The 57,671-nt window shown below is 60.5% G+C and carries 50 protein-coding genes (2 of these 50 cut by a window edge); 18 read left to right on the top strand and 32 right to left on the bottom strand.

Annotation, left to right across the window (positions count from 1 at the left end; genetic code table 11):
• Positions 1–41: the beginning of a TAXI family TRAP transporter solute-binding subunit gene (locus tag IEX27_RS17200; protein ID WP_188722317.1), read on the bottom strand. The gene continues 862 nt to the left of window position 1, outside the view; only the first 41 of its 903 coding nucleotides appear in the window; it begins with the start codon at positions 39–41; its stop codon lies off the left edge, out of view.
• Between the two features lie 469 nt (positions 42–510).
• Between IEX27_RS17200 and IEX27_RS17195 the strand changes: the two genes are divergently transcribed.
• A complete protein-coding gene (locus IEX27_RS17195; protein WP_188722316.1) occupies positions 511–1,221 on the top strand; it encodes a nuclear transport factor 2 family protein in 711 nt (236 codons plus the stop codon).
• Complete coding sequence (locus IEX27_RS17190; RefSeq protein WP_188722315.1) at positions 1,169–1,882, top strand: TetR/AcrR family transcriptional regulator; 714 nt, start codon at positions 1,169–1,171, stop codon at positions 1,880–1,882. Before IEX27_RS17195 ends, IEX27_RS17190 begins: the two co-directional genes overlap by 53 nt.
• 143 nt (positions 1,883–2,025) lie before the next feature.
• Here IEX27_RS17190 and IEX27_RS17185 read toward each other — a convergent pair whose 3' ends face one another.
• On the bottom strand, positions 2,026–2,832 hold the full coding sequence (locus IEX27_RS17185; RefSeq protein ID WP_188722314.1) for an alpha/beta fold hydrolase: 807 nt from the start codon (positions 2,830–2,832) through the stop codon (positions 2,026–2,028).
• 150 nt (positions 2,833–2,982) lie between these two features.
• Between IEX27_RS17185 and IEX27_RS17180 the strand changes: the two genes are divergently transcribed.
• Positions 2,983–3,726, top strand: coding sequence for an SDR family NAD(P)-dependent oxidoreductase (locus IEX27_RS17180; RefSeq protein ID WP_244630421.1), 744 nt, complete (start codon positions 2,983–2,985; stop codon positions 3,724–3,726).
• Between the two features lie 37 nt (positions 3,727–3,763).
• Here the strand turns inward: IEX27_RS17180 and IEX27_RS17175 are convergent, their stop codons facing one another.
• Genes IEX27_RS17175 through hisD form a run of 3 tightly spaced genes read right to left on the bottom strand, consistent with a single transcriptional unit; the run spans position 3,764 to position 6,890 of the window.
• Positions 3,764–4,819, bottom strand: coding sequence for a quinone oxidoreductase family protein (locus tag IEX27_RS17175; RefSeq protein WP_188722313.1), 1,056 nt, complete (start codon positions 4,817–4,819; stop codon positions 3,764–3,766).
• Positions 4,816–5,586, bottom strand: coding sequence for an SDR family NAD(P)-dependent oxidoreductase (locus IEX27_RS17170; protein WP_188722312.1), 771 nt, complete (start codon positions 5,584–5,586; stop codon positions 4,816–4,818). Before IEX27_RS17170 ends, IEX27_RS17175 begins: the two co-directional genes overlap by 4 nt.
• A complete protein-coding gene (hisD, locus tag IEX27_RS17165) occupies positions 5,583–6,890 on the bottom strand; it encodes a histidinol dehydrogenase (protein WP_188722311.1) in 1,308 nt (435 codons plus the stop codon). The genes IEX27_RS17170 and hisD overlap by 4 nt, the downstream gene beginning before the upstream one ends.
• 171 nt (positions 6,891–7,061) lie before the next feature.
• Here hisD and IEX27_RS17160 point away from each other — a divergent pair, with 171 nt between their 5' ends.
• Positions 7,062–8,024, top strand: coding sequence for a Bug family tripartite tricarboxylate transporter substrate binding protein (locus IEX27_RS17160; RefSeq protein WP_188722310.1), 963 nt, complete (start codon positions 7,062–7,064; stop codon positions 8,022–8,024).
• Between the two features lie 59 nt (positions 8,025–8,083).
• Here IEX27_RS17160 and IEX27_RS17155 read toward each other — a convergent pair whose 3' ends face one another.
• The 9 genes from IEX27_RS17155 to IEX27_RS17115 all read right to left on the bottom strand — a co-directional run bounded on the left by IEX27_RS17155 (position 8,084) and on the right by IEX27_RS17115 (position 18,332).
• Positions 8,084–9,148: an LLM class flavin-dependent oxidoreductase gene (locus IEX27_RS17155; RefSeq protein ID WP_188722309.1), complete on the bottom strand. Its 1,065-nt coding sequence runs from the start codon at positions 9,146–9,148 to the stop codon at positions 8,084–8,086.
• Positions 9,149–9,322: 174 nt separating this feature from the next.
• Positions 9,323–10,900, bottom strand: coding sequence for a bifunctional 3-(3-hydroxy-phenyl)propionate/3-hydroxycinnamic acid hydroxylase (locus tag IEX27_RS17150; RefSeq protein WP_188722308.1), 1,578 nt, complete (start codon positions 10,898–10,900; stop codon positions 9,323–9,325).
• Positions 10,901–10,951: 51 nt separating this feature from the next.
• Positions 10,952–11,575, bottom strand: coding sequence for a glutathione S-transferase family protein (locus IEX27_RS17145; protein ID WP_188722307.1), 624 nt, complete (start codon positions 11,573–11,575; stop codon positions 10,952–10,954).
• 20 nt (positions 11,576–11,595) lie between these two features.
• Positions 11,596–13,290, bottom strand: a complete 1,695-nt coding sequence (locus IEX27_RS17140; protein WP_188722306.1) for an FAD-dependent monooxygenase — start codon at positions 13,288–13,290, stop codon at positions 11,596–11,598.
• A gap of 185 nt (positions 13,291–13,475) precedes the next feature.
• A complete protein-coding gene (locus IEX27_RS17135; RefSeq protein ID WP_188722305.1) occupies positions 13,476–14,327 on the bottom strand; it encodes a fumarylacetoacetate hydrolase family protein in 852 nt (283 codons plus the stop codon).
• A gap of 36 nt (positions 14,328–14,363) precedes the next feature.
• Positions 14,364–15,338, bottom strand: coding sequence for a VOC family protein (locus tag IEX27_RS17130; protein ID WP_188722304.1), 975 nt, complete (start codon positions 15,336–15,338; stop codon positions 14,364–14,366).
• A gap of 32 nt (positions 15,339–15,370) precedes the next feature.
• A complete protein-coding gene (locus IEX27_RS17125) occupies positions 15,371–16,375 on the bottom strand; it encodes a TRAP transporter substrate-binding protein (RefSeq protein WP_188722303.1) in 1,005 nt (334 codons plus the stop codon).
• A 101-nt stretch (positions 16,376–16,476) separates the two neighbouring features.
• Entirely contained in the window at positions 16,477–17,778 is a 1,302-nt protein-coding gene (locus tag IEX27_RS17120) for a TRAP transporter large permease (RefSeq protein ID WP_188722302.1), read from the bottom strand.
• Positions 17,779–17,798: 20 nt separating this feature from the next.
• Positions 17,799–18,332 carry a TRAP transporter small permease gene (locus IEX27_RS17115; RefSeq protein WP_188722301.1) on the bottom strand — a complete coding sequence of 178 codons (534 nt, stop codon included), beginning with the start codon at positions 18,330–18,332 and terminating at the stop codon, positions 17,799–17,801.
• 117 nt (positions 18,333–18,449) lie between these two features.
• Here IEX27_RS17115 and IEX27_RS17110 point away from each other — a divergent pair, with 117 nt between their 5' ends.
• Positions 18,450–19,304 carry a helix-turn-helix domain-containing protein gene (locus IEX27_RS17110; RefSeq protein WP_188722300.1) on the top strand — a complete coding sequence of 285 codons (855 nt, stop codon included), beginning with the start codon at positions 18,450–18,452 and terminating at the stop codon, positions 19,302–19,304.
• Positions 19,305–19,385: 81 nt separating this feature from the next.
• Here the strand turns inward: IEX27_RS17110 and IEX27_RS17105 are convergent, their stop codons facing one another.
• The 7 genes from IEX27_RS17105 to IEX27_RS17075 form a co-directional block, all read right to left on the bottom strand.
• Positions 19,386–20,672, bottom strand: coding sequence for a flavin-dependent oxidoreductase (locus IEX27_RS17105; protein ID WP_188722299.1), 1,287 nt, complete (start codon positions 20,670–20,672; stop codon positions 19,386–19,388).
• Between the two features lie 171 nt (positions 20,673–20,843).
• Positions 20,844–21,653 carry an IclR family transcriptional regulator gene (locus IEX27_RS17100; RefSeq protein WP_188722298.1) on the bottom strand — a complete coding sequence of 270 codons (810 nt, stop codon included), beginning with the start codon at positions 21,651–21,653 and terminating at the stop codon, positions 20,844–20,846.
• A gap of 16 nt (positions 21,654–21,669) precedes the next feature.
• A complete protein-coding gene (locus IEX27_RS17095) occupies positions 21,670–23,058 on the bottom strand; it encodes an MmgE/PrpD family protein (protein ID WP_188722297.1) in 1,389 nt (462 codons plus the stop codon).
• 52 nt (positions 23,059–23,110) lie between these two features.
• Positions 23,111–24,115, bottom strand: coding sequence for an ABC transporter substrate-binding protein (locus IEX27_RS17090; RefSeq protein WP_188722296.1), 1,005 nt, complete (start codon positions 24,113–24,115; stop codon positions 23,111–23,113).
• Positions 24,116–24,152: 37 nt separating this feature from the next.
• Entirely contained in the window at positions 24,153–25,169 is a 1,017-nt protein-coding gene (locus tag IEX27_RS17085) for an ABC transporter substrate-binding protein (RefSeq protein WP_188722295.1), read from the bottom strand.
• 37 nt (positions 25,170–25,206) lie between these two features.
• A complete protein-coding gene (locus tag IEX27_RS17080; protein ID WP_188722294.1) occupies positions 25,207–26,097 on the bottom strand; it encodes an ABC transporter permease in 891 nt (296 codons plus the stop codon).
• A complete protein-coding gene (locus tag IEX27_RS17075) occupies positions 26,094–26,921 on the bottom strand; it encodes an ABC transporter ATP-binding protein (protein WP_210315556.1) in 828 nt (275 codons plus the stop codon). The genes IEX27_RS17080 and IEX27_RS17075 overlap by 4 nt, the downstream gene beginning before the upstream one ends.
• 307 nt (positions 26,922–27,228) lie before the next feature.
• Between IEX27_RS17075 and IEX27_RS17070 the strand changes: the two genes are divergently transcribed.
• The 3 genes from IEX27_RS17070 to IEX27_RS17060 are packed head-to-tail and all read left to right on the top strand — an operon-like array spanning position 27,229 to position 30,967.
• Positions 27,229–28,398 (top strand): mandelate racemase/muconate lactonizing enzyme family protein, encoded by a 1,170-nt coding sequence (locus tag IEX27_RS17070; RefSeq protein WP_188722293.1) that lies wholly within the window; start codon positions 27,229–27,231, stop codon positions 28,396–28,398.
• Positions 28,395–29,813, top strand: a complete 1,419-nt coding sequence (locus IEX27_RS17065; RefSeq protein WP_188722292.1) for an MmgE/PrpD family protein — start codon at positions 28,395–28,397, stop codon at positions 29,811–29,813. The genes IEX27_RS17070 and IEX27_RS17065 overlap by 4 nt, the downstream gene beginning before the upstream one ends.
• 32 nt (positions 29,814–29,845) lie before the next feature.
• Positions 29,846–30,967 (top strand): CaiB/BaiF CoA transferase family protein, encoded by a 1,122-nt coding sequence (locus IEX27_RS17060; RefSeq protein ID WP_188722291.1) that lies wholly within the window; start codon positions 29,846–29,848, stop codon positions 30,965–30,967.
• Between the two features lie 58 nt (positions 30,968–31,025).
• Here the strand turns inward: IEX27_RS17060 and IEX27_RS17055 are convergent, their stop codons facing one another.
• From IEX27_RS17055 to IEX27_RS17045, 3 genes are read right to left on the bottom strand one after another with little or no spacing between them, the layout of a single operon-like run.
• Complete coding sequence (locus IEX27_RS17055) at positions 31,026–32,009, bottom strand: ABC transporter substrate-binding protein (protein ID WP_188722290.1); 984 nt, start codon at positions 32,007–32,009, stop codon at positions 31,026–31,028.
• 38 nt (positions 32,010–32,047) lie between these two features.
• Positions 32,048–33,778 carry an ABC transporter permease gene (locus IEX27_RS17050; protein ID WP_188722289.1) on the bottom strand — a complete coding sequence of 577 codons (1,731 nt, stop codon included), beginning with the start codon at positions 33,776–33,778 and terminating at the stop codon, positions 32,048–32,050.
• Position 33,779: 1 nt separating this feature from the next.
• Positions 33,780–34,877, bottom strand: coding sequence for an ABC transporter ATP-binding protein (locus IEX27_RS17045; RefSeq protein WP_188722288.1), 1,098 nt, complete (start codon positions 34,875–34,877; stop codon positions 33,780–33,782).
• Positions 34,878–35,016: 139 nt separating this feature from the next.
• Here IEX27_RS17045 and IEX27_RS17040 point away from each other — a divergent pair, with 139 nt between their 5' ends.
• The 5 genes from IEX27_RS17040 to IEX27_RS17020 are packed head-to-tail and all read left to right on the top strand — an operon-like array spanning position 35,017 to position 40,458.
• Positions 35,017–36,216: a CaiB/BaiF CoA transferase family protein gene (locus IEX27_RS17040; RefSeq protein WP_188722287.1), complete on the top strand. Its 1,200-nt coding sequence runs from the start codon at positions 35,017–35,019 to the stop codon at positions 36,214–36,216.
• Positions 36,213–37,343, top strand: a complete 1,131-nt coding sequence (locus IEX27_RS17035) for a 2-hydroxyacyl-CoA dehydratase family protein (protein ID WP_188722286.1) — start codon at positions 36,213–36,215, stop codon at positions 37,341–37,343. The genes IEX27_RS17040 and IEX27_RS17035 overlap by 4 nt, the downstream gene beginning before the upstream one ends.
• Positions 37,336–38,625: a 2-hydroxyacyl-CoA dehydratase family protein gene (locus IEX27_RS17030; protein WP_188722285.1), complete on the top strand. Its 1,290-nt coding sequence runs from the start codon at positions 37,336–37,338 to the stop codon at positions 38,623–38,625. Before IEX27_RS17035 ends, IEX27_RS17030 begins: the two co-directional genes overlap by 8 nt.
• 9 nt (positions 38,626–38,634) lie before the next feature.
• Positions 38,635–39,627, top strand: coding sequence for an NAD(P)H-quinone oxidoreductase (locus IEX27_RS17025; protein ID WP_244630420.1), 993 nt, complete (start codon positions 38,635–38,637; stop codon positions 39,625–39,627).
• Between the two features lie 33 nt (positions 39,628–39,660).
• On the top strand, positions 39,661–40,458 hold the full coding sequence (locus IEX27_RS17020; RefSeq protein WP_188722284.1) for an IclR family transcriptional regulator: 798 nt from the start codon (positions 39,661–39,663) through the stop codon (positions 40,456–40,458).
• Between the two features lie 8 nt (positions 40,459–40,466).
• Here the strand turns inward: IEX27_RS17020 and IEX27_RS17015 are convergent, their stop codons facing one another.
• Positions 40,467–42,245 (bottom strand): SLC13 family permease, encoded by a 1,779-nt coding sequence (locus IEX27_RS17015; protein ID WP_188722283.1) that lies wholly within the window; start codon positions 42,243–42,245, stop codon positions 40,467–40,469.
• Positions 42,246–42,386: 141 nt separating this feature from the next.
• Between IEX27_RS17015 and IEX27_RS17010 the strand changes: the two genes are divergently transcribed.
• Positions 42,387–42,977: a P-loop nucleotide/nucleoside kinase family protein gene (locus IEX27_RS17010; RefSeq protein ID WP_188722282.1), complete on the top strand. Its 591-nt coding sequence runs from the start codon at positions 42,387–42,389 to the stop codon at positions 42,975–42,977.
• On the opposite strand, the gene IEX27_RS17005 is transcribed toward IEX27_RS17010, so the two are convergent.
• From IEX27_RS17005 to tcuA, 6 genes are all read right to left on the bottom strand, one after another.
• A complete protein-coding gene (locus IEX27_RS17005; RefSeq protein ID WP_188722281.1) occupies positions 42,922–43,794 on the bottom strand; it encodes an ABC transporter permease in 873 nt (290 codons plus the stop codon). The genes IEX27_RS17010 and IEX27_RS17005 overlap by 56 nt on opposite strands.
• Positions 43,795–43,796: 2 nt before the next feature.
• Complete coding sequence (locus tag IEX27_RS17000) at positions 43,797–44,762, bottom strand: ABC transporter permease (protein ID WP_188722280.1); 966 nt, start codon at positions 44,760–44,762, stop codon at positions 43,797–43,799.
• Between the two features lie 6 nt (positions 44,763–44,768).
• Positions 44,769–46,838, bottom strand: coding sequence for an ABC transporter ATP-binding protein (locus IEX27_RS21585; protein ID WP_188722279.1), 2,070 nt, complete (start codon positions 46,836–46,838; stop codon positions 44,769–44,771).
• Positions 46,839–47,068: 230 nt separating this feature from the next.
• Positions 47,069–48,490 (bottom strand): MmgE/PrpD family protein, encoded by a 1,422-nt coding sequence (locus IEX27_RS16990; RefSeq protein ID WP_188722278.1) that lies wholly within the window; start codon positions 48,488–48,490, stop codon positions 47,069–47,071.
• A gap of 18 nt (positions 48,491–48,508) precedes the next feature.
• Positions 48,509–49,906, bottom strand: a complete 1,398-nt coding sequence (locus IEX27_RS16985) for an MmgE/PrpD family protein (protein WP_188722277.1) — start codon at positions 49,904–49,906, stop codon at positions 48,509–48,511.
• 58 nt (positions 49,907–49,964) lie between these two features.
• Complete coding sequence (gene tcuA / locus IEX27_RS16980) at positions 49,965–51,482, bottom strand: FAD-dependent tricarballylate dehydrogenase TcuA (protein WP_188722276.1); 1,518 nt, start codon at positions 51,480–51,482, stop codon at positions 49,965–49,967.
• A 104-nt stretch (positions 51,483–51,586) separates the two neighbouring features.
• Between tcuA and IEX27_RS16975 the strand changes: the two genes are divergently transcribed.
• Positions 51,587–52,531, top strand: a complete 945-nt coding sequence (locus IEX27_RS16975) for a LysR substrate-binding domain-containing protein (protein WP_188722275.1) — start codon at positions 51,587–51,589, stop codon at positions 52,529–52,531.
• 59 nt (positions 52,532–52,590) lie between these two features.
• On the opposite strand, the gene IEX27_RS16970 is transcribed toward IEX27_RS16975, so the two are convergent.
• The gene (locus tag IEX27_RS16970) at positions 52,591–53,766 is read right to left on the bottom strand and encodes a mandelate racemase/muconate lactonizing enzyme family protein (RefSeq protein WP_188722274.1); all 1,176 of its coding nucleotides are present in this window, start codon (positions 53,764–53,766) and stop codon (positions 52,591–52,593) included.
• Positions 53,767–54,061: 295 nt separating this feature from the next.
• On the opposite strand from IEX27_RS16970, the gene IEX27_RS16965 reads away from it, so the two are divergent.
• The 3 genes from IEX27_RS16965 to IEX27_RS16955 form a co-directional block, all read left to right on the top strand.
• On the top strand, positions 54,062–55,651 hold the full coding sequence (locus IEX27_RS16965; RefSeq protein WP_188722273.1) for an ABC transporter substrate-binding protein: 1,590 nt from the start codon (positions 54,062–54,064) through the stop codon (positions 55,649–55,651).
• Positions 55,652–55,663: 12 nt separating this feature from the next.
• Entirely contained in the window at positions 55,664–57,256 is a 1,593-nt protein-coding gene (locus IEX27_RS16960; RefSeq protein WP_188722272.1) for an ABC transporter substrate-binding protein, read from the top strand.
• A 66-nt stretch (positions 57,257–57,322) separates the two neighbouring features.
• Positions 57,323–57,671, top strand: the beginning of a protein-coding gene (locus IEX27_RS16955; protein WP_188722271.1) for a DUF6282 family protein. Its footprint extends 626 nt past the window's final position; the window shows 349 of its 975 coding nt (coding positions 1–349); its start codon is at positions 57,323–57,325; its stop codon lies off the right edge, out of view.

The raw sequence follows: 57,671 nt of genomic DNA, 5'->3' as shown, positions 1-57,671 counted from the left end.
CTTCCTACAGTATAGTAGCGTGCCCTGCGGGTTGGAACCAATCGTATAGGTCTGCGCGGAAGCAGTCCCTATCATAGCGCCCATCGCGATCGCCGAGACAGCGAAAATCGTACTAATCGACTTCATCGAAGCACTCCTCCCAATCGATGACAGAAATCAGGCACAGCCCTCCTCCGGCTATCCCGAACAGAGACGGCCCAAAGCCGCTTCTCTCGCCGGATGAAATCAATCAATTGATCTTAAGTCAAGGTGATACTCGGCCCACTTAAGTCGGAACTTCACCCAGAATTTTTGGCCTTTGCGCAGATAAAGTCGTTATTTTGTGGGAAATCGCAGCAAAATTGACCTGCTACCAGCAGGATTTCGCCATCTCGCAATTCAATCGATCGCTTGCATGAATTGACTCGATATAGATTTCATGGCGGAGTAGCGTCCGCGCTCAATGGCGATGAGACCCTCTCTCCATCGGCATCAGGCGTCAGCGTAGTGAAGGTCTATATTGGAGGAAGAATGACCCCTGAATTTGAGCGGCGCCTTGCGACACTGGTGGATCGCGAGGAGATTTTCGACCTTGCTCGTCGCGAGCGCTTTGCCCGCGATCTTCAGGACTTCGAAACGATGCGGGATTGCTTCCACGCTGACGCTTATATCCGCTCAAGCTGGTTTGCGGGCGGGTATGCCGACGAGTATGTCGAGGCCACTCGCGAGCGCATGAAGAAGTCGGCAACCAGCAGGCATTGGGTCTTCCCGGCAGACCTCAAGATCGTTGGCGACCGTGCCACGCTTGAGAGTCCGGCGACAATCTTCGACCGCATTAAGCTGGAAGGGGTCGATGTTGATTTTTATGTATTCTGCCGCTTCTTTTCACGGGTCGTGAGGCGCGAGGGGGTCTGGCGCCTCCTGAGCTTCGAGGTGATCTTTGAGAAAGATGTTTTGGCTTGCGTCAATCCGGAACAAGCCCTTCCGATCAATTGGGACAGACTTGCCAACTACCGGCCCTCATACCGCTTTCTTGGCTATATTCAGGAAAGCAGAGGCCACACGGTGAGCCACGATCTCTATGGCGATGACCGTCAGGATAGTCTACTTGCTTTCTATGCGCGCGAAAGGCAATGGCTTCAGCAACAGGGAGTGGAAGCTGATCGGCATGTTGAAGGTGGACCGCCAATTGAAGAAAACATCCAAGAGCAGCCTCGAAGTGCAACTGGGGAATTCACCTAAGCGCAAGAACGGCCTCAGCGAACGGGGGAAGATGGCGCGTGAAGCCATCCTGCAGGCGGCTGAGCGGATCTTCGCAGAGGACGGAATCAACGCTTCGCTGCGCAAGGTCATGGCAGAAGCCGACGTCAATGTCGGCGCGATAAACTATCACTTCGGCACCCGTGAAGACTTGCTGCGCGAAATGCTCGAGCGCCGCGTATCCATCATCGTGGGCGAAAGACTGACGCTGCTTGCCGAGGCTGAATCTCTCAACAATCCGGCCGAACTTCGCGACATCGTGGCCGCACTCCTGACGCCGACGTTCCGCCCCGACCGTTGGAACGATGAAGGCTGGCGGAACTATTTCAAAGTGCAGGCGCATCTGCGTAGCCAGCCGTCGCAGAAGAACTATCCCATATCAGCCAATCTCTTCGCCAAACAGCACCAGCTTTTCGTTGAAGCGATCGGCCGAACTCTGCCCGACCTCGGAAAGACCGAACTCTTCTGGCGCTACTACTGCCTGATGAGTGCAATGAACCAGTCCGTCACCAATCCCTACCGGATCCGCGAACTCTCCGGCGGGCGATGCGATACGCGGGACTCAGCCGCCATGATGAAGGCGATGATCCCGGCCCTGGTGGGCATGCTTTCTGCACCGCCGACTATGCCGGTCGACGACTAGAACCCCAGGAGCCCACTGGATGATCAAACCGGCGGCCGAACCTGGAGCGGTTCCAGGAAAAGTGGGGACCGGTTTTCCGTCCGGTACCGCGAGAAAACAGAGGCTTAGGGCAGTTCAGAGTTTCTGGGAAAGTCTGAACTGCTCTATTGTTCGGCTGCAAACGCAATCACGCGGGCGGCAATTTCCTCTGCCCGCTCCCAGCCCGCACAGAAACGGGCGCCTGGCAGTTCATGCCAGCGGCAATCCTTGATGCGGCCGCTGATCGTCTCAACCTTGTCCCGGCAATAGAAGTGTTCGCCAACGAGCACGAGAACCGGGCAATCGATCCGGGTCTGGCCGCCCTTCAGGTCGTAGTAGTGCAGCGCTGTCAGCGCCTGCCAGCGATCGCGCCCACACTCGATCTGCGCCCGGTTTATGCGGTCCATATAGTCTTGCGTTGGCTCGATTGGCGCGTGAAGCGGATCATGCGTCAGCCACCAGTCGATGGTCCGAATGCGCGGAAAGCCCGTTTCGTCGCTGGGGCGCAGCTCGTCCCTGAATTCAGCCAGCTCTTCTTCGGGCGGCCGATCGAGCTCGGGACAGTTTACCAGCACGCACCGCACTACCTTGCTTTTGCGGGTGGACGCCAGCTCGATGGCTACGCCTGATCCGGTTGCTTCGCCAAGCACGGTGTAGCGCTCATGGCCAAGGGCGGTCATGACGGCATCCACGGCGTTTCCATAGTCGGTCAGCGACGGCTGGAAGGCGATGTGGTCCGAGCAGCCATGACTTGGCAAATCCACTGCGACGACATGGAACCGAGGCGCTAACGCCGTGATCAATTCGCGGTAAAGCTCCGAGGACTGCTGGTTTATGTGCATCAGGACGATCGCTTCGCCTGCCCCTGCTTCCCTGTAGTGGATGTAGCCATAGTCCGTGGCGACAAGGCCACGCTTGATGCTGACCGTCATGTGCAGTCCCCTCCCAGGGCCGGTGTTTTGCAGAGCGGAATTCAATCACTTGATTTACAAATATTGGTATGAAAGTCTCAGGTCAAGAACCGATGGGTCGCTGCTCGATGACGATCATCATCGCAGGCCATGGGCAAAATGGAGGTGGAGATGTCTGGACAGTTTGCAGGGAAAGTGGCCTGGGTGACGGGCGGATCGCAGGGCATTGGCAAGGGCGTTGTGAAAATGTTTGCCGAGCGGGGAGCGGCTGTTGTCATCGGATACTCGTCAAACCGAGACATCGCCGAAGATCTCGCACGATCGATCCGCGATGCAGGTGGCAAAGCGGTGGCGGCGGGGGGCGATATCCGCAACGCGGACGTGGCCCGCACCTCGGTAGAGCTTGCGCTCCAGGAGTTCGGACGCCTCGACATTCTGGTCACCGCCGCAGGCGTGGCGGGACGCCAGATGCTGCAGGACATCACCGAGGAAGATTATCGTCAGACCTTCGACATCAACGTCTGGGGCACGATCGCCTCGATCCAGGCGGCCGCCCCGCATCTGACATCGCCGGGCGGGAAGATTGTGACCATCACCTCACGCATGGCGCTCAACCCTTTCCCCGGCGCCGCGCTCTATGCGGGTGCGAAGAACGCGGTCAATGCCATCACCGAATCCTTCGCACGCGAGTTGGGGCCGCGCGGGATTACGGTCAACGCCGTCGCTCCCGGGCTTATCAAGTCGGAGCGCATGGCCAAGGCGGTCGAGACTCGCGGTCATGAGACCGTGGCCATCACGCCTCTGGCGAGGATCGGCATGCCGGAAGACATCGCCGGCGTTGTCGCGTTCCTGGCATCCGACGATTCCCGTTGGGTGACAGGACGCGTGATCCGCGCCGATGGCGGGATTGTCTGATGTAATTCAGGAAAAGTGGATACCGCTGGAAATACTGCTACGGAACAAGAATGTTGGATCCCGCCTTCTGGTGGGATTCCAGCATTTGATGCGCAGTGGCCGCTTCGCCAAGCGGCAGGATCGCTTGCACGCAGGGCCTGATTGCTCCGCTCAGGCACAGTGAGAAGAGCTCGGCTGCAACGCTCTGGTAGTCTTCAGGCGACTTGATGTGGTCGGTGACGCCAACACGGCCAATGCTGAGCGAGCCCTTGGCTGAAAGCAGCATCAGGTTGACCGATGGAAGCGGTCCCGAGACATTGCCGTAGTTGATCAGCTTGCCGAAGGGGCGGACGCAATCCAGCGAAGCAATAAACGTGTCGCCGCCAACCCCGTCGTAAACGACGTCAACACCTTGCGGGCAGAGCTCCCTCACCCGATCAACGAAGTTGACCTCCCGATAGAGGATCGGTTCATCACATCCATAGCTGCGGACAACCTCGGCCTTTGCCGTGGACCCGACCGTGCCGAAAACCCGCGCTCCGCAGTGCTTCGCCCATTGAAACAGGATCAATCCCACCCCGCCTGTGGCCCCATGGATGAGCACTGTTTCGCCCGCACCCGGCTTGTAAAACCGGTTGATTGCGGCAGACGCAGTCATGCCCTTCATCAGCACCGCCGCAATGTCGCTGTCCGCAAGTCCATCCGGCACCCGGATCAAGCGCGAGGCAGGGACAGTCCTGTAGGTGGCGTAAGAGCCTGAATTGGCGAAAAACGCACCGCCCATCCCCACATAGGCAACGCGGTCGCCCACAGCATAGCCTTCCGCGTTAATTCCCGCCGCAACGACGACGCCGACGGCTTCATTGCCGGGAATAACCGCCTCAGGATTGTCCTGGCCGATATAAAACCCGCCTCGCCGTGCGTTCACATCCGAGAAGTTGACGCTGATAGCCGTATGGCGGATCAGAACTTCGTCCGGCCCCGGCCCTGAAACAGGAACCTCGGTCAATTCCAGCACCTCGGGACCGCCAAAGCTGCGGTAGATGATTGCAGGGGCACGTTCGGGGATCTGCGGCTGCACAGCGCCGGAGTTCATGTCATTGGTTTTCATCATCCTGCGGTCCAGCCTCCATCAACCATGAGCGCGGTACCCGTGATCATTGCCGAGGCGTCTGATGCGAGGAACGTGACCGGGCCCATGACGTCCTCGATTTCCCCAAGCCGGCCGAGTTTGATCTTCGACAGGATCCACTCCACCCTTTCGGGATTAGCCAACGTCTGTTCCGTCAAGGGCGTTCTGATGAAGGTTGGGCAGATGGTGTTGACGCGGATGCCATGCTTCCCCCACTCGATCGCCATTCCTTTGGTAAAACCTTCAATCGCGTGCTTGGTCGCGCTGTATACGACCCGATCGATCCCGCTGACATGCGCCATCTGGGAGGAGATGTTGATCAGCGAGCCGGGTTTCCCGGCCTCGATCAGCTTCCTCGCGACGGCCCGCGTCAGGAAATAGGCTCCACGGAGGTTGATGCCGACGACTGCATCGAAGTCGGCAACGGTGGTTTCGAGTGCCGGGCCATGGCGGGCAAGGCCCGCACTGTTCACGAGAACGTCGAATGGCTCGCGGGAAGCGATCGTCTGCTCCGTGCCCTCGAGATCTTGGATATCCAATTCCAGCACGTCTGCCTGAAAGCCCGCATCGTGCAAAGCCTCGGCAACTGGGCTGAGCCGGTCGAGCGAGCGTGCGGCGAGGGTAACCTTTGCGCCGGCCTCTGCCAGCGCCACCGCAGCCCCGAGCCCTATGCCTGAGGATGCGCCGACCACAAGCGCTCCCTTGCCATCCAGTCGAAACGAGGGGGTACGAGGAAGGTCAAGGGTCATGCCGAGCCGCCATAGGGGATATTCCGACCGCCATAGCGGCGTACGCGCATGTTAGCCTGTTCTGCGTGACCGATGAAACCTTCCAGAATACAAAGCCGGGAACAATATTCACCGATCATGGCGGCAGCCTCGTCGGTCAGGACCTTCTGGTAGGAATGGGTCTTGAGATACTTGCCGACCCATAGCCCGCCGGTGTAGCGGCCGGCCTTTCTGGTGGGCAAGGTGTGGTTGGTGCCGATCACCTTGTCGCCGTTCGCCACGTTGGTTCGCGGGCCAAGGAAAAGCGCGCCATAGGAATGCATGTTCTCCAGGAACCAGTCGTCGCGATCCGTCATCACCTGGACATGCTCAGACGCGATGTCGTTGGCGACATCGAGCATCTCCTCATAGGTGTTGCAGACGATCACTTCACCATAGTCCTCCCAGCTTTTCGCGGCTGTCTCAGCCGTGGGCAGGATCGTAAGAAGACGATCGATTTCGGCAATGGTTTCCTCGGCAAGCTTGCGCGAATTGGTGATGAGGACCGCCGGAGAATTGTACCCGTGCTCCGCCTGACCTAGAAGGTCTGTCGCGCAAAGTTCGGCGTCGACCGTACTATCGGCGATCACCATGGTCTCCGTCGGGCCGGCAAAGAGATCGATTCCCACGCGGCCGAAAAGCTGCCGCTTGGCTTCTGCCACGAAGGCATTGCCTGGCCCGACCAGCATGTGCACTGGCTCGATCGTTTCTGTTCCGAGCGCTAGCGCTCCAACCGCCTGCACGCCGCCGAGCACATAGATCTCGTGTGCGCCGCCAAGGTGCATGGCGGCAATCACAGCCGGGTTCGGCGCGCCCCCGAAGGCCGGCGTGGCGGCGGCGATCCGAGGCACACCCGCGACCGAAGCGGTCACCACCGACATGTGTGCGGAAGCCACCATCGGGAACTTGCCACCCGGGATGTAGCAACCAACGGATTGCACCGGAATGTGGCGATGACCGAGGATGACCCCGGGAAGCGTTTCGACTTCGATATCCTGCATTGAAGCGCGCTGCGCCTTGGCAAAATTGCGCACCTGCGCCTGCGCGAACCTTATGTCCTCCATGTCCGAGGGCGAAACCTGGTTCATCAAGGCTTCGATCTCTCCGGCGTTTAGCCTGAAGGAAGCGGGGGAGTATTTGTCAAATTTCTCGGAGAGTTCGCGAACAGCTTCATCCCCCCGCGTCTCGATATCCTTGAGAATACCTTCGACTATGGTCTGCACCTTGCTGTCGTCCTGCGAGCGCTCTTCGACAGGCTTTCCGCGCTTGAGATAAAGAATGCTCATCTCTCGTCCTCCCTTTTCCGGCGAAGAATAGATCGGTAAGACAACAGCGCAAGCTTCAATTCATTCAATCGATCGATTTATTTTAGAAGCGATTTGAACTATTCTCCGTCGCACGGTGCCCATGGGCAGCGTTTCACCATCCTTCGCCGTCAATTGCAGGGAGGAAAATACATGCGAAAGGCACTGCTGTTCTGCGTTCTAACCGCCATGTCCGTATCACCGGCAATGGCGGAATGGCCCATGGACAAGACGATGACGATCGTCGTACCGCGACCCGAGGGCACCGGTGGCGACGTTCTCGCCCGGATCATCGCCGATGGCCTTATGAAGAAATGGGGCAACACCATTGTCATCGAAAACCTCAGCGATGACGGCGGCAATGCCGGACAGCTTCACGTCGTGCAGTCCCCACCTGACGGCTATACCTGGATCCACACGTCCCCGGCGCCGGGGGTGAACAATCACCTGACCTCAAGCAAGCCGCTTCCCTACAAGTTCGAAGATTTTTCGGCTGTGACCCTGACCAACGAAACCGAGATGGTCATGGTTGTACGCCCTGACTCGCCTGTCGACGACCTTGCCGGTCTCATCGCGCTGGCAAAGGAAAAGCCCGGCTCGCTTAAATACGCTCATCCGGGCAAGGGCACCTATTCCCACATGACCGGCCTTGCTCTCCAGGAACTTGCCGGCGTGCAGTTCGAGATGGTGCCGATGCGCGGCGCGGCTCGCGAAATGCAGCCCAAGCTGGCGGCCGCCGAGATCGACGTCATCGTGGATCAGGCGCCGGTCTATATGGCGCTGATCAAGGAGGGAAAGGTCAAGCCGCTGGCAACTGTCGGCGCCGAGCGATCCTCGCTTTTGCCTGACGTGCCGACCTTTGTCGAAACAGGGATCCAGTTCACGGCCGCTCCCTGGTACGGCATGCAGGGCTCCAGCAAAGTTCCGCCCGAAATCACCGAGGCCTTTGCCAAGGCGGTCGCAGAAGTGCTCGCTGACCCGGCGAACCAGGAGCGGCTTGAAAAGGGCGGCTTCACGCCACGCACCACAACGCCGGCGGAATTCGCGGCAATGCTCGACGATGAAATAAAGAAGTGGAAGCCGGTGGTCGAAAAGTACAATGTCTGGACGGATTGAGCCCTTGGCCGTTCAGCTTGGCGCCTCACCTGGGCGCCAAGCTTTAGCAGGACGCTGTTCTACCCTTCGGCAAGCAGCTTTCTTACCCGAGGAATGACCTCAGTGCCGTAGAGGCGGATTGACTCCATGCGCTGTTCGTGTGGCAACCCGCCGACGGCGTACTTCAGCTGAAAGCGGGAGAGCCCAAGCTCCCGGATTGCCCAGACGATCTTCCGCGCCACGGTCTCAGGTGAGCCGACGAACAGTGCTCCCTGCGGGCCAGCGGCCTGGTCAAACATGGACCTGTTGTACGGGGCCCAGCCGCGCTCCCGGCCGATGCGTGTGAATTGCTCGGCCTGGTGGGGGTAGACCTGCTCGCGGGCCTCCTCATCGGTAGCCGCTATGTGGCCAGGCGAATGCATGCCGATGGGCAGCTCCGGCAACCCGAACTTCTGCAGCGCCCGACGGTAAAGGTCGGCGAACGGAACGAACCCGGCAGGCGAGCCGCCGATCACCGCAAGCACCAGTGGCATCCCGTACTGCGCCGCGCGCACAACCGACTCGGGCGTACCACCGACCGCGACCCACGCGGGCAGACGCCCAGCGGCGGTGGTTGGGTATACCCGGACACCCTCCAGCGGCGGGCGGATCGTGCCTTTCCAGGTTACCGGTTGTTCGGATCGGAGGGCGGCGAAAAGATCGAGCTTCTCCGCGTAAAGCCGGTCGTAGTCGGCAAGGTCGAGCCCGAACAGACCGAATGACTCTATGAACGATCCGCGGCCAAGTTGCACCTCCGCACGACCGTTCGAGACCGCGTCCAGAGTTGCAAAACGTTGGTAGACCCGAATTGGATCGTCCGAGGAAAGCACGGTGACGCCGGTGCCGAGCCGGATGCGCTTCGTCCGGCCAGCAATCGCCGCAAGCACGACATCAGGTGCTGAGATCGAGAAGTCGGGGCGGTGGTGCTCTCCCAAGCCGATATAGTCGACGCCCACCGAGTCAGCCAGCTCGGCCTCCGCAAGCACCTGACGCAACGTCTCGGCATGATTGGCCGGAGCACCGTCTATAGGGGCATCACCAAACGTATCCAGGCCAAGAGTCGGATGCCTCCGAGTTCCAAGTTCAGGATACGTGTCGTCGCTCATACTCGGCATCTGACCTCCCACGGGTTCACCTCTGCACTGGCGGCCGCAAAGCTTGTCGGTCACCATCCCCTCAAATCGGGTGAATCCTGCTGTAATCAAGATTTCTTGTACAGCATACGGAAATATTCGGCAGGAGGACCTTGGGACGCCACAGACCTGTTGAACCAGCGCTTCCTATGTCTGGCTCTCACCGAACAGCAGCCTGTAACGCTGCAGGTCATCGCGAAGTTGCTCCGGCCAGATGGCGGCTGCACAGTATCGATCCGGACGCACCAGAAGCACCTGATCCCTGTGCGTCCTGAACGGACGGAAAATCGGGTCCGCTCGGTTCGCAACGCTTTTCTCATCCAGATGTACGTGTCGCAAAGGCAGGCCCAGATACTCCTCTGGGCCGAGTGCAGCCACCGCCTCCCTGCCCGCGTCATCCTGGCTGATCAGGCTGAACCCCCGGCCAAGGAGAGTATCCAGCAGAACAGGTCCGCTTCCCGCCAACTCCACTCTGGGCTGAGGAACCATTTCCCCGACCAGCGACGCTTCGAAATCCTGGCTGTCGAGATCGAGAAAGAGGCCGGTCTGATAGCGCGGTCGGGGCTTGAAACGCATCTGGATCAGGTAGTCGCGCACCCGTGGGAAGGGGGCAAGCGCGCCGAGAAGTGTGTCGCGGAAGCGGATCTCCTCAGGACCGGCAGGCATCACGAATTTCCCCATCGCGACCGCGATCTGGATCATGTCCCAGGCGGGCAGCCGCCGTTCGGCTTCGTAGCTGTCCAGGATGGTGTCGCTGACGCATTCACCCCTGACGCACGCAGCGACTTTCCACGTCACGTTGTGGGCGTCGCGCAGCCCGGCGTTCATGCCCTGGCCGGCGAAGGGGGGCGTCAGGTGCGCAGCATCGCCGAGCAGCACCACCCGGCCTGAACGCAGCCGGTCCGCCATCCTGGCATGGAACGTGTAGACGGTCTTCCGGATGACGTCGGCCTCGTTGAACGGCCGGTGCGGCGCCAGTAATTTCGCGAGGAACGACGACTGAAGAACCTCGTCGCGCGTCTCGCCCGGCAGCAGCATGAACTCATAGCGCCGCCCGCCGCGCGGCGCCGGTACGCTGACCGCTGGCCGATGCCCGCTGCAGAAGAATTTGGAGTGGCGGCTGTCATCGGGATCGTTCCGCATATCGAGGACGATCCAGTCCTGGTCATAGGTGCTGCCACTCATGGCGATGCCCAGCCGCTCGCGTGTCGGGCTTCTTCCGCCGTCGCAGGCAAGAACCCACTCGCAGGCGATGGTATGGATTTCCCCCTCCGCATCCCTCACCCGCACAGTTGCGCCGCTGGAACGGGACGTCGTTTCGACCACCTCCGAGGCGTAATGGAGCGTGCCGGGCGCAGCACTCACAAGGGCCTCAGCCAATGCCTCCTCAAGCTCGGGCTGGAAGATGAAATGACGCTTGGGAAACCCATAGGTTTGACTGCCAGAACCCGTCTGGGCAAAGCAGAGACCGGCGTCGTCGAAATAACGCGACCCGTCTCCCACGATGGCTTCCTTCACATAGGTCTTGTCCAGGCCAAAAACCTGAAGCGTGCGCGCGCCTTCATCGTCCAGAACGATCGCGCGCGGCAGCCCCATCGGCCCTGGCTGCCGTTCCAGGACGATTGCCTCCACGCCGTAGCGGGCAAGGAGGTTTGCGGTTGTAAGTCCGGCTGGCCCTGCCCCAATGACCACCACGGAAACCTTTTCGGGATACTTTCGCGTCATCGCTCTCTAGAACCGGTTAGGTCAATCAGTTGCCGCTTGCGACCGTCGCCTTCAGGCAAGCCCCTCGACCTGAAGAACATGTTGCGTCGACGGAAGCGCGCGAAGACGGGCAAAGTAGTCTGCGCAGTTCTGAGGCACCTCCAGCTTGACGCGCTCACATGCCCAGAAAAGCACGAAGAACAAGGCCGCGTCGGCAATGGTCAGGCGATCCCCATAGGCAAATGGTCCCTCGCCGATGCTGGCCGAGATCCTCTCGAAGCCTTTCTGCACGATGTCTCTGCCCGTCTGCTGCACGACGGGGTGATCTTCCTCCCGCGGTGTGAATTTGGCGGGACGGAAGATCCGGCTGAAACCCTGCATGTGAATGGTGCTGACCGAAAACTCGAGCATCTCAATGACACGCGTTTGCCCCTTGATGGTCTCGGGCAACAGGTGATGGTCTGGATGGGTCCTGGACAACCAATAGGCAATCGCCGGGAACTCCGTGATCACCGTACCGTCTTCGCGCTCAAGCACTGGCACCTTGGCCTTCGGGTTTTTGCTGACGAACGCAGGCGAGAGCTGCTCGCCATCCTTGATGCTCACTCTGGAAGCCCGGTATGGCACCCCCATTTCCTGCAGGAGGAAATGTATGCCCACCGAACAGGCAGCTGGCGAATAGTAAAGAGTGTACATTCTGATGTTCCCTCCCGCTCTTACAGTCCCATTTTGCCAACGTCCCCGATCGAGTGCACCATTGCGGCGGCGACCTCCGCCGCATCGCCCGCCGATGCGGAACGCCAGGAGACATGGCCATCCGGTCTGACGAGGACAGCGCCTTCCGGACCTATGCCGTAGAGCTCGGTCCACTTCTGATCCTCCGCAACAAGATCGTCATGTCCCGAAGCGATGACGTTTCCATTCAGGCCGAGCCGCTCGCAGGCAGCCAGGAATGTCGCGATCCACGGAGAAGAGGCGTCGGCGCACATCAGAGTGAAGCTGTCATAGGAAAACAGATCGATCGACGACCGGCGCTGGCCGTTCTGCCTGAACCACACGTGGGGGGCACGGTGTCCGGGCCGCCCGGTTGGCGTATAGGCATCAACCTCGAGGGGAACCTCCGGACTCCCGTCCGGCGCCACGACAGCGGAGCTGTAGGCGTAACCGAAAGTCTGCCCGGGATAGTCGAAATGGGCGCGCTGAGCGGGAATGGCCGCGGCGAGCCGCCGGCGCACCTCGGCCCCCTCGTGCTTGTCGATCACGGAACTTACCTCCGGATCGAGCGCGAGGATGCCCGACAGGCCGGAGTCCGCCATCTTCCTTGCGTTGCGGGCGCTTTGCTCAACGTTGAACGTGGCAACCGGCAAGCGTTCGCCATCATAGCTCTCCAGAAGAGACTCCGGAGCAATTCCGCGCAGGACCAGCGACAGCTTCCAGACCAGATTGTGGACGTCGGCAATCCCGGTGTTCATCCCCTGACCGCCTGTCGGCGGCAAGGGGTGAGCTGCATCTCCCGCGATGAAGATCCTGCCGGCCTTCAGCCTGCTGGCTACTCTCGCCTGCATGCGCCACGGCATGATGCTTTTGATTTCAACGGGGATGTCGGGCGCGCCGATTACAGCGTGAATGATCTCGCGGCAGCGGTCGGCGGTGTAGTGTGCCCGATCCTCACCTTCCGGGTACGGGAAGTTGTATGTCCAGCGCTCCCGCCCATCGAGCGAGATCAGGACGCCCGTCGTGACGGAATTGTAGATCCACCACAAAAGGTAAGGGCGATCTTCCACGTAACGCCAAAGATCGGCGTGGAAATAGACGCCAATCTGCTGCCCCATCGATCCGCCGGTCATCTCGATGCCTGCCGCCTCACGCGTGAAGCTGCGGGGACCATCCGCGCCAATCAGATACTTCGCGGTGGTGACGCCTTTCGTATCGCCCTGCTGCCAGGAGATCTCGACGCTATCCGGGTTCTGCGCGATTGCGGTGACCTCGGTCTCAAAGTTGAGCTCTACTGAGCTGTAGCGCTCCGCCCCTGACCGAAGGATCGGCTCCAGCCGGTCCTGGGGACAGGACCGCTTCAATACAGGGCTGATTGCGGTTTCGCGCTCGTCGGGACCCTGGTCTCCACGTGTCCGAATATGCCCGATTTCCTCGCCGGCCAGGCTCACCACAAAGCCAATGCCTGCATGGCGTTCCACCGGCAGAGAGGCCGCATTCACCGCCGCCTCAAGGCCGAGTGTGCGCAGGATTTCCATCACGCGGGCATTCACGACATGTCCTCTGGGATGGAAGGACGTAGTGCGTTGACGTTCAAACAGCGTGCATGAAATACCGAGTGCCCCAAGAAGATTTGCCGCGGTGAGCCCAACGGGACCCGCCCCGACAATGGCAACATCAACTTGAGATTTAGGCATGACTCTTCTCCTGTTCCCCGCCATGGCGAGGTCAGCGAAATTCAGATGAATGCTCGGGCATGTCCGCTCAGAACATTGCAGTTCCTGGCGGAAAACCGGTTTCCACTTTTCCTGGAACCGCTCTAACTCTTTGTTTTCTCGCGGTTCCGGACGGAAAACCGGTTCCCACTTTTCCTCGAACCGCTCTAGGCCTCAGCTCGAACCGGATTGCGCAACGTCCCGAGGCCGGTGATTTCCACTTCAACGGTGTCGCCGTCTTTCATGAAAAGCTTCGGCTCGCGGAACAGCCCCACGCCGCTCGGCGTGCCGGTCGCAATGACATCGCCCGGCAGCAGTTCGGTGACGATGGAAAGATACGCGATGATCTCCGGGATCTTGAACGCCAGGTCGCCCGTCGAGGTGCTCTGGACTTCCTCGCCATTGAGCCGCGTGATGAGTGTCAGGGCATCGGGGTCGCCGACTTCGTCGGCAGTCACCAGATAAGGTCCCATCGAACCCGACCGGTCAAAATTCTTGCCTGCCCAGAACTGCGTCGTATGACGCTGGTAGTCGCGGATCGAGCCGTCGTTGAAGCAGCAGTAGCCCGCGACGTGCTTGAAGGCGTCCTGTTCCGAGATCGACCGTCCAGCCTTGCCGATGACGACCGCCAGTTCGCCTTCATAGTCGAACCAGCTGGATACCTTCGGGCAGATCAGCGCTTCATTCTGCCCGACGATCGATGAGGGATAGCGCGTGAAGATCGAAGGATAGGACGGCTTTTCCTTGCCCGTCTCAATGATGTGACCCATGTAGTTGAGGCCGATGCAGATGATCTTGTCCGGATCCGTGATCGGCGAAAGATACCGAACCGTTGCTGGATCCAGCGGAGAAGCGCTGCTTGCGGCCTCTGTCAGTTCCGCCAGGGCATCGGCTGCAAGCACGGCCCGAAGGGTCGAATATTTGCCGCGGAGCGCTGCTCCCGCGTCGGCGATGCCGGCATCGTTGACGATGCCATATGACGGCGAACCATCGGCGAGCAGATAGGATGCGAGCTTCATTGCTTATGCCTTGCAAATTCTGAGTTGATGGTCGCGTCACTCATGATTGATGACGCTGTCCAGCCATGCACAATTGGGGTTGGGAGCACGCCGTCCGCGGCGCCCGGTATCGAGCGCCATTTCTCTCAAGCGGCGTCGGGTGGGGTCATCCTCGGCCAGGTACAGACGATCGTGCCCCCAGAGACTGGGCCCATCGCTTGTTTCATGCGGGACCCAGGTATCGGGATCGATGGGGGGTGAACCCCAGCCATACTCCACGAAGAAGCCTGACGGGGTGTTCGAGTAGAAGCTCATGATCGGGTCGTTGGCGTGCCGCCCAAGCGTATAGGCCACTCGACCCTTGTCTTCGAGCGCGAGATCGTAGCCCTGCCCAACGTCGTCCAGAGAGAGCAACTCCACCATGAAATGGTGCAGGCCCCGGCGGCCAGAACCCACGATCGCGAAGCTGTGGTGCCGCTGGTTCACATGGAAGAAGTAGAGTGGATAGGGCTTCAGTCCGTAGTCGGAGACGCGGAACCCGAGCAGGTCCCGGTAAAACCACAGCAGTCGATCGACGTTCTCGGTGTGCAGCACCGCATGTCCCATTCCCATCGGTCCGGTACGAAAACCCGAGATCGGACGGGAGGGCTGGAACGGTTCCTCAGCGACGTGAGGTCCGCTGAAAAGTTCGATGTAGTTGCCGTCAGGGTCGAAGAAGCTGATCAATCTGCTGACATGACGCTCGTCGGCCAATGCAGAGCCTTCGAGCTTCACGGCAATGCCAGCATTCTCCAACCGTGACGCCATCGCATCCAGGGCTTCAAGGGATTCGACTTCCCAGCCGAGGAAATCCAAACCCTCAGGACCTGCACCAGTGACCACCAGCCGTTGCTTCCGGTCGTCCATGCGGAAGGCTCTGACAGAGCCTCCCTTGTCGACCTGCTGCATCCCCAGGATGCCCGTTGCAAATTGACCCCAGTCTTCCGTCCTTGTGGACCGAATTCCGATATAGCCCAATGCACTGATAGACATGTGCAGCGTCCTTATGAAGGTTTTCCCGGAGGTTACTCGGCTCCGCTAACGGCCTGCAGCGCATTGCCGAAGGCGTCGTAGATGGCCTGGCCGTTTTCGCGCGCCGCAATCCACTTCTCCGTTGCCGGCACGAGCGCAGCCTTCCAGGACTCGACCGCGGCCTCGTCAGGGTCGATCACCTGCGGCTTGTGCTTCTCGACGATCCGCTCGCGCGTGGACGCAGCATACCGATCGAATTCCTGGCCGAAGTAGTCGGAGAATGCCTCCCCTGAATACTGGTCGATCGCTTCGCGGGCTTCAGCGGGCAGCGCTTCGTAGCGGGCCTTGTTCATCAGCACGAGCATCGGTGTCGCACCAAGAGCGGCCGTGTTGTAGTGGGTCAGGACCTGGTCCGCGCTGAAAGTTTCCGATGCAACCCATTCGATCAGCGAGCCGCTGATGAGGCCGCGGCTGATGCTCTCGGCCAGGGTCGCTGCGGTGATGCCGCCAATGGGTACCGCACCCAGGGCCTCGAGAACGGCAAGCTGGGTCGGTCCCGGCGCACGCATCTTCAGACCGGACATATCCTTCGGCTCTTTGATTTCCTTCGTGGCGCCAATGAAGGCGGGGATGGAAACGCACACGCAGAGCAGCTTGAACTTCTCGTAGTCGCCCTTGAAATGTCCATCCGCAACCATCTTCCACATAGCAAGGGAGCCCTTGTGAGACTCGGTAACCATGAAAGGCAGCTCAGCGACGGTGCCCTCGTCGAAACGGCCCGGGGTGTATCCCGGGATGACCCAGGCGATATCAGCCACGCCGTCTTCGACAAGCTTCAGCTGCTGTGCTGGGTTGCGGCCCAGGGTGCCGCCGGCAAACATCTGGATTTCCAGAGTTCCCTTCGAAGCGGCGGCTACCTTTTCGGCCCATGGCGTCAGTATGTTCGACGTTACATATGCCTGCGGCGGCTCGAAGCTTGAAAAGCGCAGTGTTTCAGCAAAGGTTGTTCCGCTCCATAGCGAAGCAAGAACAGCACCAAACGCGAGTAACTTTTTCATGACTACCTCCCAATAATCAAACTTTACAATCAAGTGCCCTGCCCGGCTGCTCGAAACTCGTTGCTGTTCGCATTGCGGACATCATTTTTCTTCGTAAGGCTCTAGCGCATCACTGACGGAAGCCAGAGGGTGAGCGACGGGAACAGAACCAGGATCACCAGACGGACCAGGTCGGCGTAGACGAACGGCATCACACCGCGATAGATCGTCCCCAGTTTCACCTCCGGATACATTGAATTGAGCAGCATCACATTGATGCCGATGGGCGGCATCAGCATGCCGATGCCGATGACCATCACGTTGATCACGCCCCACCAGATAGGGTCGTAGCCAAAGTGCAAGATGACAGGCAGCACGAATGGCAGCGTGATCACCAGGGACGCGACTTCATCGAAGAACGCCCCCAGAATGATGTAGACTATGATGAAAGCGAAGATGATCAGCGGCGGCGGCACGTCGAGGCTGCCGATCGCCCCCACCAGAAAAGTTGCGCCTCCGGTGACCGCGATGAAATACGAGAACACGGTGGCGCCAAAGATCATGATGTAGATCATCGCCGTCGATGCACTGGCCTCTGCAAGCGCGCCCAGGAAGTTGCGCACCGTCAGGGCGCCGCGAAAGAGGGCGAACAGGAACGCCAGCAACACGCCTACGGCAGCAGCTTCGTTCACCGTGAACACGCCGCTGTAGATGCCGCCGAGCACGGCCACAGCCAGCAGCACCGGCCGCCAGCCGGCAGCGATGCCCTTCAGCCGCTCGCTCAACGCAACTGCTTCGCCGTGAGGCGCGAGATCTGGCTTCAACCAGACTGTGAGGCGGATGGCGACGATGTAAGAGATGACTGTCAGAATGGCGGGGACGATGGACGCCGTGAAGAGTGTGAGCACCGACTCTTCCGTCAGGACACAATAGAGGATCATGATGCTCGACGGCGGGACGATGATGCCCAGTGTGCCGCCCGCCGCCACGGAGCCCGCCGCAATGGCCGGAGAGTAGCCGCGCCGCATCATTTCCGGCAGGGCCACCCGTCCGAAGGTTGCCGTCGTCGCCACACCTGATCCGCAGACCGCGCCAAAACCACCGCTGGCGATGACTGTCGTCGTGGCAAGCCCGCCTCGGCTGCGGCCGACCAGCTTCGATGCCATGTCGTAGATGTCGGTGGCGAGCCCGCCGACAGAGGCAAGGCTGCCCATCAGCATGAACAGCGGGACGACGGCGAGATCCAGGTTGGCCATCGTGGACGCCGGTTCGCTGGCCATGAGCGACAGGGCCGGACCCCATCCGGCAATCTGGGCAAAGCCCACCATTCCGCACAAGGCCATTGCCACGCCGATCGGGACGTGGAGCGCGATAAGCCCCAGCATGACGACTGTTCCGACAAGCGCAAGTGTCAGCAGATCCATGGTATTTCCATTCCGGAGGATTAGATCAGCGAGGGGTCGTCGTTGACCGGCTGCTCGTCGACGGTCTGAGGCCAGAGAAGGGCCTGAAGGTCAGTGAGGGTGACGATCAGCTGTGCGAGGGCGCCGAAGATCAGCATGACGCTCGCAAATGTCCACCACGGCCAAACCGGCAGCGCGAGAACCCATGTCCGTTCGCCTGAGACGCGCATGCTTTGCGCGTAAAGCACCATCTGCCAGGCGACGATCACGACGAAGACAAGCGTCAGGATACTCGCCAGAGTGTCGAGGAACCGGGTGCCTCGAGCGGGCAGCATGCCTCCAAGGATCTCGACCTTGAGATTTTGCCTCAGGGACAGGTTCGCTGGAATACACGCGGCGATCACTGCCGCCATGACGATGGCGCTGACGTCGGTGACGCCTGCGATCGGGCTGTTGAAGAGCCATCGGAGGAAGACGTCGGCTCCGGTCATCACCGCAAGCACGAACAATCCGCAAAATCCGATAAGCGCAAACAATCGGGCGGCGGACACGGTCCACCGGCGAATCTTTTGCATGAAACTCCTCCCTCGTGGAGTTGCAGTCCTCCACCCACGGCAAACTTTACAGGGGTCTGGACGCCGTGCAATATCCGCCCGGGAAAGTGACCGCATTGCGGACAACGGAGGAGCTCGATGGCCAGGGACAATCAGATCAATTCCCTGAAGAAAGGTCTTCTGGTCCTTCAGGTTGTCAATCAGAAGGTCGGGATCAAGGCCTCCGAGATCGCCCAGATTGCGCGCATGCCGCGGCCCACAGTCTACCGTATCCTCGAAACATTGGAGGAGTTGGGCTTTGTCGCCCAGGATCGCTCGAGTGGTCTCTGGAGGGTCAAGCTGCACGCGAAATCCCTGAGCTCCGGATTCCGTCAGGCCGACTGGATCGTTCAGGCTGCGGTTCCGCAAATGGTGAGCCTGGGACGGCGTATTCTGTGGCCACTGGATCTGGTGACCTTCAACAATGACAGTATGGTTATCCGCGAATCCACGCACGACTTCAGCCCCTATTCCGTCAATCACGGCATGGTTGGGCTCCACCTCCCGATCCTCGATACGGCGGGCGGACGCGCTTATCTCAGCTTCACCAGTGACTGCGAGAGAGACCAGATCCTGCAGGCGCTGGAAACAAAGACGGGCATGAACCCCCTGATGACGGCTGACGGGCCGCTCCACGAAGTCATGGCGAAGTGCCGGGAACTTGGCGTGGGCTATCGCTACAATGGATTTCGCGCAGAGACAGCCAGTCTTTCGGCCGTGATACGCCATGGCGACAGGATCATGGCTTGTCTGACCCTCATCTATTTCAAGTCAGCCATGAGCCTCGCCAAGGCGATCGAAATGTACCGGGATGACCTTCTGTCCGCCGTCGAGGAGATCCAGCGCTCACTCCCAAGGTTCGAGTCCGAGTTGCGCGCTGCGGACATGCAAAGCGCAGCGGAAGGCACTCCCCCGCGCCCAACGCCGTTGACCCAGTCACCACTCGTGTCGTGAGCAGAGCACTCTAACGAACCTGTTGCGCCGCAACAGCGGAGCATCACCGCTCCGCTGCAAACTCTCGCACGGGAACGCGCGTCAGGCCGTTTCCCGCTGCTCTAGATCCGAGGTCTCTAGCAGTTCTTCAGTGATGATGCTGGGCCTGTCGTTCAGTTCCTGAACCTGCATGCCGGCGAACTGCTTGTACTGCTCGGCGATCCCTTCAAGCTCCTGGCGCGTCAGCACCTCGGAGATATCATTGAACACACCGGCGCAGCGCTCTTCCACGATCTGCATGACCTGGTCGGGGCCATTGCCACGATTGGCAAGCACGAGACGGTTGGTCGCCGGACGACGTTCAGCCTCGTAGGCCAGAAGCGCATCGCGCGTAACACCATGCTTCAGGAACTCGCGCACGAGCACGCGGGCGTCCAGGATAGCCTGGGAAGCACCGTTCGAGCCGATCGGATACATGGGATGGGCCGCGTCGCCCAGCAGGGTCATCAGCCCATCGGTCCAGCGCTCCAGAGGATCGCGGTCCACCATCGGATATTCGTAGCATTGCTGGCGCTGCAGCATGAGGTCCGGAATATCGAGCCAGTCAAAGTTCCACTGCTCGAATTTCGGGAAGAAGTCAGCGAAGTCTGCTTCCTGATTGTAAGCCGTTCCGCGCCGGCGGTCTTCCACGCCGACATTGAGCTCGGCAATCCAGTTGATGAGGACGAGCCCATCCGCATTGGCAGGCGCGATCGGATAGGTCACGAACTTCTGCGAGGCATGGCCAGCATAGGCGATCGTATCGCCGCCGAGGAAAGGCCGGGCAAGGGAAGTGCCGCGCCAGAGCACGGCGCCGTTCCACACCGGGTCTCCCTCATGGGGAGCCAGACGCTTGCGTAGGACGGAATGGATGCCGTCTGCTGCGACCAGCACCTGACCCGACACGGTCTCTGTGCCTTCAGGCGAAACAAGCTCGACCGTCACCTCGGAATCGGACATTGAGAGGACCCTGGTCACCGAGCTATTGAGCTGAACCTTGTAGCCGAGCTCGATGAGTCGACGGTAAAGCAGCATCTGCAACTCGCCCCTGTGAAGCGAATATTGCGGCCACTTGTAGCCGGCGTAGACGCCGCGTGGCTCATCCCAGATCTTCTTGCCGGTCTTGGAAAAATACACCAGTTCCTTGGTGCGGACGCCGATCTCATCCAGGCGGTTCTCCAGGCCGAGCTCGAACAACTCGCGGACAGCGTGCGGCTGCAGGTTAATGCCGACGCCCAGAGGCTGCAGTTCAGGGGCTTTTTCAAAGATCAGGAAAGGAATGTTTGCCTGATGGCATGAAAGGGCTAATGCCAAACCGGCAATTCCGGCGCCTGAAATGATAACGGTCAAAAGATCGCCCCCCTGTGCAGTCTTGAGGTCAAAATGGTTCTGAACCGGCCGCCAGCGGGCGCGGTGTCCAACGAGGATATCCCTATACTGACTGCATTGGATAAGTACAGAAAGAATGAGTCCTGGGATGGCATGGCGTGGTGCGCTTCTGCCTCTGGCTTAGCAGCCTCATCAGGTGCCGGTGGACATGCTGATGCGCGCGCTGACACTCTCCGCCGCCTTTTTGACAGCTGGAATGAGGCGGTCTCGCAGTTCGTTGGTAAACCTGAACTGCGGAACGGAAATGCCGAGAGCGGCAATGATTTCGCCGCGCACACCGAGGATCGGCGCCACAACGCCCGCGCCGCTGTTGTCAGCCTGTTCCTGCTTGCTCCAGGCATAACCGCTGGCGCGAATCTCGATGAGAGAGGCTTTCAGCACCTCAGGATCGATGATCGTGTCCGTCGCAATTTTCACCAGCGGCACCCGCTCGAGATAGCTCTGCAGTTCTTTGGCGCTGAAGCCGGCAAGAAGCACGCGGCTGGCCGCGCCTGAATAGAGCGACTTCGGCTGTCCGAGAGTCAGGACACGGCGAACAGTCTGGTTGCCCACCACCTGTTCGAGGTCGATCCGGTGATCCCCTGACCGGACACTCAGCACCGATGTTTCATTGAACTCCCGCGTCAGGTCCCGCATGGCCGGCAAGGCGAATTCCACCAGGCTCGAACGTCCCCGCGCTGCGTCGGCAAAGGTGAGAAGCCGATAGCCCAGGCTGTATTTGCCATTGTCTTCGCTCCTCGCGACCATGCCATGGTAGCGCAGGTTGACGAGCAGCCGCATGGTCGTGCTGACGTTGATGCCGGTCAGCGCGGAGATTTCTCCCAGCGAGAGAACCGGTCCGTGTCGCACAAAGGTGTCGAGGACCAGCATCGCCTTGTCCAGGACGGCGATGCGGTAAGGACGTTCCTGATCGCTTACGTCAGGTTCGACGACTTCGCTCAATCAAACACCTCCATCTCTAAGCCAGAAGCGCTGTCATTTTGCGCGCATCGTTGAGCGTGTGAAGCTGGTTCAGACATTCCCACAGTTGCGTCCGCGTCTTGTCTGAAAATGGCCTCGCCGCATAGCTGAGGCAATCATCAAACTTCGCCTTGTGCTCTGCAGGGCCAAGCGGCTTCTCCGGGTGACCCAGGGCCTTTTCGACGGAGTGAGAAAACTCGTCCTTCCCTGCCCTCACCGTGACGCTTCCCTTGGTGGTCGCCCGCAGCGGAATGTTCGGGTCCAACCGGTGGCGAACCTTGGCAGCGACCGAGAGAATTTTTGGATCTTGCAAAGCGTCAGGCTCAAAGGAAGCGATCGCCACCTCTCCCTTCACCAGGGCTGTAGCAAGCGTGAAGGGGATGCTGAACTTGGCGCCGATCGCATTCTCAGGTGCGCGTTTGATTTCTTCCGGCACGCAGAGCATTTCGTTCTTCTGGTTGATGACGACCTCGATCTCGTCAACCTTGGAAGCATCGAACCCGGGCATTCGGGAAATCGCGATGCCCGCTTCGATATAGGCATGGGTGCCACGACAGGCAGGCCACGGCTTGAAACTTACTTCCGCACCAAGAAATTTTTCCCCTAGATCTTCCAGGATCCTCGCGGGCTGATATTGATTGCGGGCGACCCCGTTGAGGAAGCCTGCCTTGCCTCCCAGCGGTTCGTCGTAACCCCGAACGTTGCGGGCGGCGAGCATCGCACCCAGCACGCCCGCCTTGGCAGCGAAGGCGTCCCGGACCGAACGCACGTCGGACAAAGGCGAGTATTTCAGCTCCCCGAAGGAGGCCATCTGGCTCATGGAGAGCGACCAGGCGGCGATCATCTGATTGGCATCGAGCTTTAGCAACTTGCCTGCAGCCGTGGCTGCTCCAAAGACGCCGAGCCACGGTGTGACGTGCCAGCCAAAAGTGTCGGGGCTGACGTCAAAGCTGGCTGCAATTCTGCACACCAGGTCGCCCGCCAATCCGATTGCCGTCAAAAGCTCCGTGCCGGAGATGGCATCTGCGCGGTAGTCAACGATCGCAAGGGCTGCTGCAATCGCTGCTGCATGCGGATGCGCGATTGCCGAGTCATGGGTGTCTTCATAGTCGATGCCATGGGCAAGAGCGCCGTTCACCCACGCTGCCATGGGCGCAGAACACCGTTCTCCGAAACCTATAATGGCGGATGCGCCATGGCTGGTTTCCATCGCGACTTCGAGGAAGGGCCTGGCGGCTGGAGTCAGAGTACTTGCTGCAATGGAGACCGCAACCGCGTCGATCAGCGATGCCTGGGCGGTAAGCAGCTCCCTGTTCGGCAGCGAGTCTGTTTGAACCACATGCTCGGCCAGCCTGCGCGAAAGTTCACCCAAATCCACATGCACCATGTCATCTTCCGCAGCAAAAAGAAGGTCCCGCGGGAACGGGACCTTGATCGGGTTAGTTGAGGGCGAACATGTCAGCCTGCTCGAAGGACTCGGTAACTTCGCCGCGTTCCTTCATTGCGGACATCTCCACCGCCCAATAAGTGTCGGCCCCTTCCTTGAGGTCGACGATGCTGGGATCGACTGCCGGGATGGAAGCCGCGATGAGCTCCGGCTCGCCGCCGAGATACTTCATGGCGATTTCGACGATGCGCTCGTCTGGCAGCGTCTTGTAGAGCTCACTGGCTTCGCGGTGGACTGCCACCAGACGCTCGGCGACGTCCTGGTTCTTCGCCAGCCACTCCCGCGAGACGATAAGACCGACGTTGGGTGACTTGCCGGCGGTGCCCATATCCTTCGGCGCCAGCACAAGCTTGCCCGCGCCGGAGGCTTCAGCGATGGAGGGGGTCGGCTGGGAATGCAGGAAGCCATCGATCTGGCCGGTCACCAGTGCGGGTGGCATGTCGCTGCCGCCCACCTTGACCAGCTCAACTCCGAGCTGTTCGACCGTTGTCCCCTGTTCCGAAAGGAAGTGGCGGAAGGTCACCAGGTGAGCGGAGCCAAGCGAACTGACGCCGAGCTTCAGGCCCTTCAGGCTCTCAACACCGTCGTAGGGCAGATCCTTGCGCAGCACCAGATTGGTTGCACCAGGTGATCCGAGCGCCATGATCGTGAGCGGAAGCGGCTGACCACCATCCTTCGCATGCGAGTTGAGCTTGGCGACGTCACTGACGACGCCGATGTAGACATCCAGATTCCCCATCATCACCGTCTGTGTGCCGACGGAACCATCGCCAGACCTGACCTCGGTCACGATGGGCTTGATGCCATGCTTTTCGTAGAGCCCTTCCTCGACTGCGATCGGATGCAGGATCAAGGACAGGCTGGAACGCAGCCAACCAATCTTCAATTCGGTTGGCTCACCAGCACTCTGCGCGTAACTGCCCGTGAGCGTTGCGCCAGCGACCGCAGCCGCCAGACCAAGCTTAAGGACTAACCTCCTGTAAGAATTCACTGCCACGATATCCTCCCTTCACTCCGCAAGATGGAGCGATCTCCTAGTTTCCGTTCCCGTAGCTGAAGTCGAACATGTGCTGCTTTTCGTACTCTTCGACGATTTCGCCGCGACCCTTCATCGCCGCGATCTCCGTCTTCCAGTAAATGTCGGCTGCCGTCTCGAAATCATCCATCAGGCGCGGATTGACGTAGGGAATTGCGCTCTTCAGAACTTCCGGTTCAGCACCGATGGATTCCTGCGCGATCGCGACCAGCTCATCCTCGGACATTTCGCTGAATGCTTCGCTGGCCTGGCGGAACGCGCGCAATACCTTCTTGACCGCTTCAGGGTTCTTCTCTGCCCAGTCGCGACGGACCATCACCGCTGACGTCGGCGATTGCCCAACCTCTCCCATTTCGGAAGGAGGAATAGCGACAAACCCCGCATCATTTGCCACCGCGATCGCGGGCGTTGGCTGCGAATGCAGGAAGCCGTCAATCTGACCGGTCAGAAGTGCCGGAACCATGTCGCTTCCGGCAACGCGGACGATGTTCAAACCAAGGCCCTCGGTGGTCTGGTCGTGCTCGCCAAGGAAGTGCCGGAACATGATCAGATGGATCGAACCCGGAGAGCTGACGCCAATCGTCTTGCCCTTCAGGCTTTCCAGGCCTTCATAGGCAAGACCCTTCTTCAGCACGAGGTGCGACGCGCCGGGTGTGCCCACACCCACGGCCACCAGCGGCGGGTTCGACTTCTGCTCGACAGCGACTGCATTGAGACGCGCCATCTCGGACATCGGCCCGAAATAGACGTCGAAATCTCCGCGCATCAGCGCCTCGATACCTGACGCGTTATTGCCCGAGCCGACGGCGGTGATCGTCGCATCCAGTCCGTTCTTGGCGTAGAGATCCTTCTGCTCCGCAATCGCCTGAACGATCGTGGAAAGGCTAGCCTTGAGCCATCCCAGGCGAACAGGAGTCTGGTCTCCCGACCCTTGAGCGTGAGCCACCGTGGAAGCTGCAAAGATTGCTGCTGCCGTGATGAGCCCTTTGAATAAACCAGTCTTCGAATTAACCATGCACTTCTCCTCCCGAAATGGCGCAAGACTTATTGTGTCAGCGGACTTCCCATTTTTCCGTAGTGCGTTTTTCGACAAGCCGAACAATCAGATACTCGGTCAGATAGCCGATGATGCTGATCAGGATCATCGCCGTCATGAGGTCGACAGCGCGGAACTGGAACCGTGCTTCCATGAGCATGAAGCCGACACCCTGAGACGAAGCCAGCATTTCGCCTGCCACGATCATCTTCCAGGCGCCGCCAAGGCTGATGCGCAGTCCCGTCGTGATGTACGGCACGGTTGCTGGCAGGATGACCCGATAGAAGAGCGACAGGCCCTTTGCGCCAAAGCAGCGCCCCGCATCGACCAGCAGCGGATTGATCTGACGGGCGCCCGCTTCCGCGTTGAAGAACATCGGGAAGAAGGCCGTCATGAAGACCACGAACACAACAGCAGTGTCGCCAAGCCCGAACCAGAGGATCGCCAGCGGAATCCACGCGATGCCCGGGATCGGGTAAATCGACTTGATGATCGGCTCGACGTATTCGCGTAGCGTGCGAATGCGCCCGACGAGAAGGCCAAAGGGGATCGCCAGGATGGCCGCCAGGCCGAAACCAAGCAACAGGCGCCGCAAGCTTTCCAGAAGATGGACGTAAACGTTGGGGCCATAGAGCCAACGCGTATTGTCCAGCGTCAGCATGCCGTAGATCCGCTGGATCACCGAGATTGGCGTCGGCAGGATCAGCTGCAGGTTATAGGCCACGGCCATGACGTGCCAGAGCAGCAACACGACGATGACGCCGGTTGCTCCGCGCCGAATGCGGCGGAACTGCTCCTTGCGCTTCTTGCTGCGCTCATAGTCAGAGAACGCCATTGGAGGATTGGAATAACCGGCGCCGGTCTGGATCGTCCCTGGCGGCAGCGAGCTTTCAGTGTTGATGATCACGCGGCGTCCTCCTGAATGCTGGTATTCTCGCTTGAAAAGCGATGCATTTCCTCCGTTATAAGGCCCTTGAGCTCGGCAAATTCCGCACTGCTGCGATCCCGCGGCCGTGGGGCATTCACCTCAAAGAACCTGCCGATACGACCCGGCGACGGACGCATGAGCAGGATCCGGTCACCGAGGTAGACGGCTTCGTCAATGTCATGGGTGATGTAGATCACCGTGCGCCGATCCTTCATCCAGGTGTCGACGAGGTAATCCTGAAGCGCCATGCGGTTGATTGCATCGATGGCTGCAAAAGGCTCGTCCATCAGCAGAAGATTGGCAGAACGCAAGGCCCAGGCGCGGGCAACCGCAACGCGGGCCCGCATGCCGCCCGAGAGCTGGTAGGGATAAAGGTCCGTCACATGGCCGAGGCCAACGACATCCAGCACTTCCTGTGCACGACGACGCGCTTCGGCCTTCGGGACCTTCTGCATCTGCAGGCCGAACTCGACGTTCTCGATCACGGTGCGCCAGGCAAAGAGCGCAGGCTCCTGGAAGACAACACCCCGGTCAGTGCCAGGCCCCTCGATCGGCTTTCCTTCGAGCAGCACCTGGCCGCGCATCGGCTTCAGGAGACCCATCACGATTTTCAAGAAGGTGCTCTTGCCGCAACCACTCGGCCCGACGATGCAAAGAAACTCTTCGTGCGGAATCGTCAGGTTGAGATTGGATAGCGCGTGGTTCCAGCCACCCTGACCCTCGTAGTAATGATCCACGCCGCGGGCTTCGATGACGGGAATTGTGCGGGCCTCGCCAGTGCTGTTGATCGGTGGTTGTCCCAAACCGTTTCCTCCCTAGAGTCTCCTCTAGCGCTAAGGAAGAAAACCGCCTGGCGACAGCAAGAACAGCAGGCTAAAGCATCAAGGTTTGCAGGACTTGCTTACGTATCCTCACCTTAGAGCGATCTCGGCTCCCGCCCGAAATCGGCCCCGCATCTCCCACGAACTTCTCCTGCCTGGCTTCCTCCCGAAGCACTATTCTGCATGGTGAAATTTTTCATCAAGTAAAAACAGAAATCACCATGTGGACAAATCGGTAAGGGAAATTTAGAACTCTGTCAACGAACATCGGATTGCTTGGGAGGAAGCCTTGAAGATTGATCGCATAGAAGTTCTGGTCACCGACCTTACCGGTCGAATCCAGAGGCTTGGCTCCAGCGGACCATACGATACCGGCGCCAGGGGCAGCTTGCTTGGAAAGCCGATCCTCGTCCGCATCTACGCCGATGGCGTGGTGGGCAATGGGCAGATACGCCCGATTGCGCCGAGCCATTTCCTGCCGGACACCGGCGCCAGCATGCTGGCTGCAATTCGCGATATCTACGCGCCGCGCCTGATCGGCAAGAGCATCTTCGACACGTCTGCCATTTCAGCCATGTTGGCGAATTCCTTGCCGGGTAACGTCCAGGCGACCGCAGCGATCGATCACGCGCTGCACGATGCGATGGGCAAGGCGCTGGGTCAGCCGGTCTATAACCTGCTCGGCGGCCGCTGCTACGACCGCATTCCGCTGGAATGGTCGGTCAGTCTCGGGCTCACGCCCGATGACATGGTTGCAGAATGCCGGCGAGCCGTTGAGGAGTTTGGCGTCACGACCCTGTGCCTCAAAGCCGGACATCCGGGCGGATGGAAGTACGACGTTGCCAACTTCAAGGCGGTCCGCAAAGCGTTTGGCGAGGACGTCACCATCGGCATCGATCCCAACACGGGCTGGACCGTCTCCACCTCGCTCCGCGTCATCAATGCGTTGCGCGACGACCGGCTGGATTATCTGGAGCAGCCCGTCGCGAAAGGCGACCACAAGGGGCTCGCACGTATCCGCGATGCGGCAGGCGGTGTTCCGATCATGGCGGACGAGAGCCTGATGACACTCGATGACGCCATCTCGCTCAGCGACAAGGTCGATGTGTTCTGCATCAAGCTCTACAAGGTGGGCGGCATGCACAAGGCCCGTCAGATCGCCGCCATTGCCGAGGCGGCCCACGTTCTGGTGAACGTTGGCGGCCTGGCTGCCTTCTCGCAGCTCGAAGCCGCTGCTGGCATTCATTTCCATACGAGCCTGCACCCCAAGAAGGTCATGCCGGCAGGCGAATTCCTGTTCGGTCTGGGTGTCGTTGGTCCAGACCCGCTGGTGCCCGAACCCACCTACGCAATCGAAGATGGCCATGTTCGGCCGAGCAGCCTGCCGGGCCTCGGCGTGAACCTTGATGAAAAGGCCATCGCCTATCTGACCCTCGTCCGCGAGGTGATCACGGCATGACCGTCATCTCGCTTGAGGCAAAGGCAGACGTCGTTCCTCCAGCCGGTGATTTGACGAGACTGCTGGCAGAATGGGCCGCCAACCTTTCCTACGACGACATTCCGGAAAGGGTGCGGGCGCATATCAGGCTCTGCCTTCTGGACACGCTTGGGTGCGGCCTCTACGGCTCCCGGCAGGAATCCGGCCAGATTGCCGGGCGGGTGGCGCAACGGATCGGCAGCGGCCCTGCCCTCGTCTGGTCGCACGGCGCGCGAAGCGACATTGCGTCTGCGGCCATGGCGAACGGAACTGCCGTGCACAGTTTCGAGATCGATGACGTCCATCTCAGCGGCCAGATCCACCCCGGCTCGGTGACTGTGCCGGCCGTCATGGCTCTTGCCGATCAGCTGGCCACCGAAGGATTAGCCTCGAGTGGCGAACAGATGATCGTGGCGCTGGTCGCAGGCTACGAGGTCGGCATCCGCATCGGCGTCGCAGCTGGTCGCGGCCACGGCCTCTCGGGCTTTCACCCCACCGGCACGATTGGGGCGATCGCCGCGGCTATCAGTGCGGCCCGCTTTCTCGGACTGGACGCGAACACCATGCGTAACGCCATCGCACTCGGCTCCACGCAAGCCGGCGGACTTTATTCGACGCGTACCGGCGGCATGACCAAGCGCTTCCACGCGGGCCGCGCAGCGTCTTCCGGCGTGCTTTCTGCGCTCATGGCCCATGAAGGTTTCACCGGCGCACACGACGTGCTTGAGGCGAGCTTCGGCGGCTTCCTGTCATCCTTCGGCTGTGACGGCTCCATCCAGAACGCCATCGCAGGCCTCGGGGAAGAATGGCTTTGCGCGGACGTGGGCTTCAAGGTTTTCTCCACCTGCGCCAGCGCCCAGACCATTGTCGAAGGCGTCCAGCAGCTGCGCGCCAAGGGTTTGACGGCGGAATGCCTGCAACGCCTTGATGTCTACAGCTCAAGCATCTCGGTCAGCAATGTCGGCTGGCGCTATGTTCCGGCTGACCTCGTCGCCGCTCAGATGAATGGCGGCTACGCCGCAGCCGTCACGCTGCTCGAAGGCGATGCTTTCGTCGTCCAGTATGACGACGCCCATCTTGTCGACCCTGCAATCGTTGAACTTGCAGGCAAGGTGCATTTCCATATCGATCCGCTGATCGAGGCGGGCGGGCTTGGACTTCGTCACGCCTCTCGCGTGGTGGCGACCCTGACGGACGGACGAACGCTGGAAACCTACAACGAACAACGCCTCGGGGGACCCGGCCGCGCCATTCCTGCGGACCGGATCGAGCAGAAGTTTCTGAACCTGGCGGCAGCGGCATGCAGCGCCGACAAGGCGGAGCGCATCAGGGATGCGGCACTCGGACTGCAGGAACTGGACAATGTCACAGCACTGTCTAGGCTCATCGCCGAATAGCACGCACAGAATCACGTTTGGGAGGACGACGATTGAACGGCTTGCAGAATTCCGGCCCGCTCGATGGGATCAGGGTCATTGATCTCACGCACGCACTGGCGGGTCCAATGTGCACCTACCAGCTTGGCTTGCAGGGTGCCGACATCATCAAGGTTGAATCACCGAAGGGCGACGATTTCCGCCCCCGCCCGCATGGACGGTTCGCGGCCGTAAATGCTGGCAAGCGCTCGATCGTCCTGGATCTCAAGACCGACGAGGGAAAGCAGGCCCTCCGCAAGCTGATCAGCTCTGCCGACGTGGTGGTGGAGAATTTCCGCCCCGGTGGCGCGGCGCAGCTGGGGCTCGACTGGCAGGCACTGCACGCGGAAAACCCGCGTCTCATCACCTCTTCCATCAGTGGCTACGGCCAGGAGGGACCGATGAGCGCGGCACCGGCCATTGAATGGTCCGTGCAGGCTGTTTCCGGTCTTTCGTCCATCTATCTGGATGATTCCAGCGACGAGATGGAGCTAGGCGTCGGCATGCTCGATCCGTTCACCGGCTATGTCGCGTTCAGCGCTATTCTCGCCGCCCTGCTGAAGCGGGAGCGCACCGGCAAAGGCGAGCGGCTCGATGTTTCGATGCTTGATGCATCCTTCGTGCTCGCATCCAGCAGCGTCACCGCTGCACTGTCGGGCGGCCCAGGCTCGCTTGGCAAGCGCCCGCAGATGGCCCGCTACCGGGCGCGAGACCGCCGCATCTTCATTGCCGCGCTGACGCCGGCCTGGATGAAGAAGCTCTGCGAGATCATCGGCGCACCGGAGCTCGCAACCGACGAGCGTTTCGCTACCCCCGCCGCCGTCCAGAAGAACGCGCGTCAGTTCGTCGAAGAAGTCAACGCAAGGCTCATTACGCGTGACGCAGAAGAGTGGGAAAGACTGCTCAACGCCGAGGGCGTGCCTGCGGGGGCATCGCGCGAGATCACCGAGATCGCGGCGAACGAACAGGTCGCCGTTCGAAAGCTGGTCCATGAGGTCGATGCCGAGGAAGGCAGGGTCAAGGTCGTTGGAAGCAGCTTCTCGATGGAAGGCTCCACCAGAGCACCATCGCGCGGCGTGCCCCGCCTTGGGGAACACACCGACGAAATCCTTCTGGAGTTTGGTATCAAGGCATGAAAAAGGCGGCGCTTCGCGGGAAGCGCCGCCTTTCTATTCACCTCAGCTCAGACCTGGCTCAGAGGCCAAGCAGCTTGTAGATGTTCTCGGATGCCGCAACAGCTTCCTTCGGGTCGACGTTGAGGATCTTCGGCATCGGACGGGTATTCGGGATACCCTCGACCGGCGAGAAGCCGTCGTAGTTGTTGATTGCCTGAGCCTCGTTGGTCATCAGGAAGGCAAGGAACAACTTGGCTGCATTGGGATGCGGACCAGCGGCAACAAGGCTTGCAACGTTGTTCGAAGAGATCGACGGCTCGGGGAAGCTCTCGTCCAGCGGCGCGCCGCTAGCAACCAGACCCGTCACCACCTGATGGATGCCCGGCGCGTAGATCGCCTGTGCGCCAGCTGCCACCTGCTGGATGCCCGGCACGGCACTCTGCGAATAGGTGGCGTGGGTGCCAAGCTTGCGCAGGAAGTCGTCTCCATAGAGATCGTGCAGCATCTTGTAGAACTGGTTCGACGTTACGCTGCTGCGCGGGTCGGTCAGGATGACCTGGCCTTCATACTCCGGCTTGATCAGGTCTTCCCAGCTCTTGAGACCTTCCGGAACCATATCCTTGTTCCAGACGAGCGAGTATGGGTTGTAGCCGATCGTCAGAGCAGCTGGGCCCTTGGCTTCTTCCGGCCAGTTTGCGTAACCGGGAACATCCTCGACGCTCGAGAACAGCTGCTTCTCAAAGCCATCGTCGTGGAAGGCACGGTCGGTGCTGTAATAGACGTCAGCGATCGTGTTGTTGGTGTCGTGCTCTGCCATGAAACGCTGGGCGAGAGCGGACGAAGCCTGGCGCTGGATGTCCACGGTGATGCCATAGGCCTGGGTATAGGCATCGCCGAGTTTCTGTACCAGTGACGGATCGACATTGGTATAGACCGTCAGCGAGCCTTCAGCCTTCGCGGCTTCCACGAGCTCTGCCGGAATTTCGGTCTGCGCCGAAGCGCCAACAACAGTCGACAATGCCACTACAGCCGCAAAGGCTGACGTCGCAACATAACGTTTCAAGCTGTTACTCCCACGCATGGAATTTCCTCCCTGGTTAATCAAGATGTTGCCGTACGCTGTCCCCGCCGCGTGATGAAGAGCATTATTCCAACCAGCGTCGTGGATATTGCCGTAATAATCAACGCAAGCGCTGCCACCTGCGGGAAATTGCCGAAGTTCCACAGATCCAGAAGCACGCGGCCAATAACAGGATTATGCGTACCGGACAGGAAAGCGGAAGCTGTCACTTCGCCGACCGTATGGACGAAAACCATGATCCAGCCCGCAACAAGGCCCGGCATCGCAAGCGGCAGTGAGATCTTCCAAAGGGTGCGCAGGTCCGAAGCCTTCGAGACGCGCGAAGCCTCAGCCAGTTCGGTTCCGATAGACGCGGCTGCCGAAGCGGAAGCGCGGGCCGCGTAGCTGATGGTCATCACGATATAGGCCAGCAGCAGGATCGTCGTCGTCCCGTAGATGCGGATCGGCTCCCGGCTGAACGCCAGGATGAAGGCGACGCCGATCACCGTGTGCGGGATCGTCGCCGGCAGTGCGGTGAAGATGTCAGCGATCCGCCGCGCAACACCATTGCGGTTGAAGTGCAGCGCGATCGCACCGGTCACCAGCATGTTGAAACTAGCGACGATGAACCCGAGCGTCAGGCTGTTGATGAGAGCACTGACCGTCTGCCTGTTCTCAAACAGAACGAAGTTGAAGTTCGCAAGCGTCAGCGTCGCGAAATTGACCGCAGGCGTCCAGAACGGCTGCAGCGAGACCAGCAACAGGCCGAGGATCGGCAGAACGGACGTCGCAAAAAGATAGAGCACCGCAAGGGCGTAGGCGAGCCAGCGAAGCTTGCCCAAGCGCACCGGCGTATGCCGGAATCCCTTGCCGGAAATCGCCGCGTTGCGTCCGGGCTGCGCGATCAGGTTCTGCAGCAGCAGCATGATCTGGACCATGACCAGCAGGCCGATGGAGAGCGTGATGGCGGGGCCCGTCTGTGCCGGATAGGCCTGAAGAAGCCGGAAGATGAAGACTGAAATCACATCGATGCGCGCGCCGCCGCCGAGCACCGCTGGTACGGAGAAGAGGCTGACGCCGGAGATGAAGCCAAGCAGGATCGCCGCAGCAAAGGCCGGCTTGATCGCCGGAAGGGTCACCCGCATCATCGTCTTCAGCGGTCCCGCCCGACTGGTGCGCGACGCTTCTTCCATGGCGGGATCGACGCGCTGCAAGGCAGCCGACACCACGAGGAACACGTAAGGTACGGTGTAGAGGCCGGTGATCAGCACGAGGCCGGTCATCGTATAGATGTTGAATGGCCCGACGCGCGAGGTGATCCCAAAAAGCTCCAGGAACTGGCGCAGCGGGAAATTCAGGAGCCCTGCCCTCGGATCGAGCAGCACAGCCCAACCGATGACGCCTGCGATGGGTGGGACGATCAGTGCGCAGAGCGGCAGCAGCTGGCCAATGAAGCCCAGGCTCGCATCACTTCGCTCGTTCACCCAGGCAAGGATCGACCCGACCAGAAGCGCAAAGAAGGTCGCGCCGAAGACAACAATGGCCGTGTTCCACAACACCGTCGGAACGGTTCGCGACAGCGGACCATTCGTGATCTCGCCGAAGCTTTTGACGATGTTTTCGAACTCATAGACGATCGCGATGCCGAGCGGATAGACCACCAGCACGACGATCGCGAGCAGCAGCAGCCATAGCACGGTGGAGAATGGCGTCAGCTTCAGCCGGCTGACCCGGCTTCTGTTGGCTGTGGATGCTCCCGCGGCAGCTGACATGTCAAACCTCCCGCGGAAAGGCATGAATCCGCTGTGGGGCGCAGCCGATCGTCACCGGCTCCTTCTCGCCAACGGCTATCGGCGTCTGCGTGGTCACGACCAGCTCGCCAGCTGCCGTTTCCACGAAATGCTGACGGCTGGCGCCGAGATACAGCGTGCGGACGAGTGTTCCGGAGAACCTGTTGTAGCCCTCGCCGACCCCGTCGAACGAGCAATGCTCCGGCCGGACGACCAGCCACACCGGCTGCCCTGCAACGAGGTCCGAATGGAAGTTGCCGACCTCGAGCTCACCGATTGCCGTCTCGACGGTCAGGACGTCTCCGACGCTCTTCACCGTACCCGCAAACTCGTTTGCCGATCCGATGAAGTCGGCGACATAGCGCGAGTTCGGATAGTCGTAGATCTGTTCCGGCGAACCGACCTGCGCGATCCGGCCAACGTCCATCACCGCGATACGATCAGCCAGCGCCAATGCCTCGATCTGATCGTGGGTCACGTAGACCGCCGAGAAATTGATCTGCGACTGGAGCGAAAGCAGTTCCAGGCGAAGGCGCTCGCGCACCTTGGCATCGAGGTTGGAGAGCGGCTCGTCAAACAGGATCAGCCCGTCGCCGGAAACGATCGCGCGCGCAAGGGCGACACGCTGCTGCTGTCCGCCACTCAGCTGACCGGGGAACCGGGCGCTATAATCTCCAAGACCAACCTTGGCGAGCGCTTCCTTCGCCAGCACTGATGCGTCAGCGGAAGACTTGCCGGTGTTGCGCAGCGGATAAACGACGTTGTCGAGGACGCTCAGATGCGGCCACAGCGCGTAGGACTGGAACACCATGCTGAGATCGCGCCGCTCCGGCGGAACGTAGACACCCTTCTCCGACGAAAAAACCAGCTTGCCGTCGATGATGATCTCACCTGCATCGGGTTCTTCAAGGCCCGCAATGCAACGCAACAGCGTTGTCTTACCGCAACCGCTCGGCCCGAGGAGAACGACGAATTCACCGGCGTCAATGTCGAGGGAGACATTGTCCAGCGCCACATGGGAACCTCGCTTGGTCTTGTAAATCTTGGTGAGATTCCGCACGGAAACACGTGGGCTAGTCATTCCTCCTCCGTCCGCTCCTCGGCAATTGGGTGTTCTTTTTGCTTGCTAAAGGTACACGCTGAGTATCATACTATGCAATAAAAAACCACGATATGATACTATCTATAACGGTTCGCCCGTTGCCGGAGGAAGAACTCGCATGACTGCTGCGCTACAAGGGATCAAGGTCCTCGACCTGACTCACGTGATGTCAGGCCCATTCTGCACAAGGCAGCTCGTGCTGCTTGGAGCTGAGGTCATCAAGATCGAAAAGCCCGGCGATGGCGACGTCATGCGCTACTACGGCCATGATCCGCAGTTCGGACGGAACTCACCCAATTTCGTCGGCTACAACGCGGGCAAGAGGTCAGTCGCACTCGATCTGACCACCGAACTGGGAGCCGAAGCTCTACGCCGCCTTGTTGCAGATGCGGATGTGCTTGTGGAAAACTTCCGCCCTGGCGTGCTCGCAGCGCGAGGCTTCGGCTGGGAGGAATGCAAGGCCATCCGTCCGAACCTGATCTATTGCTCGATCTCCGGCTATGGCCAGGAATCGATTCTGCGGGATAATCCCGCCTACGATCACATTGCCCAGGCCATGTCGGGCCTCATGTCGCTGCAGGGCGGTCCGGAAGATCCGCCGATCAAGGCTGGCTTCCCGCTGATCGACACCTTCTCCGGCTACATGGCAGCCTTTGCCATCGTGTCTGCCCTTCTGCGCCGCGAGCGCACCGGCGAGGGCCAGCGGCTTGATGTCAGCATGCTCGACGCCTCGATGGTGCTGATGTCCTCGATGATCCTCAAGTACAATGCGACTGGCGTCGTGCCGCCACGCGTCGGCAACAAGGGCTTTTCCCTCAGCGCCACCGCCGACATGTTCCAGACGAAGGACCGTCCGATTTCCATCGGCGCGAATACGGACAAGCAGTTCGAGGCGCTTTGCAAGCTCCTGAAGCTCGAGCATCTGTTGGAAGATCCGCGCTACGCCAATGCCTCCGGCCGGTGGGAGCACGCCGACACGTTGCGTCCAGTCGTGCGCGAAGCCATTGCGGAATGGCATGCCGAAGAGCTTGAAGTCGCGCTGAACCGCGTGAGCGTCCCCGCTGCGGTGGTGCGTGACCTCGCCGGTATCGTGGCACACCCGCATTTCAACGGTCGCGATACGTTCCAGACAATTCAGGTGCCCTCCTGGGGTCGCGAGACGAAGGTTCTGAATGGCGGCTTCGGCGCGGATGCCGATGCGCCCAACAGCGATCTTCCGCCGCCTGACCTTGGCGAGCACACGGAAGACGTGCTCCGCTCCATCGGATTTGAGGGCGAGGAATTGCAGCAGCTGCTTGCGGAGGGGCAGGTTCAGTGAGTAGTGACGTCGCGAAATCTGCATGCGAGCGCATAGATCTCGCATTTTCCAATCCCGAAGCGAATGCACGAGCCTTCAAGGATGCAGGCGGAAAGGTCGTCGCATTCCTTGGCGCGACCGTTCCGGTCGAGATCATAGCGGCGGGTGGGGCCTATCCGCTCCGCCTCAAAGGTGGGTCGGGAGACACGGCGCTCGCTGACGAATTGATGGAGCCGGTGCGCGAACTCTACCTGCGCCGCATCTTCAACAGGCTTCTTGCCGGAGCGCTGGACTGGGTTGATCTCATCGTCGTGCCCCGCAGTTCCGAAGGCCTGCTGCAGTTCTATTATCTGATCGACTATGCGCGGAAGTTCCGTGGCCACACGCACATGCCCAAGGTGGTGCTGCTGGACCTGCTACAGACGCCATTCGACTATACGATCGCCTATAACAAGGCCCGTCTCACCGAACTGAAGGCGGAAGTTGAAGCTGTTACCGGCCGGACGATCTCGGACGAAGCTCTCGCTGGCCAGATCAAGCTCTACAACTCGGTTCGCGGCCGCTTCCGCAACGTCATCGAGCAGCAGGGCCCTGCCGGCACGCTGCGGCTCAAGCTTGCGAGCTTCGGCCAGACCCAACCTGCTGCCGAGTTTGAATCTGTACTCACCGACCTTTGGCTGGGAAGCTCGCAGATATCGAAGGGCGCTCGTGTCGCTCTGTCCGGGTCGCCGCACGAGACCGCCGACCTCTACGAAATCTTCGCCTCAAGCGGGCTAGACATCGTCGCCGAAGATCACGACTGGGGCGCCGGCATCTATGCGCACGACGTTGCTGAGAACGCCGATCCCATCGCGGCGCTCGAAGAACGCTATCGCCTGCATGGCATCAGCATGCGCCAGTTCGTTCGCGCCAAACCGGAATACGACGTTTCAGGAAAGGACGTCCGTCCCGAGGCTGTTGCCTTCTACTTCGAGGAGAATGACGACACGCTCGGCTGGGAATACCCGGAAGAACGCAAGCGCCTGGCGGATGCGGGTATTGCTACCGCTCTTCTTCGCGGACCGGTGAACAGTGACCGCTGCCTCGCCGCGCTGAAAGACCTTGCAGATCAGTTTGCAGCCAGGACAGAGGGGGGAAACCATGAGTGACGCAGCATTCAAGTCCGTCGCCGACCAGCCTCTGGACGTCTCGGCCAATGCCAAGGCACGGATGAAGCACTGGTTCAACGACTTCCGTACCCGTTCCATGGAGGCAGGCGAACCTTACGTCATCGCCTCCGCGGTCTCCCCGCACGAAATCTTTCACACGATGGACGTGCCGGTTGTCACCAACACCTGGTACTCGTCGATCATCTCCGCCAAGCGCCAGTCTCCCTACTATTTCGACCTGATGGAGAAGCTTGGCTATCACTCGGATCTGCCGCGCTATCTCAGCCTTCCCATGATGACGACGCTCGACAACGATCCCGAGCGCGCACCCTATGGCGGACTTCCGAAACCCGCGCTCATCCTCGATCGTCTTCGCGGCGATTACGCTCAGCGCATCACGTCCAAGTGGGCTTCAGCTTTCGGTTGCGAAGCCTTCTATCTTGACGCGACGGCGCAGACGGAACTGATCCCGAACTGGTGGGAGCTTGCCCAGCGGGATTGGGAAACGCTCTACGAAAGCCATCGTCTGGACTATCAGGTCGAGCAGCTGAAGGCACTCATCCAGGTTGCCGAGCGGGTCACCGGGCGCAAGTTCAACTACGACGATTTCGAGGGTGAGATGCATCGCATCAATCGCGCCGGCGAGAACGTCGAGCGCGCCCGAAATGCGATCGCAAGTGCGGAAAAGTGCCCTGTCAGCATGCCGGACCAGCTGTCGAACGTCATGGCGGCGACCTGGAACCGTGGCTCGCAATGGTCGGTCGACCATACCAAGGCCTATGCCGACGAGATCGAAGCGCGTGTGAAGAACCGGGAAGCCATCTGTCCGGGCCAGAAGACCAAGCTTCTCTGGCTCAACACCGGTCTGTGGTTCAACACGGCCTTCTACCGTGCGTTTGAAGAAAGCCATGGAGCCGTATTCGTCTGGTCCATGTACTCGAACTACCTCTCTGACGGCTATCGCAAGTACTTCGACAAGGATCCGCTGAGGGCGCTCGCCGCGCGCAGTATGTCCATGAACGAGCAGCTCCACCTGCCGCCATGGATGGCGGGCTGGATCCTGAAGCAGGCGGAAGACTTCGGTGCCTCGGGTGCAGTAATGCTGACTCCGGTTGGCGACCGTCTCTCCTCCTACGGCACGCGCGCCTGCATCGACATGCTTGAGCGAGCTGGTCTGCCGGTGCTTGAGCTTTCCGCCAGCATGGTGGATGCCCGTCTTTGGGATAATGACGCGATGATCGCCGAGGTTGGCGACTTCATCGAGACCCGCGTACAGGTGTAGGAAACAGCAATGTCCTTGATGCGAGTAATCGAGATCTCCGAACCGGGCGGACCGGAAGTATTGCGTCTTGCCGAGCGCCCCATTCCGCAGCCTGAAGCAGGCGAAGTGCTGATCCGCGTTGTGGCGGCCGGCCTGAACGGCGCGGACCTCGCCCAGCGGCGTGGCGTCTATCCGCCGCCGAAAGGAGCCTCCGACCTTCCCGGCCTGGAAGTATCCGGCACGATCGCCGCGCTTGGCGATGGCGTTACCGGGCTTACCGTTGGTGATCGGGTCTGCGCGCTCCTGGCAGGCGGCGGCTATGCCGAATATTGCACTGTTGCGGCGAGCCAAGTTCTACCGCTTCCAGAAGACATCTCGTTTGAGGATGGCGCTGGCCTGATGGAAACCATCGTCACCGTATGGGCGAACATCTTCGATCTCGCAGGACTTCAAGCCGGCGAGACCGTGCTGGTGCACGGCGGCACGAGCGGCATCGGGACGACGGCGATCCAGCTTGCCAAGGCGTTTGGCGCCAAGGTCGTTACCACCTGCGGCAGCGACGAGAAGGCTGCGTTCTGCCTCGACCTGGGTGCAGACACCGCCATCAACTACCGGACAGATGATTTCGCGGCAGTCATCAAGGAAAAGCACCGCAACGTGAATGTCATACTCGACATCATCGGTGGCCCCTATCTGGAGCAGAACATCCGCTCCATGGCGCCGCGCGGACGCCTGGTCTTCATCGCCTTCAACCAGGGGCGACATGGCCAGCTCGACATCGCCCGGGTGATGATGAACGGCCTGACGGTGACAGGGTCTACCTTGCGAAGCCGCCCTGTTGAGGAAAAAGCCCGGCTTGTTGCAGAGGTATGGGAGAAGGTCTGGCCGTTGCTGCAAGAGGGCAAGTTCAAGCCAGTTACTGACCGCATCTTCCCTCTTGAAGACGCCATCGAGGCGCATAAAAGAATGGAAGCGAGTGCCCATATCGGGAAGATTATTCTCTCGATGCCCCCGCTGGACTAACGGGGGTCTCATTTCAGGGGGGAGAAGCGGTTCATGGACGTCGATCTTAAAAAGGAGTCTGAGGACCGCCCCTACAAGGTGAATGTCCTCGATCGCTCCGTGGCGATCCTGGAGACGCTATCGCAGTTTGGGCCGAGCCTGACGCAGGCCGAAATCGCCAAGCTCACCAATCTGCACGTGAGCACCTGCATGCGTCTGCTGATCAACCTGCGCCACCACGGGCTGGTCGGCAAGGATGAAGACAGCGGACGCTACCGGCTCGGCTACCGCCTGATCGATTGGGCGGAGGGCGCACGCGGCAGCTCCGGGCTGGTCGACATTGCCCGTCCGGTGATGCGCGAGCTTTGCAACACGTTCAATGAAACTGTGGTGCTCAGTGTCATGTCTGGCGATCACCGCGTCGATATCGAGCAGTTCGTCGGACGCCAGTCGATCCGCCGGGTTGTTACGCTCGGTGTCGAGAAGCCGCTCTACGCCGGTGCGGCCAGCCGGGTTCTCCTTTCCGGCCTCTCTACCGCGGAACTCGACAGCTACCTGGAGCGGGTAGAGTTGCAGAAGCTCGCCACCCACACGATCACCGACCCCGAGCAGCTGAAAGCGTCACTGCAGGAGATCCGCGAGAAAGGCTACGCAGAGGCCGGACAGGAGCAGTACGAGGAGAGCGGCATGGGCATCGTCGCGCCAGTCAAGGGTGTGCGCGGTGAAGTCGTGGCCGCTCTGGGCGTCTCGATCCCCCGCTTCCGTTATTCGGAAGAACTGCGGGAGCGCATCCTGCCAGCTGTTCTGGAGGCCGCGGCCAAGGTCTCCCGCAGCGTCAGCGGTACTCGTTAGCTACCCGCCTACAGTCCATAGAACAGATAGATCGCGTAGCAGGTGGCCACGCCGACGATGACATTCATCGGCAGTCCGATCTTCACGAAATCGCTGAACCGGTAGTTGCCGGCGCCATAGACCAGCGTGTTGGTCTGGTACCCGATCGGCGTTGCAAAGCTGGCGCTCGCGCCGAACATGACAGCCACCACCAGCGCACGAGGGTCGATCCCCAGTTGCTCACCAAGGCTGATGACGATCGGGGTGAAGATGACCGCGACCGCGTTGTTCGTCACACATTCAGTGAGCGTCGAAGCCAGCGCGTAGACGATGAGCAACGCCACGAAGGGTGAAACCATCGACATGACAGGCGTGACCCATTCGACAATCAGCCTGACAGCGCCGGTTTCCACCAGCCCCTGCCCTATGATCAGCATCGCGAAGATGAGGACGAGGATTGCGCCGTCGATCGAGCCCCACGCTTCGTCCGCATCGATACAGCGCAGCACCAGGATCGCAGCAACGGCAATCATGGCGAGGATCCCGATATCCATGACGTCGAAGGCCGCGAGCGCCACCACCAGCCCAAGCGCCAGCAGCGCCAGAGGTGCCTTGGTACGGCGGAAGGCGCGCGCAGTCGAACGCGAGATCGAGACGAGCTCGTTCTCGTTTGAAAGTTCGTCCAGCGCCTCGGCTGTTCCTTCCAGCAGCAGCCTGTCGGCCGGCCGCAGCCGCACGGAGCCCAGGTCTGGCCCGGCAACATGCCGGTGACGATGCACGCCCAAGATGCGCACGCCAAAGCGACGCCCAAGCGCCAGACTTGACAGGAGCGCGCCGTACCCGATCCGGCCGGGCGCCACGACCGCCTCGGCGGTGACCCGCTCGCCACTGCCCGTGGCCGCCCGCCGCTGGCCAACGCGCAGCCCTTCGCGCTCACTCAGCGTCAGCAATTCCTGCGAATTGGCGACGACGATAAGCGCATCGCCCTTCTTCAGGACGATCTCCTCGAAGTTTTTGCGCACCACCTTCTTGTCGGTCCTGACACCTGTGATGCGCAGACCGGGCTGCTTGAAATCGCCAATCTCGCCGATCGGCTTTTCCGTGTAAGTCCCTTCGGAAAGGATCGTCACTTCCGAGAGGAACTCGCTGTCGCCATCCATGGCAAGCTCGCCATTGTCACGCCTGTCAGGCAGCAGAAACCTGCCAAGCACGAGCATGGTGATGATGCCTGCCGCAGCGGTAACCAGCCCGATAGGCGTAATCTCGAAGATCGAGAAGGGCTTCAGCCCCTGCTCACGTGCCACGCCATCGACCAGCAGGTTGGTGGAGGTGCCGATCAGGGTCAGCGTACCGCCAAGAATGGCCGCATAAGAGATCGGGATTAGGAGCCGTGTTGATGCGATGTCGAGCGCGGCGGCGAGCCGGAAGACGATCGGGATCAACACGAGCACTACCGGCGTGTTGTTCATGAAGGCAGAGGCCACGATTGCCGTGAACAGGAAGACGATCAGCGCCAGGCTCGGATGCTTCTTCGAGCGATCGAGCACCATGCCGGCGACGTTTTCCAGAACCCCCGTCCGCACCAGCGCTCCTGTCAGGACGAACATTGCCCCGATCGTCAGGGGCGCGGAATTCGAGAAGACGGACATCGCCTTTTCGGTCGGTACGAAGCCGAGCACGACGAACACGGCAGCCCCGGCAGCGGCTGTAACCTCCGCCGGATACCTCTCCCACACGAACATGCCGAAAAGCAGGATCACGAGTGCGATGGCGATTGGAGCTTCATAACCTGCGAATAGTCCAGCCATAAATTCTTCAAGCCCCTGAGCATCACCGACCTTAAACGGCTGCTCCGTAACTTGGGTTCACGGGGAAGGAAAGAATTTCTAATAATTATTCTGTCCGATGGCACACAGCTCTTCCGGCAGGGTCAAAGGGAGGACGCCACCATGATTGTCTGGATCAACGGGCCGTTCGGCGCAGGCAAGACAACACTTGCCAAGGAACTGACTACCCGCTCGCCCGAGACGCTCATCTTCGATCCGGAGGAACTGCGCTTCATCGTAAAGGCAGACTTCCTGACGCCTCCAGGTGGAGATTTTCAGGACCTGCCCCTTTGGCGGGATCTGACCGTAGCAGCGCTTCGAGAGATCAGAAGACACTATTCGCAGACCATCATCGTCCCTATGACGCTCGTGCAGCCGGACTATCTCGCTGACGTTCTTGGGCGGGCTGCTGAAATCGATAACCGGTTCCTGCACGTTTTTCTGACGCTCGACGAAGAGATCCTTCGGCAGCGCATAGTCAACCAGAAGATGCACCCCGATCCGGAACGCGACGCGCAGATCCGTGAGTGGCGACTGGCGCAGGTCGAGCGATGCCTGGCGGCAACACATGCGCTACCCCAGGGGACAGTCCTGCTCGACAGCAGCGCACACACGCCGGGCGACCTTGCGGATAAAGTCCTCAATGCCATGGAGCAGCTCAGGTGCGGAAGCGCGGGTCCAGCCAGTCGCGGAGCGAATCCCCCAAAAGATTGAAGGCGAAAACGGCAAGGCTGATGGCGAGGCCCGGGAATATCACCATCCACGGCGCCTGCGCGAAGAACTCCGTAGCGCTTCCAGCCAGCATGAGGCCCCACGCAGGCGTCGGCTCGGAAACACCGAGGCCAAGAAAAGACAGTGAAGCCTCAAGCAGGATCGCCTGCGACATGTAGACGGAAAGCAGCACGAGGTATGGCGCGACAAGGTTCGGTGCCATGTGTCTGAAGATCACCCGCGTGTTCGAGTAGCCTGCGACCCTTGCTGCTTCCACATAGGACATGCGCCGTATCGACAGCGCCGAGGAGCGAATGACGCGCGCCACCTGCGGAATGATCGGTATGGTGATGGCGGCGATCAATCCAATGTCGATGCCGAAGACGAGCGTCCGCCCCATGATCGCGACGACCACGAGCGCCAGGACGATCAGCGGAAACGAAAGCAGGATGTCAACGACCCGCTGGATCGCGTAGTCTATGCGTCCGCCGAAATAGGCCGACGAGGCCCCGAGGATTGCACCAAGCGTGCAACCGAGAAGCGACGATACCAGGCTGATCAAGAGCGCGGTCCTGGCCCCATAGATGATGCGGGTCAGGATATCGCGGCCGAACGCATCGGTTCCCGCCCAATGAGCGGAGCTTGGGCCCTGAAGGATGGAGGTGAAGTCGATGACTTCCGGATGATAGGGCGCTACGCGCTCCGCAAAGACGCCGGCGAAGAACATGATCAGGATCAGCAGCAAACTGATCGCGCCCAGCGGCTGCTGCCGCGCGAAAGAGAGGACGCTGCTTCCCCGGGATGCCATGGCTGCGATCATCTCTAGGCCTCCGCCGTTCCATACCGAATACGCGGATCGAAGACCGCATAGAGCAGGTCCACCACCAGGTTGGCGAAGATGTAGATCACGGCGAAAAGCATCACCATTCCCTGGATCATGATGAAGTCGCGATTGGCGACCGCCTGCACGAAGAGCTTGCCAAGTCCGTTCAGGTTGAACACCTGCTCGGTGACCACCAGACCGCCGAACAGGAAGGCAAATTCCAGCCCGATGACGGTGATCGCCGGCAGCAGAGCATTGCGCAGCGCATGGCGTCCGATGATGATGCGCGGCACCAGGCCCTTCGCCCGCGCGGTGCGGATATAATCCTCGCCCAGCACTTCCAGAACGGTCGAGCGGATGATGCGCGCGAGCACCGCTGAAAACCTGTAGCCGACGGCGAGCGCCGGCCAGATGAGCTGCGAGAGGTTTCCCGCCGGATCGCTGATGAAGGGGATGGTGGTGATAGGCGGCTGCCAGCCGTAGGTCTGGAGCAGCCATATCAGGATCAGCATACCCACCCAAAAGCCCGGTACCGACAGCCCGGCCATGGTGAAGATGCGCGTCGCGTAGTCGATCGCGCCACCGCGCTTCAACGCGGAGAGGGTGCCGAGCGGCACAGCGATCAGCACGCCGATCGCCGTCGACATCAGCGCCACTTGGAAGGTCGTCCAGAAGCGCTGGGAGATCTCCACGATGACCGGACGTCCCGTCCACATCGACCGGCCCATGTCGAATTGCAGCAGGCCCAGCATCCAGTCAGAAAACTGGTAGATCAGCGCCTTGTCGAGACCGAGACGCGCACGTTCAGCATCAATGACTGCCTGCGATACGATGGCGCCGTCGCCGGTGAGTTTTACCGCCACGACATCGCCCGGGATGACCCGCAGGAGAAAGAACGTGATGACTGCTGCCCCAAGCAAGGTGGGGATGGTGAGCAGGAGCCGGTAAGCGATGTAATTGAGCATCGTCCCTCACACCTTGATACAAGCTACATAGTGGCCCGGCCTCACCTCGCGCGGCTGCGGAACCTGAGCCTTGCATTCAGCGCTCGCCAGCGGACAGCGGGTACTGAACACGCAGCCCTGCGGCGGGTTAAGCGGGCTTGGAATTTCGCCCGGCGCCACCCTCACCGGACGCTGCCGTTCGAGCTCGGGATCGGGTACCGGCGCGGCATCCAGCAGCAGTCGCGTGTAGGGGTGCAGCGGATTTTCATAGAGCTCGTCACGGCTTGCGAGCTCCATCAGCCGTCCGAGATACATCACCGCAACGCGGGTCGAGATGTGACGTACGACAGCCAGATCGTGGGCGATGAAGAGGTAGGTGAGATCAAACTGCTTCTGCAGGTCGATCAAGAGGTTGATAACCTGCCCCTGGATCGACACATCAAGCGCCGAAACCGCTTCGTCGCAGACGATGAAGCGCGGGTTCAGCGCCAGCGCCCGGGCGATGCCAACACGTTGACGCTGTCCGCCCGACAGTTGGTGCGGGTAGCGTTCAGCGATCTCGGGCCTGAGACCAACCTGATCAAGCAGCGACCGCACGCGGTCTTGCCGCGCCTCACGGCTGCGCTCGGTCCTGTGCGCGATCATCGGCTCCTCGACCATTTGCGCAACCGTCATGCGAGGGTTGAGCGAGCTGTAGGGATCTTGGAAGATCACCTGCACGTCGTGGCGGTAGCGGGCGAAATCCGCCTTGTTCAGCTGGTAGATGTCCTGACCGTCGAACCGGATTGAACCGCGCGTCGGCTTGTCGATCGCCAGCAGCAGCCGCCCGACCGTCGTCTTGCCACAGCCGGATTCGCCCACGAGACCCAGCGTTTCGCCCGCCTGGATTTGCAGGTCGAGGTCGGCGACGGCCCGAACCTCGCCGATGCGACCGAAGATGCCGCCCTTCTTGACCCAGTAAGACTTGCTGAGCTGTTGCAATTCAACCAGCGCGGTTTTGGCCTTGGGCAGAGAGACCACCTCTCCTCCACCCTGCGGCGAGCGCCATTTGAGCTTGCCTTCGGCAATTTCATCGCTGCGGAAGCAGGCCGATCGTGTCCCGACATCGGTGAACTCCAGCTGGGGCGGCTGGCTGCAGATCTCGATGCGGAAGGGACAGCGATCCGCGAAGGGGCAGCCTGCAATCTCTTTCGAGGGATCTGGAGGAAGACCTTCGATGGCATTCAGACGACTGCGCGCGCCCTGATCGAGACGCGGGACAGAAAGCAGCAGTCCCATCGTATAGGGGTGACGCGGGGTCTCGAAGATTCTGGTTATATTGCCCTCTTCGACCAGGCGACCGGCATACATAACGAAGACCCGGTCGGCGTAGCGCGCAACGATGCCCAGATTGTGCGTGATGATGATGAGCGAGATGCCGAGCTTGCGTGTCAGGTCGCGCATCAGCTCCAGGATCTGCGCCTGGATCGTGACGTCGAGGGCTGTCGTGGGCTCGTCGGCGATGATCAGCTTCGGATTGCAGGCAAGGCCGATGGCGATCATCACGCGCTGGCGCATGCCGCCTGAAAATTGATGCGGGTAGCTGTTCAGGCGGCTTTCCGGATCCGGAATGCCAACGAGAGACATCAGCTCGATCGCCCTGGCCTCTGCTTGCGCCGTAGTGAGTCCGAGATGGGTCTGGAGCGGCTCGATGATCTGCAGCCCGATCGTCAGAACCGGATTGAGCGAGGTCATCGGCTCCTGGAAGATCATGGAGATCTGCCGGCCGCGGATGGTCCGCATCTCATGCTCGTTGAGCGAAAGGAGATTGCGCCCGTCGAACGTGATGCTGCCGCGCGCCTCGGAGTTCGCCTTCGGCAGCAGGCCCATGACGGACAGGGCGGAGACGGACTTGCCGGAGCCGGACTCGCCAACGAGCGCGATGATTTCGCCGGGCGCCACGTCGAAATTCACGTCGCGGACGGCCCGCACGAGCCCGCGCGAGGTTCGAAACTCGACTTCAAGATTGCGGACCGACAGAAGCGGTTTGGCCACGCCCTCAGTCTCCAGCACGTGCGGAGAATGGGGCTTCAACTCTCGACCCGAAAAGTTCAGCATTCTCCTCCTCCCAATCTGTGTCGCCCGGCCCTCATCGCATGCAATGCCCGCCAACCTTCAAGGCACACTCCCTCCCAAGAGTGCACCGGCCGCCCGGGCTATGAGAGCCGATCAGTCATCAGTCGCTACGCAAATCCGCTCCCGGTGTTTTCATCTCCACGATTCAGAAACCCGACCATAGCGGACATCCGCGGCCTTCTCTACGGCTTCCCCTTCAGCTTTGTTCATGATCAGGCTCTCTGCATCGAGGTGGCGGCTGCTTCGCCAAGCAGCGTCACAATCAGCGCGACACTTTCTGTCTCCGGTATTTCCAACAGTGCCTCAGCGGTGTCGTGTGCACGGTTGCCGAATAGCCACTGGGTGTTGCGGGCAAACTTGTCCAGCACATCAGCTGGCGATAGCGCGGCTTCAGGACTGCCGGGATGGAACGGCACGTGCTTCGTGTAGGTGCGGCCGGCCACCTTCACTTCCATTCGTGCCGGGCAATGGGCCGGATAATCGGATTCGGGATCTTCCGCCGTGGTGATCCGTGCGGCCAGCGCCCGGATGGTCGGAGAAGAGAGCCTATCATCGCTGAACGACTCCAGGCCTATGTCGCCATAGAGCAATGCGCTCGCCACCACGAAAGGCAGGCTGAAGCGCGCCTCATGGCGCAGTTCCGGCGCAAGCTTCCGCTCGCGCGGTTCCGTCACAAGCGTCAGGCCGGGTTCCGCCAGCTTGCAGTGGATGGCCTCGATCGCCGCAACGTCCATCCGGTCCCTCGCCATGTCGACCAGGATCTGCTTCGCCGCTTCGATGAAGGCATGCATGAGCTGGCAGCAGGGATATGGCTTGAAGGCCGTGTCGAGGAGGTGCCAGACAGAGCCGAGCCCTGCACCTGCCGTATCCCACTCGAGTTCCCCTTTGATAGGAGTGAGATGGGTCTGGAAGAAGCCCATCTTGCCCTCATAGACGCTTTCAGGGCCGGTGATCCCGGCGCTCGCAAGGTCCATGGCCACGATGCCGGAATGCGCGCCCCATCCGCCGTGGATGATCTTGGAGGTGGAACCGGTGCGGGTTGATTCCTGAATGCCGGACGCCATGGTTCCGGCAATGCCTAGCGCCGAGACGATCTCGTCAGCGGAATGGTTACCGAGCCGTCCGACGCCTGCCACCGCCCCAAAGCCGCCAATCAGGCAGCTCGTGTGATATCCGCGCTCAAGGAAGCGGTCGCGGGCCACAAATCCGAGCCTGATCATCGTCTCGTAGCCCGCCACGATTGCCGTCAGGGCATCTGCGATGGAAGCGTTGCGATCTTCCGCGACGGCCATGACGGCGGGCACTACCGTGGAGCCCGGCCGAGCAAGAGAAGAGCCGTGTTTGTCATCCATCTCAAGGGCCTGCGCCATAGAGCCGTTGACGAGTGCTGCCATTTCCGGCCGCATCCGGGAGCCGACACCGTAGACGGTCGCGCCTTCGGGCGTTGCCCACTTTTTGGCAAGTGCCCGCGCCACGGCGCCGCTTTCCTCGCCTTCGGCAGCTCCGGCGATGGAGACGCCGAGCGAATCCACGAGGTGCAGCAAGGCGCCTTTGCGAACCTCCGGAGGAATGTCGGAGGTCCGGAGGTTTGCCGCGAATTCGGCGTGACGCCGGGCAAGGGTTTGATGTGCCATTCTTCTGGTCCTACCTACTCAGTCGCGGAGGTCCTGCAACGCGACACCCAACCTTGCACCGGGGCTCTCCTGCTGATCGAGGCTGCTGACGATGTCCTCTATCGTCTTGACGGCCTCAGCCTTCAGCACCCGGCCCGCCAGGTCGCGGAACTTTTCCTTCAAGGCTTCCGGTGGGATCGGATTGCGCCAATGGCCGCTGCGATAGGTGACGGATTCTTCCAGCACCCGGCCGTCCTTCAGCTTGACGGTGGCGCGCACGGCACGCATCTCATGGGGCCCGCCCGCATCCAGTTCCGGATCGATCACAACCTCAATGCGGTTTGCCAGATCAAGGATCTTCGGGTCGCGCAGCTTCTCGTCGACATATTGGTCGATGAAGGCGTTGCCCTCGAGCAGGGTGACCGCTGCAGTGTATGGCAGGTTCATCTGCGCCGTGATGGTTTCCTTTGGCACGTAGGGCCAGCCGCAGTGCACATGGACCATCTTGGTCGTGGCGATGACGACCTTCTCGACATCATCGGCGGTGATGCCGTGCTTCTCGCGCAGCGCCTGCATGGCGTCGACGGACGTGTGGCTGCTTGCCAGCGAAGAATAGCGCTTGAAGCCGTTCTTGAGCATTTCGAATTCGCTGCCGAGCCCATTGGTGGCCCAGCTCAGGTCATACTTCTCCGAATAGGTGGAGCAGAAGCCGCCGTAAGGAGCTTCGAGCACGTCGCGGACGCCCGTCAGCCCTTCCCGTGCGCACATGGCCGCGATGATGCCGTTCTGAGCTGCCTTGCCGGAGTGGAAGCGCTTTGCCATCGCGCCGAACTGGGAGGCCATCAGTCCCGCTGCCTGTGAACCGGCCAGGCCCAGCGCACTGACGAACTGGTCTGCATCTAGACCGAGGATCTTTCCGGTCGTGGCCGCGGAAGCGAAGGTGCTGGTCAGGCCGCAGGGATGGAAACCGCGATGGAAAGCGCTGGGGCTCACCGTATTGCCGATGCGCGTGCCAAGCTCATAGCCGACGACGGTAGCAAGGATCATGTCGCGTCCGTTGAAACTGCCCAGCCCTTCGGCTGCGGCTACAACCGGTGGCACCACGCCCGCACCATAATGCGACATGGACTGGTCGTGGCAGTCATCGAGCTCGAAACCCTGCGCGGACGTGCCGTTGACGAACACGACGCCAAGCGGGTCACCCTTCTGGCGCATGCCCCAGACACTTGCCGTCTGCGCCTGGCCCAGGCTCTGGACCACACGTGCAACGGAGTGGCTCCACGGCATTGTCGATCCATAGATGCCGCAGGCGAGGCTATCGAGAATGCACTGCTTGGCGAATTCGATCGTTTCGACTGGCAGGTCTTCGTAGCGCAGGCCCACGGCGAACTCTGCCAGGGTACGCGTTACTGGGGGTTGGGTAACGGCAACGTTCACGGCAATTCTCCTCCTCAGAATAGCCGCCCACCTGGGGGCGCACTACAGAATTAAATCGTCAGGCAGGCACCCTTCCCTCAACGGCCGCGCGTGCGGCGTGGCGTCCGGCAAGCCGTCCGAAGACCGATCCGCTGGTGAGCCCGCTGGCGCCCGGATAGTTGAAGTAGAACAGTCCTCCGACCATCTCGCCGGCGGCATAGAGCCCCCGGATCGGCCTCTGATTGGTGTCGATGACCTGGCCTTCGGTCGAAATGCGAACACCGCCGAAGGTGAAGGTGACGCCGCAGGTCACCGCATAGGCTTCGAACGGCGGCGTATCGATGGGATTGGCCCAGTTGCTGCGCGGTACTGGAAGGCCGTTAGCGCTGCGTCCATCCTTGGTGTTGGGATCAAACGCGACGTCCTTACGCACGGCCGCGTTGAACTCGGAGATTGTCCGGGCGAGCTGCGCGCCATCCACCTCATCGAGCTGTGCGATCAGATCTTCGAGGGTGTCGGCACGCACCTTGGTAACGCGCCGCGTGCGATATTCGTCGGTGAGCAGGTGAAGCACCTTGCCGTCATAGATCTGCCAGGCCACCTGGCCCGGCTGACGAAGCACTTCCTGCCCGTATTTGGCGTATGTGTAATTGCGGAAATCCGCGCCTTCATCGATGAAGCGGTGGCCGGCCGAGTTGACGACGATACCGAAAGTATAGCTGTGGCGCTGGTATTGCGGCGTTACGGCCATGTCGCCGAAATCTTCGGCGTAACGCTCCCAGGCCGTGGCGTGACAGCCCGACCAATGGCCATAGGGCTGTGCCCCTGCCTTCAGCGCCATCGCCAGCCCATCGCCGGTGTTGTACCGACTGCCGCGCACCTTCGCGAGATCCCAGCCTGGCCCGAGATAGCGGGCGCGCCACTCCGCATTGCCCTCGAAACTGCCGCAGGCAAGGATGACGGCTCCCGCGTGGATCCTGCGCATCTCGTCGTTGACCTTGACGACGACGCCGGAGGTGCCGCTGACGTCGTCATGGATCAACTCCCGCACCCAGGCCTCATAGAGGATATGAACACCCTTGGCCTCAGCCGTTCTGTAAAGCGCATCGACCAGCCCCGGACCGCCGTCTGCGACCACGAGGGTCGTGCCGCCCCAGAACTTGAAGCGGCCGTCCACCCGGTAGGCCTGACGGCCGAAATTGGGCATGAAGCGGACGCCGTTCTTCTTCAGCCAGAACAGGATATCCCTGCTGCTACGCACCAGGATTTCGCAGAGGTCAGGGTCGGTGCGGTACTGGGTCACCCGCATCATGTCATCGAAGAAGTCCGCCTCGGTATATTCTCCGAAGTCGCTGTTGGCGATCTCGTCTTCGGTCAGACCCGGAGCAAGCGCCACCACATCCTCGACGCCATTGTAAACGGCGCGATACTTGCCGTCGGTAAACGTGCTGTTGCCACCGCGTTCGCTCTCAGAAGCGCGCTCGAGCAGGACAACCCGCGCACCTTCGTCGGCTGCGGAAATGGCCGCGCACAGGGCAGCGTTCCCGCCTCCCACAACGACTACATCATAGTTTGATTTGAGGTTCCGCGGCTCCATAACAGCTCGCTCCCGGCTTTTTCTTAAGAGCACGGTAGCCAACAAGCAGTATGCAGTCTAAGAATAAGATGAAATCCTGGTATTCTCGGAGAGATATACTCGGCATGAACATCCTGCAGATGAAGTACATCGTCGAGATCGTCCGCCACAACAATCACCTGTCGGCGGCCGCCACCGCGCTGAACACCTCGCAGCCTGGTGTCAGCAAGCAGATCAAGCTCTTGGAGGAAGAGCTCGGCTTCGAGATCTTTGAGCGCACGCGCAACCGCATCATCGGCCTGACCTCGCTTGGCCACGAGGTCGTGGGCATAGCAGAGCGCATCATCTCCGAGATGGAGGGACTGCAGAACCTGAAGGAGGAAAGCCGGTCCCGGGACCGTGGCCAGCTGGTCATTGCGACGACGCATACGCAGGCCCGCTATGTCCTGCCGGATGTGATAAAGCAATTCGTCGGACAATACCCATCCGTCCAGCTCATCCTCAAACAGGGTGATCCCGAGCAGGTTTGCGAAATGGTGGAGAATGGCGATGCGGATCTGGCCTTTGGTCCGCAGACGATCCGGCCCTTTCCCCGGCTGCTCAGGCTTCCATGCGTCGAGCTCACCCGATGCATCGTGGGAAGGGCGGATCACCCGATCTTTGAACGTTCCACCATGACGCTAGAAGACATCGCGCGCCATCCGTTGATTGCCTACGATCCGAGGTACACGGGACGGTGGCGCGTGATGGCAGCCTTCGACGCGGCTGGCCTGAAGCCAAGCATCGTCATGACCGGCATCGATGCCGACGTTTGCAAGACCTACGCATCCGTGGGCCTGGGCCTGACGATCCTGCCCAGCGTCACCTATGATCCCGAGCATGACAAAGGTCTGCAGGCGCGCGACGCAAGCCACCTTTTCCCAACCAGCGTGTCGACGATCGCACTGCGCCGTACCGGCTATGTCCGCCCCTTCGTGCTCGACTTCATTGCGCTGACTGCGCCCCACCTGACACCATCGGCAGTACGCGAAGCCCTGCGCAATGGCGCCAACAGTGTTGCTGGTGATTAGAGCAATTCCAGGAAAAGTGGGGACCGGTTTTCCGTCCGCAATTGCGTTAAAACAATGATCTAGAGCCGGATCTCGGTCCGGTGGATCGTATGCCGCTCAAGGGCATCTTCGTCGATGATGACGCCCAGCCCCGGCCCGGTGGGGACGGTGACCATTCCGTCCACGAGCTCAATGGCGGGTTCGCCGACAAGCGGATCTCTTCCAGCCCCCCCAAGGGCAAAGGCAAATTCGGCCGCGCCGAACATGCGGGTTGCCGGAATGGACGCGCAGAAATGGGCCGAGGCAGCGGCCTCCAGCTGCGACTGGACGGCAAGTCCACCACTATTCAGCTTCACGCCGGCGGCTTCTGCGATGGCTGAAATCTTACGCGCCGGCGTCAGGCCACCGACCTTGTAGAGCTTGATACAGAAGACGTCGACGGCGCGGCACTGAGCGAGCTGGAAGGCATCCTCGATGGTGAACAGGCTCTCGTCCGCCATCACCGGAACGCCGGCTGCCTTGTCGCGGATGGCCGCGAGTGTCGCGATGTCCCTGCGACCTGTCGGCTGCTCGATATAGCCAAGATCCAGAGGCCGGACCGCTTCCATGAAGGCGATGGTGTCGCTGTAGCTCCAGCCCGTATTTGGATCGACACCGATGACAACGTCAAAGCCCAGAGCGTTGCGCACTGCCTCGAAATTGCGCACGTCGCGACGCCAACCTTGCGGACCTGCGGCCTTCAAGCAGAGGACCTTGATGCCATATTCCTCCACGGCACGCCTGGCTTCCTCGATCATGACTGAGACATCGTCGGAAAAGCTGACGGACCATTCGATCGGCAGTTGCGGCTGGCAGCATCCTCCCAGCAATTGATGAACCGGCACACCGAGCGCCTTACCCCAAGCATCATGCAACGCAATGTCCAGCACGGCGCGGGCCGCAGGGTTGCCGGCAAGCCTGCTGTCGAAGGCCTGATGTGCGCCTTCAAAGTCGCCCAGCTTGCGGTTTTTCAGAAGCGGACCGTAGATGTCCCGGATCGCGGCAACCATGCTGTGCACGGTATCTGCAACGAAATGGCCGGGGCTGATGGCCCTGATCTGGCCGTAACCGGTGACCCCGTCCGCATGCAGTTTGACGAGAACGGGTTTTCCCAGCGCATCCTTGGATGCACCCGTGTCATAGCTGCCGCTCGAGAACGTGCGCTGGATGCGCGTGGGCAGCTCGGTGATGAAGATTTCAATTCGCTCGATCACCATTGGAGCCTCCATTGGATCAGGTGGCCCTAAGACTGTCGGCAAAGCAAAGAGCCGTCAAAGGCCTTGCGTTCCACTATGAGAAATCTGACCAATTTGCAGGACATTCCGCTGTACATGCCTCAAAATCAGGCAATAATAAAATCATCGCGATCCTGTTGAGGCAGGAGAAATGAACGACACTTCATACAAACAATAAAAGTCGAACTTAATTCGCTTCAGAAGAAAGATTTCTGCACTTCAAGTCATCTTGCGATGTCTTGGACAGGTAAAATCTACCCTTGGAGGAGGGGTCAATATGAAGTTGAATATCAATCATGCATTGCGACTGACGGCTGGAACTGCCGTTATTCTCATCAGCGCGGCCGACATTGCACTGGCCCAGGGCCAGCCCAAATCCGGCGGCGTTCTTACACTTGTGATGGCAGGCACACCAAATACCTACGACTGCCATGCAGCCACCTCGATCACCGACCTCACCTATCTTGCGCCCCATTACTCCACCCTGCTGGAGTTTGACGCGGCGAACTATCCAGCAGTCAAAGGAAATGCGGCCGCCGAATGGTCCATTTCGGATGACCAGCTCACCTTCACCTTCAAGCTGCACCCAAACATCAAGTTCCACGACGGGACCGCGCTCACTGCTGAAGATGTGAAGGCAACCTATGAAAGACTGCGTGAGCCGCCGGAAGGTGTCGTTTCCGTCCGCGCCAGCAGCTTTGAGAATATCGACAGTATTGAAGCGGTTGATGACACGACCGTCGTCTTCAAGATGAAGGTCGCGCAGCCGGGGACGGAAGAACTCTTCGCCAGCCCGTGGAACTGCATCTATTCCGACGAAATACTCGCCAAGGATCCAAAACTGCCCATCACCGAAGTCATGGGCAGCGGACCGTTCGTCTTCGATGAACACGTGCAGGGCTCGCACTGGACCGGCCACAAGTTTGATGACTACTTCCGCGACGGCCAGCCGTACCTTGACGGCTTCAAGGTCATTACCGTCGACGGCCCCGGCGCCGTCAATGCGATCGCCAGCGGCCAGGCTCACGCGAACTTCCGCCTGCTCACGCCGCCGCAGCGCGACCGCATTGCCGAAGCTCGCGGTGACAAGACAGTCTTCCAGTCGACGGAAGGCGGCACGGTCAACATGATCACCGTCAATACACAGCGCAAACCCTTCGATGATCCGCGTGTCCGCAAGGCGCTGGATCTCGCCATCGACCGCAAGGGTGGCCAGGAGAACCTCTCGAAGATCACCAGTGCCGGCTATATCGGGTCCATTCTGCGGCCGAGCCATGAATATGCGCTGAAGGCTGAAGAACTGGCCGAACTGCCGGGGTATGGCCCGGACATGGAGGCTCGCCGGGCGGAAGCGCGCAAGCTGCTGGAGGAGGCTGGGGCCACCAACCTCAAGGTGAAGTTCGTCAACCGCAACATCCAGGATCCCTATCAGATCATCGGCGTCTTCCTGGTCGACCAGTGGCGTCAGGTGGGCTTCGACGTGGAGATGTCACAGGTCGACAATGCCTCCTATTTTCAGGCGCTGAAGGATCGCAACTTCGATATCGCCTTCGACCTCAACGCACCGCCCAGCGACGATGCGACGGAAGGGCTGATGAAGTACATCAGCGACTCGCCGGCAAATTACACCGGCTTCTCTGACCCCGAGGTTGACCAGCTCTTCGAGGCTCAGAAAGTCGAGCTCGACCGCGAAAAGCGTGGTGAACTCGTCCGTGAACTGCAGAAGCGGATCATGGGTCAGTCGACGTTCCTGCACCTCTTCCGCGGAGAGCGCATCGTCGCGATGCCCGCCAATCTCAAAGGCTACACGCTCACGCCAAGTTTTTACGTCGGTCACGACTTGTCCGGCCTCTGGTTTGATGAGTGAGGGAGGAAGTCAATGTCTTCGCAACGACTGAAGTTCAGGCCCGCAACGGCAATCAGCAGCCTTGCAATACTGGCTGTTATTCTTCCAGGTTCTGTTCTGGCGCAGTCACAGCCCAAGCAGGGCGGAACGCTGACACTGGTGATGGCCGGAACGCCCAACACCTATGACTGCCATGCGGCGACTTCCATCACGGATCTGACCTATATCGCGCCGCACTATTCGACGCTGCTCGAGTTTGATCCCGAGAAATATCCCGCCGTCAAAGGCAATGCCGCAGCCGAATGGACCGTGTCCGATGACCAGCTCACGTTTACCTTCAAGCTGCACCCGAACATCAAGTTCCATGATGGCAGCGCGCTGACGGCAGAGGACGTCAAGGCGACCTACGACCGGTTGCGCAATCCTCCGGAGGGTGTGGTTTCTGTCCGCGCCAGCAGTTTCGAGAACATCGCCGACATCGAGGTGGTGGATGACACGACGGTAGCATTCAAGATGGCCAAGGCGCAGCCCGGGACGTTGGAACTCTTTGCCAGCCCTTGGAACTGCATCTACTCCGATGAGACCCTCGCCAAGGATCCAAAGCTGCCAGCCACCGAAGTCATGGGCAGCGGACCGTTCGTGTTCAAGGAACACGTTCAGGGATCCCATTGGACGGGCGAGCGGTTCGCCGACTATTTCCGCGAAGGGCAGCCCTATCTCGACGGCTTCAAGGTGATCACTGTTGACGGTCCGGGCGCGGTCAACGCCATTGCCAGCGGCCAGGCGGACGCGAACCTGCGCTTCATCACCCCACCACAGCGTGACCGCATAGCGGAAGCGCGTGGCGACAAGACCGTATTCCAGATCACCGAGTCCGGCACCGTCAATGGCGTCGTCCTCAATACCCGCAAGCCGCCCTTTAACGACCCCCGCGTCAGGAAGGCGTTCGATCTCGCCATTGATCGGAAAACCGGTCAGCAAAATATCTCGAAGCTGACCAGCGCCGGTTACATCGGCACGATCCTGCGGCCGAGCCACCAATATGCGATCAAGCCGGATGAGCTGGCGGAATTGCCCGGCTACGGTCCGGACATCGAGGCGCGTCGTGCTGAAGCCCGCAAGCTTCTGGAGGAGGCTGGTGCTACGGGGGTAAAGGTACGGTTTGTTAATCGTAACATCCAGGACCCCTACCAGATCATCGGCGTCTTCGCCATCGACCAGTGGCGGCAGATCGGCGCTGATGTCGAGATGGTTCCGGTGGACAATGCGGCCTACTTCCAGGCGCTGAAGGATGGCAGTTTCGACATTGCCTATGACCTCAACGCGCCGCCCAGCGACGACGCCACAGAGGCTCTGCTGAAATACGTTTCGGACTCGCCTGCGAATTACTCCGGCTTCAATGATCCTGAGGCGGACCGCCTGTTTGAGGCCCAGAGAGTCGAGCTGGACCCGGAGAAGCGTGGCGAGCTGGTCAAGGAGCTGCAGAAGCGGATCATGGGGCAATCGACCTTCCTGCACCTCTTCCGCGGCGAGCGGATCGTCGCCCTCCCCGCCAACCTCAAGGGCTACACCCTGACGCCAAGCTTCTACGTGGGGCATGACCTCGCGGGCCTGTGGTTTGAATGACGATGGCTTGAGGGAGCTCCCGGCTCCCTCTGCCTCCCAGTTTCCTGACAGAAATGGATATTGACGATGCTACAAGACGCGGCACCCGCGAGGGGCTCGGACGAGACCGTTGTCGATCGCCTGCTGATTGGCGCGGTTGATCTTCACTGCCACAGCGGACCTTCGGTCATGCCCCGCAAGATCAATCATGCGGAAGCGATCCGCCAGGCCGACCAGGCCGGCATGCGAGGCGTCCTTTTCAAGGACCACTACTACTCCACCACGCCTGTGGCCGAACTGTTGAAGGAGATGCTGGGCGAGGAACGCGTTCGCATCCTCTCCGGCATAGCCCTCAACAATCACGTCGGCGGGCTCAATCCTTACGCGGTGGAACACGGCCTGAAGCTTGGCGGCAATCTGGTCTGGATGCCGACGA

The organism is Nitratireductor aestuarii (assembly GCF_014641695.1).
In the GTDB taxonomy this organism is placed as follows: Bacteria; Pseudomonadota; Alphaproteobacteria; order Rhizobiales; family Rhizobiaceae; genus Chelativorans; species Chelativorans aestuarii.
Note: the sequence above shows the minus strand (reverse complement) of the source record. Positions and strands in the feature narration are given on the sequence as shown.

Coding starts and splice junctions, on each gene's coding strand:
- IEX27_RS17160 (WP_188722310.1), top strand. CDS start 7,062: ATGCGAAAGGCACTGCTGTTCTGCGTTCTAACCGCCATGTCCGTATCA.
- IEX27_RS17120 (WP_188722302.1), bottom strand. CDS start 17,778: ATGGATCTGCTGACACTTGCGCTTGTCGGAACAGTCGTCATGCTGGGG.
- IEX27_RS17010 (WP_188722282.1), top strand. CDS start 42,387: ATGATTGTCTGGATCAACGGGCCGTTCGGCGCAGGCAAGACAACACTT.
- IEX27_RS17025 (WP_244630420.1), top strand. CDS start 38,635: ATGTCCTTGATGCGAGTAATCGAGATCTCCGAACCGGGCGGACCGGAA.
- IEX27_RS17195 (WP_188722316.1), top strand. CDS start 511: ATGACCCCTGAATTTGAGCGGCGCCTTGCGACACTGGTGGATCGCGAG.
- IEX27_RS17065 (WP_188722292.1), top strand. CDS start 28,395: ATGACCGTCATCTCGCTTGAGGCAAAGGCAGACGTCGTTCCTCCAGCC.
- IEX27_RS21585 (WP_188722279.1), bottom strand. CDS start 46,838: ATGCTGAACTTTTCGGGTCGAGAGTTGAAGCCCCATTCTCCGCACGTG.
- IEX27_RS17185 (WP_188722314.1), bottom strand. CDS start 2,832: ATGACGGTCAGCATCAAGCGTGGCCTTGTCGCCACGGACTATGGCTAC.
- IEX27_RS16975 (WP_188722275.1), top strand. CDS start 51,587: ATGAACATCCTGCAGATGAAGTACATCGTCGAGATCGTCCGCCACAAC.
- IEX27_RS17030 (WP_188722285.1), top strand. CDS start 37,336: ATGAGTGACGCAGCATTCAAGTCCGTCGCCGACCAGCCTCTGGACGTC.
- IEX27_RS17050 (WP_188722289.1), bottom strand. CDS start 33,778: ATGTCAGCTGCCGCGGGAGCATCCACAGCCAACAGAAGCCGGGTCAGC.
- IEX27_RS17140 (WP_188722306.1), bottom strand. CDS start 13,290: ATGCCTAAATCTCAAGTTGATGTTGCCATTGTCGGGGCGGGTCCCGTT.
- IEX27_RS17040 (WP_188722287.1), top strand. CDS start 35,017: ATGACTGCTGCGCTACAAGGGATCAAGGTCCTCGACCTGACTCACGTG.
- IEX27_RS17150 (WP_188722308.1), bottom strand. CDS start 10,900: ATGACGCGAAAGTATCCCGAAAAGGTTTCCGTGGTGGTCATTGGGGCA.
- IEX27_RS17170 (WP_188722312.1), bottom strand. CDS start 5,586: ATGACCCTTGACCTTCCTCGTACCCCCTCGTTTCGACTGGATGGCAAG.
- IEX27_RS16990 (WP_188722278.1), bottom strand. CDS start 48,490: ATGGCACATCAAACCCTTGCCCGGCGTCACGCCGAATTCGCGGCAAAC.
- IEX27_RS17015 (WP_188722283.1), bottom strand. CDS start 42,245: ATGGCTGGACTATTCGCAGGTTATGAAGCTCCAATCGCCATCGCACTC.
- IEX27_RS17180 (WP_244630421.1), top strand. CDS start 2,983: ATGTCTGGACAGTTTGCAGGGAAAGTGGCCTGGGTGACGGGCGGATCG.
- IEX27_RS17155 (WP_188722309.1), bottom strand. CDS start 9,148: ATGAGCGACGACACGTATCCTGAACTTGGAACTCGGAGGCATCCGACT.
- IEX27_RS16960 (WP_188722272.1), top strand. CDS start 55,664: ATGTCTTCGCAACGACTGAAGTTCAGGCCCGCAACGGCAATCAGCAGC.
- IEX27_RS17145 (WP_188722307.1), bottom strand. CDS start 11,575: ATGTACACTCTTTACTATTCGCCAGCTGCCTGTTCGGTGGGCATACAT.
- IEX27_RS17135 (WP_188722305.1), bottom strand. CDS start 14,327: ATGAAGCTCGCATCCTATCTGCTCGCCGATGGTTCGCCGTCATATGGC.
- IEX27_RS17175 (WP_188722313.1), bottom strand. CDS start 4,819: ATGATGAAAACCAATGACATGAACTCCGGCGCTGTGCAGCCGCAGATC.
- IEX27_RS16970 (WP_188722274.1), bottom strand. CDS start 53,766: ATGGTGATCGAGCGAATTGAAATCTTCATCACCGAGCTGCCCACGCGC.
- IEX27_RS17000 (WP_188722280.1), bottom strand. CDS start 44,762: ATGCTCAATTACATCGCTTACCGGCTCCTGCTCACCATCCCCACCTTG.
- IEX27_RS17110 (WP_188722300.1), top strand. CDS start 18,450: ATGGCCAGGGACAATCAGATCAATTCCCTGAAGAAAGGTCTTCTGGTC.
- tcuA (WP_188722276.1), bottom strand. CDS start 51,482: ATGGAGCCGCGGAACCTCAAATCAAACTATGATGTAGTCGTTGTGGGA.
- IEX27_RS16965 (WP_188722273.1), top strand. CDS start 54,062: ATGAAGTTGAATATCAATCATGCATTGCGACTGACGGCTGGAACTGCC.
- IEX27_RS17045 (WP_188722288.1), bottom strand. CDS start 34,877: ATGACTAGCCCACGTGTTTCCGTGCGGAATCTCACCAAGATTTACAAG.
- IEX27_RS17020 (WP_188722284.1), top strand. CDS start 39,661: ATGGACGTCGATCTTAAAAAGGAGTCTGAGGACCGCCCCTACAAGGTG.
- IEX27_RS17085 (WP_188722295.1), bottom strand. CDS start 25,169: ATGGTTAATTCGAAGACTGGTTTATTCAAAGGGCTCATCACGGCAGCA.
- IEX27_RS17095 (WP_188722297.1), bottom strand. CDS start 23,058: ATGGTGCATGTGGATTTGGGTGAACTTTCGCGCAGGCTGGCCGAGCAT.
- hisD (WP_188722311.1), bottom strand. CDS start 6,890: ATGAGCATTCTTTATCTCAAGCGCGGAAAGCCTGTCGAAGAGCGCTCG.
- IEX27_RS17115 (WP_188722301.1), bottom strand. CDS start 18,332: ATGCAAAAGATTCGCCGGTGGACCGTGTCCGCCGCCCGATTGTTTGCG.
- IEX27_RS17005 (WP_188722281.1), bottom strand. CDS start 43,794: ATGATCGCAGCCATGGCATCCCGGGGAAGCAGCGTCCTCTCTTTCGCG.
- IEX27_RS17130 (WP_188722304.1), bottom strand. CDS start 15,338: ATGTCTATCAGTGCATTGGGCTATATCGGAATTCGGTCCACAAGGACG.
- IEX27_RS17125 (WP_188722303.1), bottom strand. CDS start 16,375: ATGAAAAAGTTACTCGCGTTTGGTGCTGTTCTTGCTTCGCTATGGAGC.